The organism is Streptomyces sp. NPDC001532 (assembly GCF_040298625.1).
In the GTDB taxonomy this organism is placed as follows: Bacteria; Actinomycetota; Actinomycetes; order Streptomycetales; family Streptomycetaceae; genus Streptomyces.
The window spans coordinates 1-41,675 of record NZ_JBEPAL010000062.1 but is presented as its reverse complement, the minus strand read 5'-3'; the positions used below and the strand labels follow the sequence as shown (position 1 = coordinate 41,675).

Below are 41,675 nucleotides of genomic sequence, written 5' to 3'. Positions count from 1 at the left end.
TCGCGGGGGGGGGCGGCCCCGCCCGGGCCCCGCCCTCCCGCGTCATGTCACTTCTTCTTCGCGCCGCGCTTCTCGCGCACCCGCACCGAGATGTGGATCGGCGTGCCCTCGAAGCTGAACTCCTCACGCAGCCGGCGCTCGATGAAGCGGCGGTAGCCCGCCTCGATGAAGCCGGAGGCGAACAGCACGAACCGCGGCGGCTTGGTGCCGGCCTGGGTGCCGAACAGGATGCGCGGCTGCTTGCCGCCCCGGACCGGGTGCGGATGGGCGGAGACCAGCTCGCCGAGGAAGGCGTTGAGCCGGCCCGTCGGAACCCGGGTCTCCCAGCCCGCGAGGGCCGTCTCGATCGCCGGGACCAGCTTCTCCATGTGGCGGCCGGTGCGCGCCGAGACGTTCACCCGGGGCGCCCAGGAGATCTGGCCGAGCTCGGTCTCGATCTCCCGCTCCAGGTAGTAGCGGCGCTCCTCGTCGAGGGTGTCCCACTTGTTGAAGGCCACGACCACCGCGCGCCCGGCCTCGACGGCCATCGTCACGATCCGCTGGTCCTGCACCGAGATGTTCTCGGAGGCGTCGATCAGGATGACCGCCACCTCGGCCTTCTCGACGGCGGCCGCGGTGCGCAGCGAGGCGTAGTAGTCGGCGCCCTGCTGGAGGTGGACACGCTTGCGGATGCCGGCGGTGTCGACGAACTTCCAGGTGACGCCGCCGAGTTCGATCAGCTCGTCGACCGGGTCGCGGGTGGTGCCCGCCAGCTCGTTGACGACGACGCGCTCCTCGCCGGCCACCTTGTTCAGCAGCGAGGACTTGCCGACGTTCGGGCGGCCGATCAGGGCGATGCGGCGCGGGCCGCCGACGGCGGTGCCGAAGGTCTGCTCGGGGGCGTCCGGCAGCACCTCCAGGACGGCGTCCAGCATGTCGCCGGTGCCGCGGCCGTGCAGCGCGGAGACGGGGTGCGGCTCGCCGAGGCCCAGGGACCACAGGTAGGACGCGTCGGCCTCGCCGCTCGGGCCGTCGACCTTGTTGGCGCACAGCACGACGGGCTTGCCCGCCTTGCGCAGCAGTCGTACGACCGCCTCGTCGGTGTCGGTGGCGCCGACCTTGGCGTCGACGACGAACACGACGGCGTCGGCCGCCTCGATCGCGTACTCGGCCTGCGCGGCGACGGAGGCGTCGATGCCGAAGACGTCCTGCTCCCAGCCGCCGGTGTCGACGACCTTGAAGCGGCGGCCCGCCCACTCGGCCTCGTAGGTGACGCGGTCGCGGGTGACGCCGGGCTTGTCCTCGACGACCGCCTCACGGCGGCCGATGATGCGGTTCACCAGGGTCGACTTGCCGACATTGGGACGGCCGACGACGGCGAGCACGGGCAGCGGGCCGTGCCCGGCCGCCTCGATGGCACCCTCGACCTCTTCCGGGTCGAAGCCCTCTTCCGCGGCGAGCTCCATGAACTCCGCGTACTCGGCGTCGCCGAGCGCCCCGTGGTCGTGCTCGAAGCCGTCCGAGCCGCCGGGCTGGATCTGGTCGTTCATGAAGTCCGTACCTCGTCGTTCATCGTGGTGATCGGTGGAGTGTCCCGATTCGGGGTGATCCACTACTCAGTGTCGCTCAGCGCCCGGTCAGGCGCCTGGCGTTTTCCAGGTGCAGGGTGAGCTGCTTCTGGATGCGCAGCGTCGCCTCGTCCAGCGCCTTGCGCGTGCGCCGCCCCGAGCCGTCGCCCGCCTCGAACGGGTCACCGAAGACCACGTCGATGCGGCTGCGCAGCGGGGGCAGCCCCTTCAACAACCGTCCGCGGCGCTCGGAACTTCCCAGTACGGCGACCGGGACGACCGGGGCGCCGCTGCGCACGGCGAAGTAGGCGAGCCCGGCGCGCAGCGCGGCGAAGTCGCCCTCGCCGCGGGTGCCTTCCGGGAATATGCCCAGCACACCGCCGTCGTCCAGGACGCCCAGCGCCCGGGTGATCGCGGTGCGGTCGGTGGTGTCGCGGTCCACCTTCAGCTGACCGATGCCGGTCAGGAAGGGGTCGAGCGGGCCGACGAACGCCTCCTTCTTGATCAGGAAGTGCGTCGGCCGGGGCGCCACGCCCATGACCATGGGGCCGTCGAGGTTGTGGGAGTGGTTGATGGCGAGGATCGCCGGACCGGTGGCGGGAACCCTCCAGGCGCCGAGCACCCGGGGCCGCCACAGCCCGTACATCAGGCCGACGCCGATGCGCCGCCCGACCTCGGCGCCCCGCGCCGACGGAGCCTCGCTCACTTGCCCGCCCGCTTCTCCTCGACGAGGGTGACGACGCACTCGATGACCTGCGGCAGGGTGAGCGCGGTGGTGTCCACCTCGACGGCGTCGCCGGCCTTGGCCAGCGGCGAGGTCTTACGGCTGGAGTCGGCCGCGTCCCGCTTCAGCAGGGCCTCGCGGGTGGCGTTGACGTCGGCACCCTTCAGCTCGCCGCTGCGGCGGGCGGCACGGGCCTCCGGGGAGGCGGTCAGGAAGATCTTGAGGTCGGCGTCCGGCAGCACCGTCGTACCGATGTCCCGGCCCTCGACGACGATGCCGTTCTCGGCGGAGCGCGCGATGGAGCGCTGGAGCTCGGTGATCCGGCTGCGCACCTCGGGGACCGCGCTGACCGCGCTGACCTTGGAGGTGACCTCCTGGGTGCGGATCGGACCGGCGACGTCCACGCCGTCGACCGTGATGGTCGGGCCCGTCGGGTCGGTGCCGGAGATGATGTCCGGCTTGCCGGCGACGGCGGCGATCGCCGTGGGGTCGTCGATGTCGATGCCGTTGCTGACCATCCACCAGGTGATCGCCCGGTACTGGGCGCCGGTGTCCAGGTAGCTGAGGCCGAGCTTCGCGGCCACGGCCTTCGACGTGCTCGACTTGCCCGTCCCGGAGGGTCCGTCGATGGCGACGATCACTGCGGGGACGGTCCGGGCGGCGCCGTTTTCCACGGGGGGACACCTTCCTGGTGCGGGGTGGCGGAGGTCGGGGCGGGTTGGCGCCCACGACAAGGTTACTGGGTGCCCGTCCCCCATCCGGACGAGCGCCCGCTCCTCGACCTCCCGCGGGCGGTCTCGGCCGCCCTACTGCCGGATCGCCCAGCCCCGCTCGCGCAGCGCGGCGACCAGCACGGTGGCCGCCTTCGGCTCGACCGACAGCTGCACCAGACCGGCCTGCTGCCCGGTGGCGTGCTCGATCCGTACGTCCTCGATGTTGACCCCGGCCTGTCCCGCGTCCGCGAAGATGCGGGCCAGCTGGCCCGGCTGGTCGTCGATGAGGACGACGACGGTCTCGTAGACCCGCGGCGCGGACCCGTGCTTGCCGGGGACCCGGATCTGGCCCGCGTTGCCGCGCCGCAGCACGTCCTCGATGCCGCCGGCGCCCTCGCGGCGCTTGTCGTCGTCGGAGGACTGCAGGGCGCGCAGCGCGCGGACCGTCTCGTCGAGGTCGGCGGAGACGTCCGCGAGGAGGTCGGCGACCGGCCCGGGGTTCGCGGAGAGGATGTCGATCCACATCCGGGGGTCGGAGGCGGCGATCCGGGTCACGTCCCGGATGCCCTGCCCGCACAGCCGTACGGCGGCCTCCTCGGCGTGCTCCAGGCGCGCGGCGACCAGGCTGGAGACCAGGTGGGGCATGTGGGAGACGAGGGCCACGGCACGGTCGTGGGCGTCGGCGTCCATGACCACGGGCACGGCACGGCAGTGCGAGACGAGTTCGAGCGCGAGGTTGAGCACCTCGGTGTCGGTGTCCCGGGTCGGGGTCAGCACCCAGGGGCGGCCCTCGAAGAGGTCGCCGGTGGCGGCCAGCGGTCCGGACTTCTCCCGGCCGGACATGGGGTGGGTGCCGAGGTAGGACGTCAGGTCGAGGCCCAGTGCCTCCAGCTCGCGCCGGGGGCCGCCCTTGACGCTGGCCACGTCGAGGTAGCCGCGGGCGACCCCGCGCCGCATGGCGTCGGCGAGCACCGCGGCCACATGGGCGGGCGGGGCGGCGACGACGGCGAGGTCGACGGGGCCGGCGGGCGGCTCGTCGGTGCCGGCGCCGAGCGCGGCGGCGGTGCGGGCCTGCTCGGGGTCGTGGTCGTCGAGGTGGACGGTGACGCCGCGCTGGGCCAGGGCCAGGGCGGCGGAGGTGCCGATGAGGCCGGTGCCGATGACGAGTGCGGTCCTCACTGGGCGATGTCCTTGCGCAGGGCGGCGGCGGCGCCGAGGTAGACGTGGTTGATGCCGGCGCGGGGCCGGTCGGACTCGATGTGGGCGAGGAGGCGCACCACGCGCGGCATGGCGCCCTCGATGTCGAGTTCCTGGGCGCAGATCAGCGGGACGTCGACGATGCCGAGCTTGCGGGCGGCGGCCGCCGGGAAGTCGCTGTGCAGGTCGGGGGTGGCCGTGAACCAGATGCTGATCAGGTCGTCGGCGGTGAGCCCGTTGCGCTCCATGACGGCCGTGAGCAGGGCTCCGACCTGCGCGTCCATGTGCTCGGCGTCGTCCCGCTCCAGCTGGACGGCCCCCCGGACCGCTCGTACCGCCACGGCGCTGCTCCTCGCTGATGTGCATGCTGATGTGCGTGCTGATGTACGCCCTGATCGTGCGTCCGTCCAGCGTAGTCAGCCCGGGCCCGCCGGGCGCGCGCCGCCCGCCCCATGAGACGGGTGGGACGCCCGGGCGGGTGACCGGCCGCTCAGGCGTCCCAGAGCGCGCCCAGGGCCGTCAGCTCGTCGTGGTACTCGATGCGGTCCGCCCAGTCGGCCGGCCAGGCGTCGGCGCCGAGGTGGGCGCCGGCGAAGGCGCCGGCCAGGCAGGCGATGGAGTCGGAGTCGCCGGAGGTGCAGGCGGCGCGGCGGAGCGCGGTGAGCGGTTCGTCGACGAAGAGGAGGAAGCAGAGCAGGCCGGTGGCGAGGGCTTCCTCGGCGATCCAGCCGGCCCCGGTGGCCAGGCAGGGGTCGGTCTCCGGGGAGACGGTGCGCACGGCGTCCTGGAGGCGGCCGAGGATGTCCAGGCACTCGTCCCAGCCGCGGGCGATGAAGTCCTCGGGGCCGGCGTCGTGGCCGCGGGTCCACAGGTCGCCGAGCCACTGGTGGTGGTAGCGGGTGCGGTTCTCGTAGGCGTAGGACCGCAGCAGGCCGACGAGTCCGGTCGGCTCGGCTCCCTGGGCGAGCAGGTGCACGGCGTGCGCGGTGAGGTCGGAGGCGGCGAGGGCGGTGGGGTGCCCGTGGGTGAGGGCGGACTGGAGCTGGGCGGCGCCGGCCCGCTGGTCGGCGTCGAGTCCGGGGGCGAGGCCGAGGGGCGCCACGCGCATGTTGGCGCCGCAGCCCTTGGAGCCGAGCTGGCTGGCGTCCTGCCAGGCGCGGCCCTCCTCCTTGAGCAGGGCGCAGGCGACCAGGCAGGTGCGGCCGGGCGCGCGGTTGTTGTCCGGGGACTGGTACCAGTCGACGAACTCCTCGCGCACCGGCCGCGCCAGCCGCTTCGGCGCGAGCGTGCCGCGGTCCATGGCGGTGCGCAGTCCGCGGCCGAGCGCCAGGGTCATCTGGGTGTCGTCGGTGACGATCGCGGGCGTGGGCAGTTCCATCCGCCGCCAGGGACCGAACTTGGCGAGGATCGACGGTACGTCGTTGAACTCGGTCGGAAAGCCGAGCGCGTCCCCGAGGGCGAGGCCCAGGAGCGCTCCGGTTGCGGCACGTTTCGGCACGCGGATCACCATCCCCTTTATCGTCACTGTGACAATAAAGGGGATGGCGGGGCCCTCACAAGCCGTTTGCGAGGTCGACTCGCAGAGGGCCCACGGGTCGACCTACAGGTCGACCTCCTTCATCAGCATCCCGACCTCGGTGTTCGACAGCCGCCGCAGCCAGCCCGACTTCTGGTCGCCCAGCGTGATCGGCCCGAAGGAGACGCGCACCAGCTTCTCGACCGGGAAGCCGGCCTCCGCGAGCATGCGGCGCACGATGTGCTTGCGGCCCTCGTGCAGGGTCACCTCGACCAGGTAGTTCTTGCCGGTCTGCTCGACGACCCGGAAGTGGTCCGCGCGCGCGTAGCCGTCCTCCAGCTGGATGCCGTCCTTCAGCCGCTTGCCCAGGTCGCGCGGGATCGGCCCGATGATCGCGGCGAGGTAGGTCTTCTTCACGCCGTACTTGGGGTGCGTCAGCCGGTGCGCCAGCTCACCGTGGTTGGTGAGCAGGATGACGCCCTCGGTCTCGGTGTCGAGCCGCCCCACGTGGAAGAGGCGCGTCTCCCGGTTGGTGACGTAGTCCCCGAGGCACTGCCGGCCCTCCGGGTCCTCCATGGTGGAGACGACACCGGCGGGCTTGTTCAGCGAGAAGAACTGGTACGACTGGGTCGCCACGGTCAGGCCGTCGACCTTGACCTCGTCCTTCTCCGGGTCGACGCGCTTGCCCTGCTCCAGCACGATCTCGCCGTTGACCTCGACCCGCGCCTGCTCGATCAGCTCCTCGCAGGCCCGCCGCGAGCCGTAGCCGGCGCGTGCGAGCACCTTCTGGAGCCGCTCGCCCTCCTGCTCGGCGCCCGGGAAGGTCTTGGGCAGCTTGACGTCCTTCTTGCCGGCGTAGCGCTCACGGTTGCGCTCCTCGGCCCGCGCGTCGTACTCACGGGAGCTCGCCGGAGCCGTACGGCCGCGGCCCGTGCCCTGGCCCTGCCGGGGCCCGCCCTTCGCGCCGCCGCGCGCGGAGGCGCCGCGACCGGACTTCGGGCCGTCCTTGGTGGCGCCGGGGCCCACGTCGTAGCGCCGCTCCTCCGGGCGCGGCTTCTTGGGCCGGCCGCCCTGACTGTCGTCGCGGTTGTTACCGGCACCACGGTAGTTACCGCGGCCACCGCTGCTCCCGCCGCGGCCGCCGCTGTTGCCACCACGGCTCCCGCCGTTGTTTCCGCTGCTGTTCCTGCCGCTGCTGCTTCGCATCAAAATTCCGTCTGGTCGTCTGCGTCCTCGGAACCCGGCGCATCGGGTGCGTCCGGATCGAACGACGGAACCCCTTCCAGCGTCTCGGCCTCGATCGCCTCCGCCTCCGGGAGGAAGGGCGCGAGCTCCGGGAGCTCGTCCAGACCGCGCAGGCCCATCCGCTCCAGAAAGTAGTTCGTCGTCACGTACAGGATCGCACCTGTTTCGGGTTCCGTGCCCGCCTCCTCGACCAGACCCCGCTGGAGGAGGGTGCGCATCACACCGTCGCAGTTGACCCCGCGCACCGCCGAGACCCGGCTGCGGCTGACCGGCTGCCGGTACGCCACCACCGCCAGGGTCTCCAGGGCGGCCTGGGTCAGCCGGGCCTGCTGCCCGTCGAGGACGAACCGCTCGACGGCGGGCGCGTACTCGCCCCGGGTGTAGAACCGCCAGCCGCCCGCGACGAACCGCAGCTCGAAGCCGCGCCGCTGCGCGGTGTACTCGTCGGCCAGCTCCCGCAGGGCGTCCGCGACCTGCCGCCGGGGCCGTTCCAGGATCTTCGCCAGCTGCTCCTCGGTCGCGGGCTCGTCCACGACCATCAGGACGGCCTCCAGGGCGGGCCTGAGCTCCAGGTCGGCCACGGTCCGCGAACCGGCCGGCACCCCGGTGCTCCCCTCGGCGGTCTGCTCGCTCATGCCTTCCGCTCCTCCTTCGGCCGCTCGGCCGGCCGGTCGAACTCGTCGGTCACCAGGGGCCGGCCGTCCCCGTCCCCGCCGGTCCACCGCACCATCAGCTCCCCGAGCGCCGTCTCCTGCTCCAGCTCGACGGCCTTCTCCCGGTACAGCTCCAGCAGCGCGAGGAAGCGGGCGACGATGGTGAGGGTGTCGTCGGTGTCCTCGATCAGCGAGCGGAAGCCCGCCTCGCCCAGCTCCTTCAGCCGGGCCACCACGATCGCGGCCTGCTCCCGCACGCTGACCAGCGGGGCGTGGATGTGGTCGACGTACACCTGCGGTTTCGGCTTGGGCTGCATCGCCTTGACGGCGAGCCTCGCGAACCCTTCGGCGCCGATGCTGATGACCACCTCGGGCAGCAGCTCCGCGTGCTGGGGCTCCAGGCCGACGGTGCGGGGGTAGCGCCGGGCCTCGGTGTCGAGCCGGCCGCTGAAGATGTCGGCGACCTGCTTGTACGCGCGGTACTGGAGCAGTCGCGCGAAGAGCAGGTCCCGGGCCTCCAGCAGGGCGAGGTCGGCCTCGTCCTCGACCTCGGCGGCGGGCAGCAGCCGGGCGGCCTTGAGGTCCAGCAGGGTCGCGGCGACGACCAGGAACTCGGTCGTCTGGTCCAGGTCCCAGTCCGGGCCCATCGCCCGGATGTGCGCCATGAACTCGTCGGTCACCTTGGACAGGGCGACCTCGGTGACGTCCAGCTTGTGCCGGGAGATCAGCTGGAGCAGCAGGTCGAAGGGGCCCTCGAAGTTGGCGAGCCGGACCGTGAAGACACCGTCGGGGGACTCGTCCTCCACGACGGGCGCGTCCACGGCGGCGGGCCGCGCGGGCGCGGGCTCCACCGCCAAGGGCTCAGGCGCGGGCTCAGGCTCCGGCGCGGCGGGCTCGGGCGCCGGGGCGACCGCTTCCGGTGCCTCTTCGGGAACCGCTTCCGGTGCCTCTTCGGGAGCCGTTTCCGGCTCCACCCGCGGCGCACCCGGCCCTCTCCCGAGCGCACGCCGGCGACCGGCACCGCCGGAGGAGGGGACGGAAGCGTCGTACGAGGTCATGGCCCCCGCAGGCTACCGCTACCGCCCCCGCAACCGCCGTACGAGGATGCTGGCGTCCCCGCGGGACTCCAGATCGGCGAGCACGACGGCCACCGCCTCGCGCACGATCCGTCCCCGGTCGACGGCGAGCCCGTGCTCGCCGCGGAGCACGAGACGCGCGTGCTCCAGGTCCATCAGCTCCTCGGCGGAGACATACACGGTGATCTTCTCGTCGTGCCGCTCGCGCCCGCTCGGCCGCCGTGTGGAGGACCGGCCCCGCTTGCGGGACGCCGCCGACGCGGAAGGGGACGCGGGAGAACCTTCCTGCGCCCCCTGGCGCCGCTGGGAGCGCTCCGCCGAGGCCGTCCGGCTGCGGGACTCGCCCGCCTCGGCCGGCTCGGGCTCCGCGGCCACGTGCTCGGCACCGTCGCCGTCACCGCCCTGCGCGGGCACGGACTGCGGGGCGTCGTCGGCGACCGCCGCCGGATCGCTCTCCCCGGCCGGAGCCGGAACCCGGGCCTCGCCGCCGGCGGGGCGCCGTGGAGTGGACGGCTGGAGTGCCATTCCCCCTGTCGTACGGAACAGTTCGTCGGCCCCCGGCAGACTCACTCGGCGTGACACCGGGCGAGCACCTCCCTGGCGAGCTGGCGGTAGGCGGCGGCACCGACGGAGTTGGAGGCGTAGGTGGTGATGGGCTCACCGGCGACCGTGGTCTCCGGGAAGCGGACCGTGCGTCCGATGACCGTGTGGTAGACGTGGTCGTCGAACGCCTCCACGACGCGCGCCAGCACCTCACGGCTGTGCACGGTGCGCGAGTCGTACATCGTGGCGAGGATGCCGTCGAGCTCCAGCTCCGGGTTGAGCCGCTCCTGGACCTTCTCGATGGTCTCGGTCAGCAGCGCCACACCACGCAGGGCGAAGAACTCGCACTCCAGCGGCACGATCACCTTGTGCGCGGCGGTCAGCGCGTTCACCGTGAGCAGGCCGAGCGAGGGCTGACAGTCGATCACGATGTAGTCGTAGTCGGGCAGTAGCGGCTTCAGCGCGCGCTGGAGCGTCGACTCACGGGCCACCTCGGAGACCAGCTGCACCTCGGCCGCCGACAGGTCGATGTTGCTGGGCAGCAGGTCCATGTTGGGGACCGCCGTCTTCAGCAGCACCTCGTCGGCCGCCATCCCCCGCTCCATGAGCAGGTTGTAGACGGTGAGGTCGAGTTCCATCGGGTTGACCCCGAGGCCGACCGACAGCGCGCCCTGCGGGTCGAAGTCCACGAGCAGCACCCGGCGGCCGTACTCCGCGAGCGCGGCACCCAGGTTGATGGTCGACGTGGTCTTGCCGACGCCGCCCTTCTGATTGCACATCGCGATGATCTTCGCGGGGCCGTGGTCGGTGAGCGGGCCCGGGATCGGGAAGTACGGCAGCGGGCGCCCGGTCGGGCCGATGCGCTCGCGGCGCTGGCGGGCCGCGTCGGGCGCGAGCGTGGCCGCGTACTCGGGGTCCGGTTCGTACTCGGCGTCGGGGTCGTAGAAGTGCCCTTCGGGCAGTTCCTCGTAGTCGGCGAAGTGGTTGTGGGGCGCGCCACTTCCGTCGCCGGCCATGGCGTTCACGTGATGGCCATCCATGCTCTGGGGTGCTGTCTGAGCCATGTGGGGGCTGGCTTGGCTCTGGTGGGCTGCGAAGGTGCGGACAGCGACGGAGCCGACAGCCTCTAGCCCCGCGGAGCCCTGGGCCCGCGTAGGCATTCCTGGTTGACCACCCCCGGGAGAAAATGTCGACTCATTCACAAGTCGTCTTACCTCCTTGGTGACCAGGAAACTTCTAGACAAGGTCAGCGTGGCACCATGCCGACGTTCGGCGACTCTATGGCGTGTCGGGCGTCCGCAGCAACACAATCCGCCGGACCCGGCCCGATGTGTCGGCAATGAAACATCCCTCTGTCAAGGGCGTACGGCCGTCGCACAGCAGGTTTCACGGGTGTGCGAATCGGTTAAAGCGATACGTTCGAGGCGAGTTGACCGAGCGTCGCAAAGTGACCATACACACATCCGGCCGGACCTTGTCGGGCAAGGTCCGGCCGGATGCTGGCGGTTGACGAGCCGAGTTGACGTATCGCCTTTTGCCTGGGGATGACTTGAACCCGACGGGTCAGCCGAGGAGCGCCTCGAGCTCCACGTGCTCCAGGCCGTGCGCCTCCGCGACCTCGCGGTAAACGACCTTGCCGTCATGGGTGTTGAGGCCCTTGGCGAGCGCCGGGTCGCGGCGCAGCGCCTCGACCCAGCCGTTGTTGGCCAGCGACACGATGTACGGCAGCGTGGCGTTGGTGAGGGCGTTGGTCGAGGTGTTCGGGACGGCGCCGGGCATGTTGGCGACGCAGTAGAAGACCGAGTTGTGGACCTGGAAGGTCGGCTCGGCGTGCGTGGTCGGGTGCGAGTCCTCGAAGCAGCCGCCCTGGTCGATCGCGATGTCGACAAGGACACTTCCCGGCTTCATCCGGGAGACCAGCTCGTTGGTGACGAGCTTCGGGGCCTTGGCGCCCGGGATCAGCACCGCGCCGATCACGAGGTCGGCGTCGAGGACGGCCTTCTCCAGCTCGAAGGCGTTGGACATGACGGCCTTGACCTTCGTACCGAAGATCTTGTCGGCCTCGCGCAGCTTGTTGATGTCGCGGTCCAGCAGGGTCACGTCGAAGCCCATGCCGACGGCGATCTGCGTGGCGTTCCAGCCGGACACGCCACCGCCGATGACGACGGCCTTGGCCGGGGTGACGCCCGGGACGCCGCCCGGCAACACACCGCGGCCGCCGGCCGCGCGCATCAGGTGGTAGGCGCCGACCTGCGGGGCCAGACGGCCCGCGACCTCGGACATCGGGGCGAGCAGCGGCAGCGCGCGGTTCGGCAGCTCCACCGTCTCGTAGGCGATCGCGGTGGTGCCGGACTCGATCAGCGCGTCCGTGCACTCCTTGGAGGCGGCCAGGTGCAGGTAGGTGAAGAGCGTCTGGTCCTTGCGGAGGCGGTGGTACTCCTCCGCGATCGGCTCCTTGACCTTGAGCAGCAGGTCGGCGGCGGCCCAGACCTCGTCGGCGGTGCCGAGGATCTCGGCACCGGCGGCGACGTACTCCTCGTCCGTGATCGAGGAGCCGAGACCGGCGTTGCGCTCGATGACGACCTGGTGGCCGTTGCGCACCAGCTCGTGCACGCCGGCGGGGGTGATGGCCACCCGGAACTCGTTGTTCTTGACCTCGCGGGGGATGCCGACCTTCACGTCGATCACGGTCCTTGGCTCAGAGGGGGTGTAGTACGCGACATACCCGGATGTTCAGGGCACACCGGGAGACACCGCAGGAGAACGTGCGGCAGAGCCAGTCTAATGAAGGTGTTCCCGCTGTCTAGCCTTTCATTGCATCAATCTTCAGTGGATGCACTACGGATTTCGCAGGTGTTAGCGCCCTGTTCCGGCTGTGAATCCTCCGGATCGCCCTCCTGCTCGGGCTCCTGGACCTCCTCCCCCAGCATGCGCTCGGCCGCGCTGCGGTGCAGTCCGGCCGTCGTGGGGTCGCCGAGGTGGTCCAGGGTGTCGGCCAGCCGCAGGTGCAGCGCCGCCTGGAGCCGTACGTCCTCCGCGCGGCGCGCCCACTCGATCGCCTCCTGGCAGGTGCGCAGCGACTCCTCGGGCCGGCCCGCGTACTCCTGCACCCGGGCCAGCTCGCTCAACGCCCGCGCGTGCCCGCCGAGATCGCCGAGCTTGCGGTAGCCGGCGACGGCCGCCCGCCAGCCCCGCACCGCCTCGCCGTAGCGGCCCGCGTAGGTGTGCACGGCGGCGATCCGGCCGTACAGCCGGGCGGCGTCCGCGCGCTCGTCGCGGGCCAGCCGCTGGGCGAGGGCCCGGCCGTACCAGTCGGCGGCCCGGTCGTAGTCCCCCAGCTCCTCGTGGGCACCGCCTACGGATTCCATCGCGCGGCCGGTCGCATACGGATCGTTCGCCTCCCGTCCGGCGTCCAGCGCCGCCCGGTAGCGGACCAGCGCATCGGCCGTACGTCCGGTCTGGGCGTCGAGGTCGGCCAGGTTCAGCAGGGCCGCCGACCGCTCCCGGGCCAGACCGCGGCGCTCGGCCACGTCCAGGACCAGCCGGTGGACGTCGTACAGGTCCGGTGCCGCGGCCTGGGTGCCGAAATGCGCCACCATGGCCCGCACCAGCTGGGACATCAGCCGCCGGGCCAGGGTGTCCAGCTCACCGTCGGCCACCGCCAGCCGGGCCGCGGCGAGCAGCGCGGGCCGGCGGATGCACAGCCACTCCTCCGCCGCCCGGGGGCTGGGGAACCGCAGCGAGCGCGGCATGCCGAGCAGCTTCTCGCGGGCCTGCGGGCTGTCCGTCTCGGTGATCGCCCGGCACGACTGGAGCAGCCGGACCGTCCGCTCCAGCATCCGGGCGCGGGCCAGCTGGAGTTCGGCCGGCCGGTCCTGGGTCTCGGCGAGGCCGCGCAGCAGGGGGTGCAGGGCGCCCGGCACCTCGTACTGCGGCAGCGGCGAGTCCACCGCGCGGAGCAGACCGAGGGCCACGAAGTCGTCCAGGGTGGTGCGGGCGCCGCTGACCGAGCAGCCGGCCAGCGCGGAGGCGGTGTGCGGGTCGACGTACCCGGCGGGCGCGACCGCGAGGAGGCGCAGTATCCGGGCGGCGGGGGCCGGCAGGGCGGAGTAGGCGAGCCGGAAGACGCGGCTGAGCGGGGTGCCGGTGCTGTCCTCGTCGTCCTCGACGTGCAGATGCTTGGCGAGATCGGCCACGGCCGCCTTGGGCCGGGCGGCGAGCCAGCCGCCCGCCAGCACCAGCGCGGCGGGCTGGGCCTGGCACAGCTCGACCAGGCCCTCGGCGGCCCGCGGGTCGACGGTGATGCGGACCGAGCCGGTGCGCCGCGACAGCAGCTCCACCGCCGACTTGGTGTCCAGGCCGCCCAGGGTGCACGGGCGGACGTCGGAGATCCCGGTGAGCGGGCCCTGGGAGACGGCCACGACGAGGCAGTCCGGGGTCTGTGGGAGCAGCACGTCGACCTGCTCGGCGTCGGCCGCGTCGTCCAGCAGCAGCACGAAGCGGCGGTCGGCCAGGGCCGCGCGCAGGGCGGCGGTGAGATCGTCCTCGGCGGCTCCCGCCGGGGCCGGCAGCTCCAGCCCGGCGAGCAGTTCGCGGGCGACCCGGCCGGCGGAGAGGGGCGTGCCGTCGGGCTCGCTGAGCCGGGCCCGCAGCACGCCGTCCGGGTAACGGTCGGCGACCTGCCGGACCAGTTCCTCGGCGAGCGCGGTCCGGCCGGAACCGGGCCGGCCCGCGATCAGCAGCACCCGGGCGCGCGGCGGTTTGCGGCCCGCCAGGGTGTCCAGGCCGGCGCGCTCGATGTCGGCGCGCAGTTCCTTCAACTCCCGTGTGCGGCCCAGGAACTCGTGCTCCTGTGAGGTGTGTCCCGACAGCTCCGAGCCGCCTGTGTCCACCGCCTGATCCGTCACGGGCCACACTCCCGTCCCACCGCACGCGCACCGCCCGCCGGGTCTCCGGTCCGGGCACTCGCCACCGGGCCGCCACCACGTGCGACGCCCCTTCGGCTCACTCGCGAAGAGCCTAGTTCACGCTCTGCGACGATCCGTGAGGAGCACGACGAGGACGTCCCCCGATCGGATCAAGCGATGGTCACACCGGCGCCGCTCACCGGCACCGGATCAGGACTCGAAGGGACGCGCCGGCCACGGGGCCTCGGCCGGGCGCAGGGCGTCCAGGCCGTCTCCCGCGCGCGAGGCGACCAGGGAGAGAACACCCACGACGAGGCAGTTGTTGTGCAGCTCACCGGCGAGCACTCCGCGCACCAGCTCCTCGACCGGGACCCGGTCCAGCTCCATGTCGGCCTCTTCGTGCTCGACCTCGAAGCGCTCGCCCTCGGCGGCTGACAGGCCACGGGCGAGGAAGATCCGTACGGCCTCGTCGCAGCCGCCGGGGGTGGTGTAGACGTCGGTCAGCACCCGCCAGTCCTCGGCCTTGACGTGCGCCTCCTCGTACAGCTCGCGCTGGGCGGCGTGCAGCGGGTTCTCGCCCGGCACGTCGAGCAGTCCGGCCGGGATCTCCCACAGCTTCTGGCGCACCGGGTGCCGGTACTGGCGCAGCACCAGTACGCGGTCGGCGTCGTCGAGGGCGAGCACGGCCACCGAGCCCGGGTGGACCTGGTAGTCGCGGCGGACCACCGTTCCGTCGGGCATGACCACGTCGTCGGTGCGGACGGAGGTCTTGTTGCCCGTGAAGGGGGTGTCCGTGGCCCGGATCCCCCACTCCTCGGCGGTGTCCTTGATCGTCATGCCCTGTTCCTCCAGACGTACCGAAAAAGCCGGGGCGCGTGCCCTTCACGGACACGCACCCCGGCCACCGTACAACTGTTGCGTTACTGCGCGGTCTTCCGCTCGACGGCGGCCTTGACCAGGCCCGCGAACAGCGGGTGCGGGCGGGTCGGGCGGGAGCGCAGCTCCGGGTGGGCCTGCGTGGCGACGAGGTACGGGTGGACCTCACGGGGGTACTCGACGTACTCGACCAGCTTGCCGTCCGGGGAGGTGCCGGAGAACTGGATACCAGCCTTGCTCTCCAGCTCCGCGCGGTAGGCGTTGTTCACCTCGTAGCGGTGACGGTGCCGCTCCTCGACGTACTCCTTGCCGTCGTAGACCTCGCGCACGATGGAGCCCTCGGCCAGCTTGGCCGGGTACATGCCCAGGCGCATCGTTCCGCCCATGTCGCCCTCGCCGGCCACGATGTCCAGCTGCTCGGCCATGGTGGAGATCACCGGGTGCGCGGTGGCGGCGTCGAACTCGGTGGAGTTGGCGTCGGGGATGCCGGCCAGGTTGCGCGCGGCCTCGATCACGATGCACTGCAGGCCCAGGCAGAGGCCGAGCAGCGGGATCTTGTGCTCACGGGCGTACTGGATGGCGCCGACCTTGCCGGAGACACCGCGGTCGCCGAAGCCGCCGGGGATGCAGATCGCGTCCACGTCGCCGAGCTGCTCGGCGGCGCCGGCCGGGGTGCGGCAGTCGTCGGAGGCGACCCACTTGATCTTGACGCGGGTCCTGTTGGCGAAACCGCCGGCGCGCAGCGCCTCGGTCACCGACAGATAGGCGTCGGGCAGGTCGATGTACTTGCCGACCAGCGCCATGGTGATCTCGTGCGCGGGACGGTGGACGCGGTCGAGCAGGTCGTCCCAGGTCGTCCAGTCCACGTCACGGAACGGCAGGTCCAGCTTGCGCACCGCGTAGGCGTCCAGGCCCTCGGAGTGCACGGTCTTCGGGATGTCGTAGATCGACGGGGCGTCGGGGCAGGCCACGACGGCGTCCTCGTCGACGTCGCACATCAGCGAGATCTTGCGCTTGATGGCGGTGGGCACCTCGCGGTCGCAGCGCAGCACGATGGCGTCCGGCTGGATGCCGATGTTGCGCAGGGCGGCGACCGAGTGCTGGGTCGGCTTGGTCTTCAGCTCGCCGGAGGGGCCGATGTAGGGCAGCAGCGAGATGTGCACGACGAAGACGTTGTCCCGGCCGACCTCGTGGCGGACCTGGCGGACGGTCTCCAGGAACGGCAGCGACTCGATGTCACCGACGGTGCCGCCGACCTCGGTGATGACGACGTCCACGTCGTCCGCGGCCATCCGGCGGATGCGGTGCTTGATCTCGTTGGTGATGTGCGGGATGACCTGGACCGTGTCGCCCAGGTACTCGCCGCGCCGCTCCTTGGCGATCACCGTCGAGTAGACCTGGCCGGTGGTGACATTGGCGGAGCCGTCCAAGTCACGGTCAAGGAAACGCTCGTAGTGTCCGATGTCGAGGTCGGTCTCGGCACCGTCGTTGGTGACGAACACCTCACCGTGCTGGAAGGGGTTCATCGTGCCCGGGTCGACGTTGATGTACGGGTCGAGCTTCTGCATGACGACACGCAGCCCGCGCGCCTTCAGCAGCATCCCGAGGCTGGAGGCGGTCAGGCCCTTGCCGAGCGAGGAGGCGACACCCCCGGTGACGAAGATGTGCTTGGTCGTCGTGGATTTGGGCGGCATGGCCAAGAGGGGGCTCCCGTGGTCTCGGTCTGGGGGTGCGGTGCGGCTGTCCGGCCCGGTGGCACCGGGTTTTTCTGGAGGAGCCGTCGCTGCGGTTCGGGGGTTCTACGCCCACCGGTCCACGGGCTACCAGGGTATCAGCGCCTCGGCCGGATGGCTTCCGGCGACGCTCTGCGCACGGCCCGCCACGCACGTGAACCGCTCACCGCTCCCTCACCCACTGCTCACCCGTTCGGCGCAAGCACGTTGTCCGGAGCGGCACGCAGATCATCTACGTGCGTCGTATCCTGCTCGGACACTCGCTGCCGAGCCCGCCGGCCGAACGGCACCACCCCCGCCCATCGGCACCGGAACAACGAGAGCTCGTCAGATCGTTGAGTGACGACTGCCGTCCGGTCGTTTCGGCTCGGCGAACAGAATTGCCTCACATCTCAACGACGCACTACAACGACCCCTTGACCGCATTAGCGAAAGCCCCCTTCATGGGGCTACGTGGCCGTTCGACTGGAGTTAGCACGTGGCCGGGCGCATCGAAGACTACGCACTCATCGGAGACATGCAGACCGCTGCCCTGGTCTGCCGGGACGGCACAGTCGACTGGCTGTGCCTGCCCCGCTTCGACTCGCATGCCATCTTCGCCGGCCTGCTGGGCACCGAGGAACACGGCTTCTGGCGGATCGGCCCGGCGCACGCGGCCGACACCGAGCCGCCCGCCGCGGCCCGGCGCAGCTACCGCGGCGACTCGCTGATCCTCGAGTCCGAGTGGGACACCCTGCGGGGCACGGTCCGCGTGATCGACTTCATGCCGCCCCGTGACGGCGCCCCGCAGCTGATCCGCATCGTGGAGGGCGTCTCCGGACGGGTCCCGATGCGCTCGGCGCTGCGGATGCGTTTCTCGTACGGCCGGATCGTGCCGTGGGTGCACAAGCACGACGGCCGTACGGTGGCCGTCGCCGGCCCGGACTCCGTGTGGTTCGACACACACGTCGAGACCGAGGGCAAGGAGCTCACCACCTACTCGGACTTCACGGTCTCCCCCGGCGAGCGGATCGCGTTCACGATCTCGTGGCAGCCCTCGCACAAGGAGCCGCCGCCCCTGCCGGAGCCGGAGCAGTCGCTGGAGGCGACGGAGGAGTTCTGGCGGGAGTGGGTCGAGCACTGTACGTACCACGGCCCCTACCGTGAGCCGGTGATCCGCTCGCTGATCACGCTGAAGGCGCTGACGTACGCGCCGACCGGCGGCATCGTCGCCGCCCCGACCACCTCCCTGCCGGAGGAGATCGGCGGCGTCCGCAACTGGGACTACCGCTACACCTGGCTGCGGGACGCGGCGATCACCCTGTCCTCGCTGCTGCGCACCGGCTACCGCGAGGAGGCCCGCGCCTGGCGCGAGTGGCTGCTGCGGGCCGTCGCCGGCGACCCCGAGAACCTCCAGATCATGTACGGCATCGCGGGCGAGCGGGAACTCGGCGAGGCCGAGCTGGACTGGCTGCCCGGCTACGAGAACTCCGCCCCGGTCCGGGTCGGCAACGGCGCCGCGCACCAGCTCCAGCTGGACGTGTACGGCGAGGTCACCGAGGCACTGCACCTCGGCCACATGACCGGCCTCGCGCGCAGCGACTACGCCTCCCTGCTCCAGCTGAAGCTGATCCGCTACCTGGAGGACCACTGGCAGGAGCCGGACGAGGGCATCTGGGAGGTGCGCGGCCCGCGCCGCCACTTCGTGCACTCCAAGGTGATGGCCTGGGTCGCGGTCGACCGCACCATCAAGCTGATCGAGTCCGGCGACGCGGACGGCCCGCTGGAGCGCTGGAAGGAACTGCGCGAGGACATCCACCGGGACGTCTGCGAGAAGGGTTACGACAAGGAGCGCAACACCTTCACGCAGTCGTACGGCTCCAGGGAACTGGACGCCTCCCTGCTGCTCATCCCGCAGGTTGGCTTCCTGCCGCCGGACGACAAGCGCGTGATCGGCACCGTCGAGGCGATCCAGCGGGAGCTGTCCACGCCGGACGGCTTCATCCTGCGCTACCCGACGCAGGGCGAGGACGAGGGCGTCGACGGCCTCCCCGGCGACGAGGGCGCCTTCCTGGCCTGCTCGTTCTGGATGGCCGACGACCTCGCGATGATCGGCCGGGTGGACGAGGCCCGCAAGCTCTTCGAGAAGCTGCTCTCGCTGCGCAACGACCTCGGGCTGCTGGCGGAGGAGTGGGACCCGCGCCTCCAGCGCCAGGTCGGCAACTTCCCGCAGGCCTTCAGCCACGTCCCCCTGATCGACACCGCCCTGCGCCTGACAGCGTCGGGAGCCTACGGCGGCTGACCACTTGGCGCTCGTCCCACCTGCCGGCCCGGCGTCTCACAGAAGGCGCCGGGCCGAGGTGTTGCCCGGAGCGGCCGGGCCTCCCGCGAAAGCCCCGCCGGGCCGGCATGCGTCCCCGCCGTCCAGCGCACCCCCGCTGCCCGCCGCCGCGCAGCGCGCACCCCGCGCGCCTACGCTGGAAGCGGACCATTGCCCCTGTGCGGAAGGGGGCGGCCATGGCTTCCCTCTCGAAGGCGGGTACGGCGCTCGCCGCGTTGCGTGAGGAGCTGGCGGGCGAGGTGTTCGCGCCGGGGGATCCGGATTACGACATGGCCCGGACCGTCTTCAACGCGATGATCGACCGCCGCCCGGCGGTGATCGCGCAGTGCGCGGACGAGGCCGACGTGGTGCGGGCCGTGCGGTTCGGCCGGGACCTCGATCTCAACATCGCGGTGCGCGGCGGCGGCCACAGCGTGGCGGGCATGGCGCTGAACGACGCCGGGCTCGTCGTGGACCTGCGCCGGATGCACCGCGTCACCGTCCACCCGGGCGCCGAGGCGGTACGGGTGGAGGGCGGCGCCACGATGAGCCACCTGGACCGCGCGACCCAGCCGTACGGCCTGGCCACCACCGGCGGGCGGGTCTCCTCGACCGGGGTCGGCGGGTTCGTGCTGGGCGGCGGCAGCGGCTGGCTGGACCGCTGGTGCGGGCTGGCCGTCGACAATCTGCTCGGCGTGGAGCTGGTCACCGCGGACGGCGAGCGCACCCACGCGAACGCGGACGAGAACCCGGACCTGTTCTGGGCGCTGCACGGCGGCGGCGGCAACTTCGGCATCGCCACCGCGCTCATCCTGAAGCTGCACGAGCTGCCGGAGTTCGCGGTGGCCCTGCTGCTGTACCGCCCGGAGTCCGGCCGCGAGGCGGTGCGCACGTTCCGGGACATCATGGAGTCGGGTCCGCCGGAGGCAGGCGGCGGGGTGCTGTACATCACCGGCCCGCCGGAGGAGTTCGTCCCGCCGGAGCTGGTCGGCTCGCTGACGTGCGCGGTGCTGCTGACGTACGCGGGCTCCGAGGAGGACATGCGCAAGGTCGCCCAGCCGCTGCTGGCACTGCCGCACGAGGGGGAGGTCGTCGGGGCGATGCCGTACGCGGAGGTGCAGTGCATGCTCGACGATCCGCCGGGGATGCGGAACTACTGGTCGGCGGAGTATCTGACGGGCGCTCCGGACGAGTTCGTGGACGTGTTCTGCGCGCTCGCGCTGCCGATGCCGGTGCCGACCAACACCCAGCACGTCCTGTTCCCGCTCGGCGGCGCCATCGCCGACGGCCCCGCCGAGTACCCCGTCCCCTACCGGGACTCCCCTTGGGTGGTGCATCCCTTCGGCGTCTGGGAGGACCCGGCGGACGACGAGCGCTGCATCGGCTGGGTGCGCGACGTGCGCGGTCGTGTCCGCCCGTGGAGCAGCGGCGCGGTCTACCTCAACTTCATCGGGGACGAGGGCGCGGACCGCGTCAGCGCGGGCCTGGGTGCCGGGAACACCGCTCGCCTGGCCGAGCTGAAACGCCGCTACGACCCGGACAACGTGTTCCGCTTCAACCACAACATCAGGCCCGCCTGAGGGACGGCCGCGCCCCGCGGCCGACGCGTCACAGCACCGCGTCGATCACCTCCCGCGCCGCCCGCTCCCCTTCGGTGGCGCCGCCTTCCATGAACCCCTGGAAGTCGTAGCTGCAGTGTTCGCCGCCGATGTGGACGTTGCCCTGCGCGGTCCCCTCGTAGCCCGCGTACCGGTGCAGATAGCCCACCGGCCAGTAGGAGTAGGCGCCCTGGGCGTAGGGGTCGAGGTGCCAGGCCGAGAGCTGTGCGCGGCCGGTCCAGGCCGCCGAGGTGCCGGGGAAGAAGGCGTCGACGGCGCGGGTGCGGTCCGCCGCGAGCCGTGCCACGTACGGGTCGCTCTCGTACGAGAACGGCCCGGCCGGCGTCAGTGACCTGGCGAGGCTGCCGCCGTGGTACTGGATGAGGATGCCGCCCGTGCCCGGCTGGACCTTGGTGGTGTCCCAGGTCTGCTGCACCCGGCTGTCGGTGAAGCAGTCGCCCGCCGACACCCCGGGCCAGGCTCCGGTGCCGCGCCAGGGGCGGCTGGTGAACTGCATGTTGAGTTTGGTGCAGTACCCCATCCGGGCGTCTCTCAGGAGGTTCGTCATCCGGCTGTCGAACCCGGCGCGGCTCAGGTCGAGCTGTTTCAGCACCGGCAGCGGTACGCACAGGACCGTGTGGTCGGCGGTGACCGTGCGGGTGGCGCCGGCCTCGGTGAAGGTGAGTGTCTGGGTGCCGTCGGGGTTGGCCCGTAGGGCTTGCAGCGACCAGCCGTGCCGGATCGTGCCGTCGGGCAGGGAGCCGGCGATGGCGTGCGGCAGCAGGTCGTTGCCGCCGACGATGTGGTAGCGCTCGTTGGACAGGCCCCAGATGTTGAAGTTGCCGGGATTGGTCTGGTAGCCCATCAGCAGCACCAGCGCGAGCGAGGACTGCTCGGTGGTGTCGGCGCCGTACTCGACGTTGTAGGCAACGTCGAAGAACCTGCCGAGCGGGGAGTCGTGGCCGCCGGGCACGCGGGACTCGATCCAGTCGTGGATCGACATCTCGTCCAGGGCGGTGCCGGCCGCCGTCGTCCGGTTCCAGCTCACCTCCCCCGCTTCCAGCAGATCGCGGTGCAGCGCCTGGTAGACGGCCTTGAAGTCCTCGTCGGCCTGTTCGCGCGGGTAGTACTCGCCGCCGAACCACAGGACCTCCTCGGCCCCGTTGGGCCCGCCGCCGAGGAAGTCCTCGACGGGCAGTGAGAAGCGGCGGCACAGTTCCAGCATCTTCTTGTGGCTGGTGTCGATCAGCTCCCCGCCGATCTCCGAGGTCTGGCCGTACGCCCAGTGGTCGCGCTGGGTGTACATCCGGCCGCCGACGCGGTCCGGGTTCGCCTCGTAGACGGTGCAGGCGAGTCCGGCGTCGCGCAGGGTGAGCGCCGCGGTGAGGCCGGCGATCCCGGCGCCGACGACGGCGATCCGGGGCGCCGCCGCGGCGGCCGGCGTGGCGGTGGCGACGGCGGTCATGGCGGCCGCCGCGGCGGTGGTGGCGAGCGCGGCGGCGCCCTTCAGGACGGCGCGGCGCCGCGGCCGCGCCTCGGCGACGGGCAGCCCGAGCGCGCGGGCGGCGGTGTGGTCGGCGGTGAGGGAACGGAGGACGTGCAGGGCATGCGTACGGGACACAGTGCTGCTCCTCAGACCGTGGCGGATGCTTCCGTGACGTCGTCGTCGTGGTCGTCGTGGTCGTGGTCGGTGCGTTCGGCGGAGTCCTCCAGGACGATCCGGCCGATGATCTCGTAGCGTTCCGGGCGGCGGGTCTTGAGGTACCAGCCGAGTCCGAGGCCGCCGCAGAAGACCAGCCCGACGATCCACGGGATGGCCTCGAAGAAGAGCGAGCCGGCCGCCGTACCGGCCGCGGTGTCGAGGTTGACCACCAGCAGCCCGACGACCGCGATCATGCCGAGGCCGCCGAGCAGCGGGGCGGTGAAGGTGCGGAACCAGTGCCGGTCCTCGGGGTGGTTGCGGCGGAAGTAGCCGATGACGGCGAAGGAGCACAGCGTCTGCACGATGAGGATGGCCATCGTGCCGAGGATCGCCAGCAGCGTGTAGAGGTGGATGTACGGGTCCTGCCCGGTCAGCCAGAACGCGCCGACGAGCGCGACCGCGATGACCGACTGGACGAAGGAGGCGATGTACGGCGAGCCGTGGTCCTTGTGGGTGCGGCCGAGGGCGGGGTGCAGGAAGCCCTCGCGGCCGACGGCGTACAGATAGCGGGCCGCGCACTGGTGGAAGGCCATGCCACAGGCGAAGGACCCGGTGATCAGCAGCCACTGGAAGGTGTCGACGGCCCAGGCGCCGATGTAGCTGTGCGCCGGGTCGAAGAACAGGTCGAGCGGGCTGGTCCCCGAGGAGACCTCGACCGACCCCTTCAGTCCGTTGCCGGCGATGGTCATCCAGGAGACGTAGATGTAGAAGAGTCCGACGCCGACGACCGAGATCAGTGTGGCGCGCGGGATGACCCGCTTGGGGTCGCGGGACTCCTCGCCGTACATCGCGGTCGACTCGAAGCCGACCCACGACCAGAACGCGAAGAACAGGCCGAGTCCGGCGGAGGCGCCGGTGAAGGCGTTGGCCGGGTTGATCGGTTCGACGGGGATGCCGTCGGGGCCGCCGCCGTGCAGCAGGACGGCGGTGGCGACCGCGAAGAGCACCGCGATCTCGGCGATCAGCATCACGCCGAGCGCCTTCGCCGTCAGGTTGATGTCGAAGTACGCCAGTACGGCGGTGACCAGCAGCATCGCCGCGGCGTAGAGGATCCAGGGCAGGTCGACGCCGAGCTGGTCCTCGACGGTGGTCTGGGCGAAGTAGGAGAAGACGCCGACGATGGACGCCTCGAAGACGATGTACGCCAGCACGGCGAGCATCCCGGAGGCCATGCCGGCGATCCGGCCGAGGCCGTGCGAGATGTAGCCGTAGAAGGCGCCGGCCGCGGTGATCCGGCGGGCCATGGCGACGTAGCCGACGGAGAACACCGTCAGGACCAGCGTCGCGAAGAGGTAGCCGGCCGGGGCGCCGGTGCCGTTGCCGAAGCCGACCGCGATGGGCAGGTTGCCGGTCATCGCGGTGATCGGCGCGGCGGTCGCCACCGCCATGAACACCACGCCCACCAGGCCGACCGAGTTCGCCTTGAGGCGATGAACCTCTCGCGTGGGTGTCTCTGCCATTCCCGCCCCTCTCGAAGGACCGTGACAACGAAATCCGAAGATCGCTCGGCTGATGTCCTGCGGATGCGACAGTGTTGCGGGGGAGTGACGCACGCCACAACAGACACGCGGTCATGCAATCGGGCCCGGGAGGCGACGCATTGTCGGGGCCGGAGCGCCGGTGATCGTCGCCGTAACGGCGCGGAGATGTCGCCGGAACCTGCGCGCCGGTAGCGTCCGCTGCATGGACAGCCGTACGGACCACCGATTCGACAGCCAGGCCGCGGGCATCACCGTCCAGCGGGCCCTGGAGCTGCCGGGCCTGCGCAGCGGCCTGCCCGAGGTGCTGGCGGGGGCGGACCGGTTGCAGCGCACCGTGCGCTGGGTGCACGCGGGCGAGGTACCCAACATCGCCTCCCTGCTCAAGGGCGGCGAACTGCTGCTGACCACGGGATACGGCCTCGGCACCCGCCCGGCCGAGCAGCGCGCCTTCGTCCGCACCCTCGCCGAGCGCGGGATCGCCGCGCTGGTCGTCGAACTGGGCCCGCGCTTCGCCCGGCTGCCCGCCACCCTCGTCGAGACGGCCCGCGCGGCCGGGCTGCCGCTCGTCCAGCTGCACCGCGAGGTGCCGTTCGTGACGGTCACCGAGGAGATCCACACCGAGATCGTCAACGGCCACTACGCCCTCCTCCAGCGCGCCGAGGAGGTGCACCGCCGCTGCACCGAGGCCCTGCTCGGCGGCGGCGGGATCCCGCAGGTCCTCGGCATCCTCGCCGACTTCAGCGCCAACCCGGTCTTCCTGGAGACCTCCGACGGCCAGCTGCTGTACGCGGCCGGTGCCGGTCCCGAGGGCGCCGACCCGCTCCAGGTGTGGGAGGGCCTGCGCGGCCCGCACAAGGACGCCCCGCCGCCCGCCGGTTCGGTCCTGGTGGACGTGCCGGGCGGAGGTCCTGGCACCGGTTCGGTCCGCGCCCGCCTGGCCCTGCTGCCGGTTCGCGCCCCGCTGGCGCCGGTGCACCGGATCGCCGCCGAGCGGGCCGCCGGCATCCTGGCGGTGGTGCTGATGCAGGCCCGCCAGGAGGAGGAACTGGCCGCGCGCGGACGCGGCGACTTCCTCACCGACCTCGCCGAGGGCCGGATCGCCGCCGAGGACGCGCCCGCCCAGGCGCGCGTCCTCGGTTTCAAGCCGGGCGACAGTCCCCTGCTGCCGGTGGTGATGCGGCTCGGCGACACGCTCTCGCCGGGCGGCGGATGGGCGGTGCTGGCGCGCGCGGTCGCCGAGGAGCTGGCGTCGGTGGGCGTGCCGGTGCTGCTGGGGGTGCGGCCGGTGGAGGGCCGGGTGCCGCTGCTGCTGGGCCTCAGGTCGGAGTCGGAGCGCTCGGCGGTCGCCGACCGGGTCGCGGCGGCGCTGCGGGCCGGGGTGGAGCGGGCCGGGATCCAGCGGCCGGGCGCCCAGCCGCCGGTGGTGGTGGTCGGTGTGGCGGGCGGCTGGGCGGCCGCGTCGGCGGGACTGCGGCACGCGGCGGAGACGGCGACCGCGGCGCAGGGTCTGACCGACCGGCCCTGGTACGACGCCCGCCGCCTCGACATCGACCTGCTGCTGTGGCGGCTGCGCGACCATCCGGACCTCGCGGCGTTCGTGGACCGGGCGATCGGCCCGGTCCGCGACCACGACCGCCGCTCCCGGCCCCCGCTGCTGCCCACCCTGGAGACCTACCTGGCCCACGCCGGCCGCAAGGCGGAGACGGCCCGTGAACTGCACCTGAACCGCCAGACCCTCTACAACCGGCTCGCCCGCATCGGCGAACTGCTGGGCACCGACCTGGACGACCCACAAACGGTCCTGGCCCTGAGCCTGGCCCTGAGAGCCCGGCGCCACGCGGGCTGATGGGCGGTGGTTGGCGGTGGTGGCGGTGACCGGCGCGACCGGCGGCGGATGGCGGTGAGCGGCGGCGAACGGCGTTGGTCGGCGGTGACCAGCGGCGACCGACGTGACTGGCGGCGGATGGCGGTGAGCGGCGGCGACCGCGGCACGTGGCGGTGACCGGCGCCACCTGCGGCCGAGCGGTGATCGGCGGTGAGCGGCGGCGAACGGCGTTGGTCGGCGGTGACCAGCGGCGACCGGCTACGCACAGCGGCGACCAGCAGCAATCAGCAGCGGCCGGACGGGCGCACCCCCGGCGACAGCGGCGCATGACGGAGACCGGCGCTACCGGCGGCACACGACGGTGACCGGCGGCGACAGCGGCCCATGACGGAGACCGGCGGCTACAGCGACACGCGGCCGCGACCAGCGGCGATCGGCGGGCGGCGATCAGCGGCACACGGCGGTGACCGCCAGGCCGGGCAGACGCCAGGCCGGGCAGACGCCAGGCCGAACCGGCCACAGCGCCTTGCCGCGCCCGGCGAACCCGGCAGACCACCGACCACCGGCCATCGCCCTTCGGCCCTCGGCCAGATCAGCGGCCGAGGCTGAGCCAAGCGGCGACCAGCAGCACACTGCGGTGACCAGCGGCGACCGCGGCACACGACAGACCGACGCCCCCGGCGGCACACGACGGTGACCGGCGGCGGCCAGCGGGCCGGGCGAACGCCGGCCCGCCTCGCCCGGCGAACCCGCCAGACCCTCGGCCACCAGCCATCGCCCTTCGGCCCTCGGCTATTGCGGCGGCTGAGGCCAAGTCAAGGAGCGACCACCGGCACACGGCGGTGACCAGCGGCGACCGGCAGCGACCAGCGGCAGGCCGGGCGGACGCCAACCCGCATCGCCCGCACCGCCTCACCGCGCCCGGCGAACCCGGCAGACCGTCGTCCACCGGCCACCGGCCCTCCGCCCTCCCCTAGATCAACGGCCGAGGCTGAGTCAACTCGTCGTACACGCTCAGCACTTGGGCGACCGTCTCGTCCTCCGTCGGCCAGGTGGCCGCCTGTCGCACGCCGCGTTCGCGCAGCAGTTGCCGTCGCTCGGGATCGCCGAGCAGCCGGACGACGGCGGCCGCGAAGGCCACCGCGTCGCCGCTCGGGACGAGTTCGGCCGCGTCGCCGACCAGCTCGGGGATGCCGCCGACGGCCGTGGCGACCAGCGGCACGCGTGCGTGCAGGGCCTCCTGGGCGAGCACCGACCGCGATTCCCGGCCGCCCGGCAGCAGCGCCAGATCGGCCGCGGCAAGCAGCGCCCCCACGTCGTCCCGCCGTCCGGCGAGCCGTACCGGCAACGCCTCGTGCTCGATCCGGCCCTGCAACTCCGCCCGCAGCGGCCCCTCGCCCGCGACGACGACCAGCGGCGCGGGGTCCAGCTCCCGCCAGGCGCGGGCGGCGTCCAGCAGCAGGTCGTACCCGCGCTGCCGGTCCAGCGAGCCGACAGCGAGCAGCAACGGCCGTCCGATCGCCCCGAGTTCGGCCCGGACCTTGGAGTGCTGCCGGTCGGGGTCACCCCGCTCCACCGCCGTACGCGGCCCGGGCAGGGAGACGGCGGCGAGCCGCGCGTCCCGCGCGCCGGTGCGGCGGGCCCGGTCCACCAGGTCCGAGCTGGTGCCGAGCACGACGGCGGCGGCCTTCACCACCCGCCGCTCCAGCACCCGCAGCAGATGCCCGCGCGCGCCTTCCGCATGCGCCCGGTTGTGCCAGGTGACGACGAGCGGGATGTGTTTGCCGCTGAGCGCCAGCGCGGCCCGGAAGGAGGCGTGCAGGCCGTGCGCGTGCACCAGGTCGGCGTCGGCGCAGGCGGCCCGCAGCGCGGCCACGGAGACCGGGTCGCTGCTGCGCGGCACATGCACATGAGCCGCGCCGGCCCCGGTGAAGTCGTAGGTGTGATCGGCCTCGCCGGGGGCGCACACGGTGACCCGCACGCCCCGCGCGACGAGCCCCGCGGCCAGCGAACGCACATGCGCGCTGCTGCCGGCGTTGCCGCCGCCCAGCACCTGCACGGTGCGCAGCGGCGGCCGGCCGGGCGGCGAGTGGCTGCTCACGGGGGTCACGTGGCCGGGCTCCTGGTTCGGCGTCGATCGGTCACGACGGTCACGGAGAAACGTACAGAAGGATCGGGGCGGAGGGGTGTACCGCACGGCGTCCTCCACGTACTCCGCCAAGGATGCCAGGCCCCGACCCCGTTCCGGGACCGTCGAACCCCGGGTCTCCGCCCCACCCGGGGGCAATGCGCCGCCGAACCTCCCCCACAGGGGTGAACCAGGAGCGCACGGAGGTGGCAAGCGCCCCCCTCCCGTGACCGAGCGCCCTCACTCCATGCCTTTGGCGATCGCGGTGACCCGGTCCCCGTACACCGCCGCGGCCACCACCGCCGCCGCGTGCGCCACGAGCACCGCCCGCCCTGCCCCGCCCTCGGCGCCACCGCCCGCGACCACCGCGGCCCCGAGCGCCGCGCCCAGCGCGTGCGCTCCCGCGTCGCCGATCATCGCCCGCTCGCCCACGTCGTCAGGCAGCACGGCCGCCGCGGCACCCATCGCCGCGGCGGCGACCTCCGCACCGGGCCCCTTGCGCAGGAGCCCCGGCACACCGAGGGCGAGGACGGTGCCGACGGCCCGTCCCGGTCGTACGTCCACCAGGTTCACCAGATGCGCGGCCCCGGCGATCACCACCCCGGCCAGCACCGTGTCCACCGCCCGCTCCTTCAGCAGCGCACCGGCGACCAGCCCCGCGGCGGAGATCCCGAGCAACTTGACGGCACCGCTGGTGACTTCACCGTCCCGAAGAGCGGACAGATGTGCACGAAAGCCGCGCCGGGCGTCCTCGGCCCCCGCGAAGTCGTCATACGCCCCACACACCCCCGCGACCGCCACCGCAAGTCCCGCGGCGGGCCGCACCCGCCCGGCCCCGACCGCCACCGCGAGCGCGGCCGCTGGGCCGGCGTACAGCTGCACGCTCCGCCCGGCGTAGTTGGTCCGCTCCCAACGGGCGGCCCCGCCGGGGGCGGCGGAGCGCAGCACGGCGGCGGTGGCGCGGGTGAGACCGGCGGCGAGACCGAGGGAGAGGATCATCCAGGCAGCCTAGGCGTAAGGCGGCGGACCGGTCTTGGTCACCGGGCTCGCCGGCCCCGGCCCAGCCCCGACCGCCGCCCTCGACCAGGCCGCCCAGCCCCGGCCACCGCCCTCGAGCCAAACCGCCGAGCCCCGGCCGCCGCCACCCCCAAGCCGAACCACCCCGCGCTACTCGCGGTCCCCCCGCGCCGTCGCCAGCAGTTCCTCCGCGTGGGCCCGCGCCGTTTCCGAGTCCTCCTGGCCGGCCAGCATCCGGGACAGCTCCCGGATCCGCTCCTCGCCCTCCAGCACCTTGACCCCGGAGCGCGTGACCGACCCGTCGTTGGTCTTCTCGACCAGCAGCTGACGGTCCGCGAACGCCGCCACCTGCGGCAGATGGGTCACCACGACGACCTGCGCGGACTTCGCCAGCTTCGCCAGCCGCCGCCCGATCTCCACCGCCGCCTTGCCACCGACACCGGCGTCGACCTCGTCGAAGAGATACGTCGGCACCGGATCCGTCCCGGCGAAGACGACCTCGACGGCCAGCATCACCCGGGACAGCTCACCACCGGACGCCCCCTTGGCGATGGGCCGCGGCGGCGCTCCCGGATGCGGCGCGAGCAGCAGCTCGACCTCGTCGACACCGGACGGCCCGTACGCGACCGTCCGTCCGCCGACCTCGACGCCCTCCGGGTCCTCGGTCTGCCGGAGCGCGAAGGACACGCGCGCGTGCGGCATGGCCAGGGAGGCCAGCTCGGCGGTCACGGCGGCGGCGAACCGCTCGGCGGCCTCCGTCCGCGCGTCCGTCAACGCCTGTGCCAGGCCGCCGAGTTCGGCGCGCAGGGCGTCCCGTTCGGCGGTCAGCTCCTCGATCCGCGAGTCGTCGCCCTCCAGCTCGGTCAGCCGTGCGGCGCTCCGCTCGGCCCACGTCAGCACGGCCGTGACGTCCTCGCCGTACTTCCGCGTCAGCGCGTTCAGCGCGGCCCGCCGCTCCTCGACCGCCGCCAGCCGCAGCGGATCGGCGTCGAGGTCGTCGGCGTACCCGGCCAGCTCCCCGGCCACGTCGCCCAGCAGGATCCCGATCTCACCGATCCGCTCGGCGAGCGCGGCCAGCGCCGGATCGTGCGACCGTACGGCCTCCAGGGCCCGGTGGGCGCCCGCGACGAGCGTCGAGGCGTCGACGCCCTCGGGGTCCTCCGGATTGCCCGCCAGCGCCGCGTGCGCGACCGCGGCGGCGGACGCCAGCGCCTCGGCGTGGCCCAGCCGCTCCGCCTCCTCGGCCAGCTCGACGTCCTCTCCGGCGCGCGGCTCGACGGCGGCGATCTCGTCGAGGCCGTAGCGCAGCATGTCGGCCTCCTGGGCCCGCTCACGCGCACGTGTGGTGATCTCGTCGAGCTCCACGGCCACGGCCCGCAGCCGCCGGTAGGCCTCGCGGTACTTGTCGAGCGGCACGGCCACGGCGTCCCCGGCGTACCGGTCGAGCGCCTGCCGCTGCCGGGACAGCTTGAGCAGCCCCTGCTGGTCGGTCTGCCCGTGCACGGCCACCAGCTCGTCGGCCAGCTCGGCCAGCAGCCCCACCGGCACGGACCGCCCGCCCAGATGCGCCCGCGAGCGACCCTCGGCGGAGACGGTACGGCTGATCAGCAGCGCCCCGTCGTCCAGCTCGGCCCCGGCCTCCTCGGCCCGGACGGCCACGGAGGCGTTCGCGGGCAGCGCGATCCGCCCCTCGACGACCGCCTTCTCGGCGCCGATCCGCACCAGCGCCGGGTCCGCCCGCCCGCCGAGCAGCAGGCCCAGGCTGGTGACGACCATGGTCTTGCCCGCGCCCGTCTCACCGGTGACAGCGGTGAACCCGGGCGACAGCTCGACCACGGCATCGTCGATGACTCCGAGCGACCGTATCCGCATCTCCTCCAACACGGAGAAGACCTTACGAGGTCGCGGTCGAGGAGTGCGACCGCCCCACCCGTGTCACCCACGTGAGTGGACCCACTCCAGGGGCGCGGGGAACTGCGCGATCCGCCATCAGGCCCCGCACCCGCCCACGACGACGAACCACCCCACCGAGTGGCTAGTGCGGCGCCCCACGCCACCCGGACACCGGCAGCGCGAACTTCGCCACCAGCCGGTCCGTGAACGACGCGTGGTGCAGCCGGGCCAGCCGCACCGGCACGGCCCCCCGCCGCACCTCCACCCGCGCTCCGGCGGGCAGCTCCACGGTCCGCCGCCCGTCGCACCACAGCACGCCCGGCGGGATGTGCGGCAGCACCTCCACCGCCAGCACCGAGTCCGGCGAGGTCACCAGCGGCTTGGCGAACAGCGCGTGCGCGGAGATCGGCACCATCAGCAGCGCCTCGACCTCCGGCCACACCACCGGACCGCCCGCGGAGAACGCGTACGCCGTCGACCCGGTCGGCGTGGACAGCACGATGCCGTCGCACCCGAACCCGGTGACCGGCCGCCCGTCGATCTCCAGCACGACCTCCAGCAGCTTCTCCGCGCCGGCCTTCTGCACGGCCGCCTCGTTCAGCGCCCAGTCGGTGTGCACGATGTCGCCGTTGCTGTGCACGACGACGTCGACGGTCATCCGCTCCTCGACCTCGTACGCCTTCGTCACCACCCGGTCGACGACCTTGTCGAGGTCGTCCCGCTCGGCCTCCGCGAGGAACCCGACCCGTCCGAGGTTGACGCCGAGCATCGGCACGCCGGACGCCCGCGCGAACTCCGCTCCGCGCAGCAGCGTCCCGTCACCGCCCAGCACGATCAGCAGCTCGCACCCGTCGAGGCACTGCGGGGTGGCCTCGCCGACCAGCTCCACCTCGTCGGGCAGCGGCAGGTCCCGCGCCTCCTCCTCCAGGACCCGCACCCCGATCCCGGAGCGCAGCAGCCCCTTCACCACGAGCTCGGCGCTGCGAATGGCCGCCGGACGCCCGGTGTGGGCGAGCAGGAAAACAGTACGAGCTCGGTTCGATGTCAACGCGGCCCCTCCGCCACTGCACGGTCAACGTCGGCCGGGTCCAGCTCCGGAGCACCGGCCCGCAGCCACAGAAAGTACTCGACATTGCCGGACGGGCCCGGCAGCGGACTGGCGGTGACACCCTGCACCCCGAGCCCCAGCTCCCACGCCTTCCCGGCCACTCCCCGCACGGCCTCCGCCCGCAGCTGCGGACTCCGTACGACTCCCCCGCTGCCCAGCCGCTCCTTCCCGACCTCGAACTGCGGCTTGACCATCATCACCAGATCGGCGTCCGGCCGCACCACCCGCGCCAGGGCGGGCAGCACCAGTCCGAGCGGGATGAAGGACAGATCCCCGACGACCAGGTCCACAGGCTCACCGTCGATCGCCTCCAGCGTCAACTCCCGTACGTTGGTACGGTCCTTGACGGTGACGCGTTCATCGCTCTGGAGAGTCCAGGCCAGCTGGCCGTAGCCGACGTCGACGGCGACGACGTGCGCGGCGCCCGCCCGCAGCAGCACATCCGTGAAGCCGCCGGTGGACGCGCCGGCGTCCAGCGCCCGCCGCCCCTCGACGACCAGCCCCCGCGGCACGAACGCGGCCAGCGCCCCGGCGAGCTTGTGCCCGCCCCGGGAGACGTACTCGGGGTCGTTGTCGTCACTGGAGACGACGATGGCGGCCGCGGTCTCCACCTGGGTGGCGGGCTTGGTCGCGACGGTCTTGCCGACGGTGACCCGCCCGGCGGCGATCAGCTGGCTGGCGTGCTCGCGCGAGCGCGCGAGCTTCCGCCGGACCAGCTCCGCGTCGAGACGGCGGCGTGCGACTCCTGCCACGTTCGGTTCAGCTCCTACTGCTGTACGGCAAATCAAAAAAGTGTGACCCGAAGGGTCTCATTGAGGGGCGGCGGTCGGGTGACGGGTGGGAGCCGGAGGTCCCGGACGGGCGTCGAGCGCGGTGAGCGCGTCGCGCAGCCCCCGGTGTACATCCTCGTACACCTCGACGTGTCCGTCCGTGGCGAGGTGGTCCGCGTCGGCCAGCCGGTCCAGCGCGGCGTCGACGTCGGCGTTGCCGGTGGGCGTCCGCGGGACCCCGAGCGGCGCCGGCCCGGCCGGGTCGGGCACCGGCTCACCGCCCACCGACCGCTCCGGCCCGTCCACAGCTTGATCCGGCCCACCCGCCGGCTGCTCCGATCCGCCCGCCGACTGACCCGGTCGGCCGGCCTGCTGATCCCGGCGGCCCACCGGCCGCCGCGGCTCGTGCACCGGCTGACCGGGTGCGCCCACCGGCCGCTGCGGCTCGCCTGCCGGCCAATGCGACTCGTCCACCGGCCCCTGCCGCTCGTCCACCGGCCCCTGCGGCGGCTCCGCCTCGGGCACTGCGTCGTTCATGCCCCGACGCTACCTCGTGGCCCTGGGGTACCGTCGATCCCGATGGCCACGATCGAGGAGTGCCGCAGCGCACTCGACAAGCTCTCGGACAGCATGCAGCGCACCGAGGGGGGCGTCCGCGAGGCGGCGGCCCTGGACCGCTCGGTGAGCTGCCACATCAAGGACCTGGACGTCACCTTCGCCGGCCGGATGACCGGCGGCCGCATCGAGGTGCGCGAGACCCTTCAGGGCCCGCCCCGCGAGAAGGCCCAGATCAGGCTCGCGATGACCGGGGACGACCTGGTCGCGCTGGTCGCCGGCGAGCTGCACTTCGCCAAGGCCTGGGGCTCGGGCCGGGTGCGGCTGGAGGCGAGTCTCCCCGACCTCTTCCGCCTCAGGAAGCTTCTGTAGCCACCACCCGCGCGCGAGCCTTGCGCGCGGCCGGCACCACCAGCGGCGTACCCGTCTCCGGGTCGTCGATGACCTGGCAGCGCAGCCCGAAGACCTGCTCGACCAGCTCGGCGGTGACGATGTCGTTCGGCGCGCCCTGGGCGATCACCTCGCCGCCGCGCAGCGCGATCAGATGGGTGGCGTAGCGGGCCGCGTGGTTGAGGTCGTGCAGGACGGCGACGAGCGTGCGGCCCTGCTCCTCGTGCAGCTCGGCGCAGAGGTCGAGGACGTCTATCTGGTGCTGGATGTCCAGGTAGGTCGTCGGCTCGTCGAGCAGCAGCAGCGGGGTCTGCTGGGCGAGCGCCATGGCGATCCACACCCGCTGGCGCTGACCGCCGGACAGCTCGTCGACGTACCGGTCGGCCAGTTCGGCGACCCCGGTCTGGGCCATGGACTCCTGGACGACCCGCTCGTCCTCGGTGGACCACTGGCGCAGCAGGCCCTGGTGCGGGTAGCGGCCGCGGCCGACCAGGTCGGCGACCGTGATGCCGTCCGGCGCGATCGACGACTGCGGCAGCAGGCCGAGGGTGCGCGCCACCTTCTTGGCGGGCATCGACTGGATGACCTGCCCGTCGAGGAGCACCCGGCCCTGACTCGGCTTCAGCATCCGCGACAGCGCCCGCAGCAGGGTGGACTTGCCGCAGGCGTTCGGGCCGACGATCACGGTGAAGGAGTTGTCGGGGATCTCCACCGAGAGCTGTTCGGCGATGACGCGCTGGTCGTAGGCGAGGGTGACGTTCTCGGCGGACAGCCGGTTCATGGTGCTCCTTCGGTCGTTCAGCCCGGTGACGGGGTCGGTCGGCGCGGGGCTGACCCGGGGGTCGGTGCCGGTGGCGGCGCGGGGACCGGCGCTCATATCCGGCCCGCCCGGCGCTCGCTGACCAGCAGCCACAGCAGGTAGACGCCGCCGACGACACCGGTGACCACACCGACGGGCAGCTGGTCGGCGCCGAAGAGCCGCTGCGAGGCCAAGTCGGCGATGACCAGCAGGGCGGCGCCCATGCACAGGGACGGCAGCAGGTTCGGGCCGGGCGAGCGGGTCAGGCGCCGGGCGAGCTGCGGCGCGGTCAGCGCCACGAAGCTGACCGGGCCGGCGGCGGCGGTGGCGGCCGCGGTGAGCAGCACGGCGGCCACCATCAGCAGCAGCCGTACGCGCTCCACGCGCACCCCGAGGGCGTGGGAGACGTCGTCGCCCATCTCCATCATCCGCAGCCCGCGCGCGTTGCCGAGGGCGAGCGGTACGAGGACGGCGCACAGCGCGAGCAGCGGCCAGACCTGCGCCCAGTCACGGCCGCTGAGGGAGCCAGTCATCCAGACGATGGCGCGGGAGGCGTCGACCAGGTCGGCCTTGGTGATCAGATAGCCGTTGACGGCCGTGACGATCGCCGAGACGCCGATACCGACCAGGACCAGCCGATAGCCGTGCACCCCCTGCTTCCAGGCGAGCAGATAGATGGAGAGCCCGGTCACCAGGCCACCCACCAGGGCACCCATGGTGACCTGGGCGGCGGTCCCGGAGAACAGCACGATCACCACCAGCGCCCCGGCCGTCGCGCCCTGCCCGAGGCCGAGGATGTCGGGACTGCCCAGCGGGTTGCGGGAGATGGCCTGGAACAGCGCTCCGCCGAGGCCCAGCGAGGCGCCCACCAGGAGGGCGACGAGCACCCGCGGCAGCCGCAGCTCGTTGACGATGAACTCCTGCCCGGCGTCGCCGTTGCCCATCAGCGTCCTCAGCACGTCGGAGGCCGCGATCGGGAAGTCGCCGGTGCCGATCAGCAGGACGCTCGCGGTGAGCGCGGCGAGCAGCAGCAGGACGACGACGGTGGCGGCGCGGACGTCCAGCCGCAGGGACAGCCCGCCGGCGGTGCGCAGGGCGCGGGTGGCGCGCACGGGCTCGGCGCCGGTGTCCGCCGCGGTGGTCCCGGCCGCTGTCCTGGCCGCTGTCTTGGCTGCGGTTTTCACTGCGGTCCTCACAGTTGGGCCGTCCTCCGCCGTCGTACGAGAAAGATGAAGACCGGACCGCCGAGGATCGCGGTGATGATGCCGACCTGCAGCTCCGAGGGCCGGGCCACGACCCGGCCGATGACATCGGCGCCGAGCAGCATGACCGGCGACAGGACCATGGCGTACGGCAGGATCCAGCGCAGGTCCGGGCCGGTGAAGGAGCGGACCACGTGCGGCACCATGAGCCCGACGAACACGATCGGCCCGCAGGCGGCGGTGGCGGCCCCGCACAGCACGGTGGCGGCGAGCATCGCCAGCGCACGGGTGCGGTTGAGGTGGGCGCCGAGCGCCTTGGCGGTGTCGTCGCCCATGGACATGGCGTTGAGCGGCCGGGCCAGACCGAGCGCGAGCAGCATGCCGACCACGAGGAACGGCAGCACCTGCACGATGGTGTCGTCGGTCGCCGAGCTGAGCGAACCCACCGTCCAGAAGCGCATCTTGCCCAGCGCCGCCTCGTCGACGATCATCACGGCCTGGAGATAGCCGTAGAGCGCGGCGCTGATGGCGGTGCCGGCGAGCGCGAGCCGCACCGGCGTCGCGCCCCGGCTGCCGCCGAGGAACCAGACCAGCGCGCCGACCGCCGCCGCCCCGCAGAAGGCGAACCACACATAGCCGTTCAGGCTGGTGACACCGAGGAAGCTGATGGCGGTGACGACCGCGGCGGACGCGCCCGCGTTCAGTCCGAGCAGGCCGGGATCGGCCAGCGGGTTGCGGGTCAGCGCCTGGAGCACGGCTCCGGACAGACCGAGCGCGGCTCCGGCCAGCAGACCGATCAGGGTCCGGGAGAGCCGGTCTGCGACGACGGTGTCGCCGTACGTCCCCGAATCGTGGAACAGGCCGTGCCAGACCTGCTCCAGCGACAGCCCGCGGGCGCCGATCGCGATGCTCGCCAGCGCGACGATCACCAGGATCACCACGGAGACGATCAGCCCGGCGGCCCGTATCGCCCGGCGGTTCGGGAGCGCGGGAGCGGTCTCCGCGCGCTGTTCGGGAAGACTTTCGACCAACACGCGGTTAGGTTAGCCTACCCTCCCATTTGATCAAGATCCCGAACGCCTTCGGACCCGCACAGAGGGTTCCCACCCCACCCCAGCGACCGGCCGTCAGATCTCCAGCATCCGGCCGTCCAGGCCCAGGCGACCGGCCGTCAGAGCCCCAGCGGCCAGCCTTCCAGGCATAGGCGACCAGCCATCCGGGCTCAAGCGACCAGCCGCCACAGCCCCAGCGACGGGCCATGCAGCCCCAGGCCACCAGCCGCCACAGCCTCAGCCACCAGCCATCCAGGCCAGGCCGCCAACCTTCCAGGCCTAGGCGACCAGCCATCCCGGCCCCCGCCACCAGCCATCCAGGCCCAGGCCCAGCCGCCCCAGCCCCAGCCCCAGCAACCAGCCCTCAGAGCCCCAGCCGAGCCAGCGCCTTCCCGCCGTCCAGCTCGCACACACCGTCCCCGGCCGCCGTCCACGCCGCCGCGCACAGAGCGCGCAACCCGTCCAGGGCCGCACCCTCACCCGTCAGCTCCAGCCGCTCCGCGCCCGCCGACGCCGTCCAGCCACCGCACCGGAACCCGGCACCGGCCTCGACGACCTCCGGCTGCCCGGTCAGCATCCCGCGCAGGTCCTGGTCGACGTACGTCGGCCGGTGCCGCGGCGCCGCCGCCAGCAGCTGCGGCCCGTCGGTCACCCCGGTCAGCACCAGCAGCGAGTCGACCTCGCCGTTGAACGCCCCCTCGATGTCCGTGTCCAGCCGGTCCCCGACCACCAGCGGCCGCTCGGCGCCGGTCCGCAGGATCGTCTCCCGGTGCATCGGCGGCAGCGGCTTGCCCGCCACCCGCGGCTCGGCCCCGGTCGCGATCCGCACGACCTCCACCGCGGCCCCGTTGCCCGGCGCGATCCCCCGCGCACTCGGGATCGTCAGATCGGTGTTGGACGCGAACCACGGCACCCCGCGCGCGATCGCGTAACAGGCCTCCGCGAACCGGCCCCAGGGCAGCTCCGGCCCGCCGTACCCCTGCACCACGGCCACCGGATCGTCCTCCGCCGACTCGACGGGAACCAGCCCCCGCTCCCGCAGCGCCACCCGCAGCCCTTCACCACCGACCACCAGCACCCGCGCCCCCGCCGGCACCTGCTCGGCGATCAGCCGCGCCACGGCCTGCGCGGAGGTGATGACGTCCGACGCCTCCGCCAGTATCCCCAGCTCGGTGAGATGCGCGGCCACGGCGTCCGGGGTGCGCAGCGCGTTGTTGGTGACGTACGCCAGATGCATCCCGCCCGCCCGGGCGGTCTCCAGCGACTCGACCGCGTGAGCGATCGCCTCACCGCCCGCGTACACCACCCCGTCCAGGTCGAGCAGCGCCGTGTCGTACGCCTCGCTCAGCACCCGTTCACTGCCCGCGGGCCGCGTCCTGACGCCCTGGCTCATTCCGCATCGCTCCTCGTCCGCTCCGCTTTCCCCCGATCATCCCCCATGCCACCGACACACGTACGATGCCGGGATGAACACAGCAGGTCACTCGGAAGCAAAGGCGCGCCGAGGCCTGGAACTCACCCCGTTCCGAGGCCTGCGCTACGACCCCGACCGGGTCGGCAGCCTGGCGGCCGTGACATCCCCGCCGTACGACGTCGTGGTACGCCCCGACGGCCTGCACCACCTCCAGGCCGCGGACCCCCACAACATCGTCCGCCTCATCCTTCCGCAGGCCGCCACCCCCTCCGAGCGCAACGAACAGGCGGCCACCACCCTGCGCCGCTGGCTCGCCGAGGGCGTCCTCACCACCGACCCCGAGCCCGGCCTCTACGTCTACGAACAGCGCGACGGCTCCGGTCTCCTGCAACGCGGCATCATCGGCGCCCTGCGGGTCTCCGATCCCTCCGAGTGCGTGGTCCTGCCGCACGAGGACGTCATGCCGCACGTCGTCGCCGACCGCGCGGACCTGATGCGCGCCACCTCGGCGAACTTCGAGCCCTTGCTGCTCACCTACCGCGGCGACGGCTCCGCCGCCGACACCACCGCGGTCATCGAACGCACGGCCGAGCGCCCGTCGCTGCTGTCGACCACCACCGAGGACGGCTTCCACCACCGCCTGTGGTCCCTCACCGACCCGGCCGACGTGTCCCTCGTCCAGTCCGACCTGGCCCGCCACCAGGCCCTCATCGCCGACGGCCACCACCGCTGGGCGACCTACCGCCGGCTCCGCGCGGAACACCCTTCCCCGAGTCCCTGGGACTACGGCCTCGTCCTCCTGGTCGACACCGCCCGTTATCCCCTGCGCGTCCGGGCCATCCACCGCCTGCTGCACGGCCTGCCCGTCGCCGACGCCCTGGCCGCCCTGGACGGCCGGTTCCGCGTCCGCCGCCTGACCGGCCCGCTCGCGAACGCCCTGACGGTCCTCGCCGACGCGGCCCGCGAAGGCAACGCCTTCCTCCTCGCCGGCGACGGCGCCTTCCACCTCGTCGACCGCCCGGACCCCGACCTGCTGGCCCGCACGGTCCCCGCCGACCGCCCCGCCGCCTGGCGCACCCTGGACGCCACCGTCCTGCACTCCACGCTCCTCGACCACGTGTGGCGCGTCCCCGAGGACTCCCCGGCCCACATCGCCTACATCCACGACGCGGCCGCCACCGTCAGCAAGGCCGAACGCGACGGCGGCACCGCCGTCCTGATGCACCCGGTCCGCGAGGAGGCCGTCCGCGACCTCGCCCGCCAGGGCGTCACGATGCCCCGCAAGTCCACGTCCTTCGGCCCCAAACCCGCCTCGGGCCTGGTCCTGCGCGCCCTGGACCGCTGACCCCGCACACACGAAAAAAGGGGCGGGACCGTAGTCCCGCCCCTTCATTCACCCGCGTCAGTCCTGATCGCGGTCCTTGTCCTCACCCGGCTCCGCCTCGGCGTCGGCGTCGGCGTCGGCGTGGACCTCGATCTCGACCTCGTCCGGGGCCGCGTCCGTGACCTCGTCCGTGTCCGTGACCGCGACCGTGTCCTCGCCCGCGTCCGCGACCTCCTCCGCCTCGGCGTCGGCGTCCAGCGCGTCCACGAACTCGACACCGTCGAGCTCCGCGAGCCGGTCCGAGGCGTCCGTGCTGCCGTCCCGGTCGGCCTCGACGGCCTTCGCGAACCACTCCCGCGCCTCACGGTCCCGACCGGCCGCCAGCAGCGCGTCCGCGTACGCGTACCGCAGCCGGGCGGTCCACGGGTGGACGGCACTGGAGGCCAGCTCGGGGCTCTGCAGCGTCACGATGGCCGCGTCCAGCTGCCCCATGTCACGCCGGGCGCCCGCCGCGACGAGCCGCATCTCCACCTGACCGGCCTTGTCCAGCTTGTGCACCTCCGGCGCACCCGCCATGTCCAGCGCCTTCTCCGGCCGTCCGAGCCCACGCTCGCAGTCGGCCATCACCGGCCACAGCTCCACGGTCCCGGTCATCCGCCGCGCCGCCCGGAACTCGGCCAGCGCCTCGCTGTACTTCTGGTTGGCGTACGCCGCGAATCCGGCCGCCTCCCGCACCGCCGCGACCCGCGACGCCAGCCGCAGAGCCACCTTGGAGTAGCCGTACGCGCCCTCGGGGTCCTCGTCGATGAGCCGGGCGACCATCACCAGGTTCCTGGCGACGTCCTCCGCGAGCGTCTTCGGCAGGCTCTGGAGTTCCTGCCGTACGTCCTTGTCGATCTCGTCGCCCGTGACGTCCTCGGGGATCGGCAGCCGCTTGATCGGCTCCCGGTCACGGTCCCGCTCGTCACGGAACCGGCCACCGCCGGCACCCGCACCGGCGCCACGGCGGTCGTCGCCCCGGCCACGGAACCCACCAGGCCGCCCGCCGCGGTCGTCACGCCGAGGCCCACGGCTCCCACGGTCGTCCCGTCCCCGGAACCCACCGCGCTCCCCACGGCTGTCGTCCCGACGGAAACCACCACGGTCACCGTCACGCCGCTCATCCCGACGGTCGTCACGACGGTCGTCCCGACGGAAGCCACCGCGGTCACCGTCACGCCGGTCGTCACGACGATCGTCACGGCGGTCATCGCGGCGGAAGCCACCGCGGTCACCGTCACGCCGGTCATCACGCCGGTCGTCACGCTGACCGTAGCCGCCGCCACCCCGGTTGTCGTCGCGACGGAATCCACCGCGGTCACCGCCGTCCCGACGGCCGTACCCGCCCCGGTCCCGGTCGCCACCGCGGAAACCGCGATCGCGGTCGTCACCACGGAAACCACGATCGTCACGGCGGTCATCACGACGGTCGTCCCGGCGGTCGTCCCGGCGGAAGCCACCGCGGTCACCGTCACGCCGGTCATCACGCCGGTCGTCACGCTGACCGTAGCCGCCGCCACCCCGGTTGTCGTCGCGACGGAACCCGCCACGGTCACCGCGGTCGTCACCCCGACGGCCAAAACCGCCGCGGTTGTCGTCCCGCCGGAAGCCCGGCCGGTCACCGCGGTCGTCCCGCCGGAACGCCGGCCGGTCCCCACGGTCGTCCCGACGCGGTCCACGGTCTCGATCGCGGTCGTCACGCTGGTACGAGGACGGCCGGTAGCCACCTCGGTCCCCGTCACGACGGTCGTCCCGCCGGTCGTCCCGCCGGTCGTCACGGCGGTCGTCGCGCCGCCCGTAACCGCCACCGCGGTTGTCGTCACGACGGTTGTCGTCCCGCCGGTCATCGCGACGGAAACCCCCGCGATCGCCACGGTCGTCACGGCGGTCGTCGCGGCGGTCGTCGCGGCGGAAGCCACCACGGTCACCACTGTCCCGCCGGTCGTCTCGGCGGTCGTCACGCCTGTCATCGCGGCGGAAACCGCCACGGTCCCCACCGTCCCGCCGGCCGAAGCCGCCACGGTCACGGTCGTTACGCTCGCCCCCGCGACGGAAGCCGCCGCGGTCGCCGCGATCCCCACCATCCCGGCGCCGCTGGTCGCGCTCCGGACGGTCGTCGGGAGAGTTGGTGGACATCGGTGACTCCTGTCTTCGGTACCGCAAGTCATTCTCGCGCAGCCGAGTACCCGGCGCGCTTCGGAAAAACAAAAGGACCCCTGGTCCCAGCTGAACGCTGGTGACCAGGGGTCCTTCCAAAGATTGTTCGGCGGCGTCCTACTCTCCCACAGGGTCCCCCCTGCAGTACCATCGGCGCTGTGAGGCTTAGCTTCCGGGTTCGGAATGTAACCG

The 41,675-nt window shown here is 72.7% G+C and carries 34 protein-coding genes and 1 rRNA gene; 5 read left to right on the top strand and 30 right to left on the bottom strand.

Features of this window, described 5'->3' with window-relative positions; translation table 11 throughout:
* Positions 1 to 47: 47 nt before the first annotated feature.
* From der to pyrG, 15 genes are all read right to left on the bottom strand, one after another.
* A complete protein-coding gene (gene der, locus ABT232_RS35630) occupies positions 48 to 1,529 on the bottom strand; it encodes a ribosome biogenesis GTPase Der (protein WP_351848183.1) in 1,482 nt (493 codons plus the stop codon).
* 76 nt (positions 1,530 to 1,605) lie between these two features.
* Positions 1,606 to 2,193 (bottom strand): lysophospholipid acyltransferase family protein, encoded by a 588-nt coding sequence (locus ABT232_RS35625; RefSeq protein ID WP_450872011.1) that lies wholly within the window; start codon positions 2,191 to 2,193, stop codon positions 1,606 to 1,608.
* Positions 2,194 to 2,249: 56 nt separating this feature from the next.
* Entirely contained in the window at positions 2,250 to 2,945 is a 696-nt protein-coding gene (gene cmk / locus ABT232_RS35620) for a (d)CMP kinase (protein ID WP_351848177.1), read from the bottom strand.
* Between the two features lie 132 nt (positions 2,946 to 3,077).
* Complete coding sequence (locus ABT232_RS35615; protein WP_351848174.1) at positions 3,078 to 4,163, bottom strand: prephenate dehydrogenase; 1,086 nt, start codon at positions 4,161 to 4,163, stop codon at positions 3,078 to 3,080.
* On the bottom strand, positions 4,160 to 4,522 hold the full coding sequence (aroH, locus tag ABT232_RS35610) for a chorismate mutase (RefSeq protein ID WP_351848171.1): 363 nt from the start codon (positions 4,520 to 4,522) through the stop codon (positions 4,160 to 4,162). The genes ABT232_RS35615 and aroH overlap by 4 nt, the downstream gene beginning before the upstream one ends.
* Before the next feature lie 149 nt (positions 4,523 to 4,671).
* Positions 4,672 to 5,691: an ADP-ribosylglycohydrolase family protein gene (locus ABT232_RS35605; RefSeq protein ID WP_351848169.1), complete on the bottom strand. Its 1,020-nt coding sequence runs from the start codon at positions 5,689 to 5,691 to the stop codon at positions 4,672 to 4,674.
* 90 nt (positions 5,692 to 5,781) lie between these two features.
* Positions 5,782 to 6,903 (bottom strand): pseudouridine synthase, encoded by a 1,122-nt coding sequence (locus tag ABT232_RS35600; protein WP_351848166.1) that lies wholly within the window; start codon positions 6,901 to 6,903, stop codon positions 5,782 to 5,784.
* Positions 6,903 to 7,577 carry an SMC-Scp complex subunit ScpB gene (scpB, locus tag ABT232_RS35595; protein ID WP_351848163.1) on the bottom strand — a complete coding sequence of 225 codons (675 nt, stop codon included), beginning with the start codon at positions 7,575 to 7,577 and terminating at the stop codon, positions 6,903 to 6,905. The genes ABT232_RS35600 and scpB overlap by 1 nt, the downstream gene beginning before the upstream one ends.
* Entirely contained in the window at positions 7,574 to 8,653 is a 1,080-nt protein-coding gene (locus tag ABT232_RS35590; RefSeq protein ID WP_351848160.1) for a segregation and condensation protein A, read from the bottom strand. Before ABT232_RS35590 ends, scpB begins: the two co-directional genes overlap by 4 nt.
* A gap of 18 nt (positions 8,654 to 8,671) precedes the next feature.
* Entirely contained in the window at positions 8,672 to 9,253 is a 582-nt protein-coding gene (locus ABT232_RS35585) for a hypothetical protein (protein ID WP_351848158.1), read from the bottom strand.
* A complete protein-coding gene (locus tag ABT232_RS35580) occupies positions 9,238 to 10,374 on the bottom strand; it encodes a ParA family protein (protein ID WP_351848156.1) in 1,137 nt (378 codons plus the stop codon). Before ABT232_RS35580 ends, ABT232_RS35585 begins: the two co-directional genes overlap by 16 nt.
* A gap of 403 nt (positions 10,375 to 10,777) precedes the next feature.
* Entirely contained in the window at positions 10,778 to 11,893 is a 1,116-nt protein-coding gene (ald, locus tag ABT232_RS35575) for an alanine dehydrogenase (RefSeq protein WP_351848199.1), read from the bottom strand.
* A 140-nt stretch (positions 11,894 to 12,033) separates the two neighbouring features.
* Positions 12,034 to 14,121 (bottom strand): tetratricopeptide repeat protein, encoded by a 2,088-nt coding sequence (locus ABT232_RS35570; RefSeq protein ID WP_351848153.1) that lies wholly within the window; start codon positions 14,119 to 14,121, stop codon positions 12,034 to 12,036.
* A 210-nt stretch (positions 14,122 to 14,331) separates the two neighbouring features.
* Positions 14,332 to 14,958, bottom strand: a complete 627-nt coding sequence (locus tag ABT232_RS35565; protein ID WP_351848150.1) for an NUDIX domain-containing protein — start codon at positions 14,956 to 14,958, stop codon at positions 14,332 to 14,334.
* Positions 14,959 to 15,041: 83 nt separating this feature from the next.
* Positions 15,042 to 16,691, bottom strand: coding sequence for a CTP synthase (gene pyrG, locus ABT232_RS35560; protein WP_351848148.1), 1,650 nt, complete (start codon positions 16,689 to 16,691; stop codon positions 15,042 to 15,044).
* Between the two features lie 517 nt (positions 16,692 to 17,208).
* On the opposite strand from pyrG, the gene ABT232_RS35555 reads away from it, so the two are divergent.
* Positions 17,209 to 19,011 (top strand): glycoside hydrolase family 15 protein, encoded by a 1,803-nt coding sequence (locus ABT232_RS35555; RefSeq protein WP_351848145.1) that lies wholly within the window; start codon positions 17,209 to 17,211, stop codon positions 19,009 to 19,011.
* A 215-nt stretch (positions 19,012 to 19,226) separates the two neighbouring features.
* Positions 19,227 to 20,609, top strand: a complete 1,383-nt coding sequence (locus ABT232_RS35550) for an FAD-binding oxidoreductase (RefSeq protein ID WP_351848142.1) — start codon at positions 19,227 to 19,229, stop codon at positions 20,607 to 20,609.
* A 28-nt stretch (positions 20,610 to 20,637) separates the two neighbouring features.
* On the opposite strand, the gene ABT232_RS35545 is transcribed toward ABT232_RS35550, so the two are convergent.
* The gene (locus ABT232_RS35545; protein WP_351848140.1) at positions 20,638 to 22,248 is read right to left on the bottom strand and encodes a flavin monoamine oxidase family protein; all 1,611 of its coding nucleotides are present in this window, start codon (positions 22,246 to 22,248) and stop codon (positions 20,638 to 20,640) included.
* Between the two features lie 11 nt (positions 22,249 to 22,259).
* Positions 22,260 to 23,789 (bottom strand): APC family permease, encoded by a 1,530-nt coding sequence (locus ABT232_RS35540; protein ID WP_351848137.1) that lies wholly within the window; start codon positions 23,787 to 23,789, stop codon positions 22,260 to 22,262.
* Between the two features lie 223 nt (positions 23,790 to 24,012).
* Between ABT232_RS35540 and ABT232_RS35535 the strand changes: the two genes are divergently transcribed.
* Positions 24,013 to 25,656, top strand: coding sequence for a PucR family transcriptional regulator (locus tag ABT232_RS35535; protein WP_351848135.1), 1,644 nt, complete (start codon positions 24,013 to 24,015; stop codon positions 25,654 to 25,656).
* Positions 25,657 to 26,608: 952 nt separating this feature from the next.
* On the opposite strand, the gene ABT232_RS35530 is transcribed toward ABT232_RS35535, so the two are convergent.
* From ABT232_RS35530 to ABT232_RS35505, 6 genes are all read right to left on the bottom strand, one after another.
* Positions 26,609 to 27,745 (bottom strand): glycosyltransferase family 4 protein, encoded by a 1,137-nt coding sequence (locus ABT232_RS35530; RefSeq protein WP_351848133.1) that lies wholly within the window; start codon positions 27,743 to 27,745, stop codon positions 26,609 to 26,611.
* 258 nt (positions 27,746 to 28,003) lie between these two features.
* A complete protein-coding gene (locus ABT232_RS35525) occupies positions 28,004 to 28,762 on the bottom strand; it encodes a hypothetical protein (RefSeq protein ID WP_351848130.1) in 759 nt (252 codons plus the stop codon).
* A gap of 168 nt (positions 28,763 to 28,930) precedes the next feature.
* Positions 28,931 to 30,652 carry a DNA repair protein RecN gene (gene recN, locus ABT232_RS35520; protein WP_351848197.1) on the bottom strand — a complete coding sequence of 574 codons (1,722 nt, stop codon included), beginning with the start codon at positions 30,650 to 30,652 and terminating at the stop codon, positions 28,931 to 28,933.
* Between the two features lie 163 nt (positions 30,653 to 30,815).
* Complete coding sequence (locus ABT232_RS35515) at positions 30,816 to 31,721, bottom strand: NAD kinase (RefSeq protein ID WP_351848128.1); 906 nt, start codon at positions 31,719 to 31,721, stop codon at positions 30,816 to 30,818.
* Entirely contained in the window at positions 31,718 to 32,533 is an 816-nt protein-coding gene (locus ABT232_RS35510; RefSeq protein WP_351848126.1) for a TlyA family RNA methyltransferase, read from the bottom strand. Before ABT232_RS35510 ends, ABT232_RS35515 begins: the two co-directional genes overlap by 4 nt.
* A gap of 57 nt (positions 32,534 to 32,590) precedes the next feature.
* Positions 32,591 to 32,857 (bottom strand): hypothetical protein, encoded by a 267-nt coding sequence (locus ABT232_RS35505; protein ID WP_351848195.1) that lies wholly within the window; start codon positions 32,855 to 32,857, stop codon positions 32,591 to 32,593.
* Between the two features lie 273 nt (positions 32,858 to 33,130).
* On the opposite strand from ABT232_RS35505, the gene ABT232_RS35500 reads away from it, so the two are divergent.
* Positions 33,131 to 33,478 (top strand): sterol-binding protein, encoded by a 348-nt coding sequence (locus ABT232_RS35500; RefSeq protein ID WP_351848124.1) that lies wholly within the window; start codon positions 33,131 to 33,133, stop codon positions 33,476 to 33,478.
* Here ABT232_RS35500 and ABT232_RS35495 read toward each other — a convergent pair.
* From ABT232_RS35495 to ABT232_RS35480, 4 genes are all read right to left on the bottom strand, one after another.
* A complete protein-coding gene (locus ABT232_RS35495; RefSeq protein WP_351848193.1) occupies positions 33,462 to 34,277 on the bottom strand; it encodes an ABC transporter ATP-binding protein in 816 nt (271 codons plus the stop codon). The genes ABT232_RS35500 and ABT232_RS35495 overlap by 17 nt on opposite strands.
* A 92-nt stretch (positions 34,278 to 34,369) precedes the next feature.
* Positions 34,370 to 35,407 (bottom strand): FecCD family ABC transporter permease, encoded by a 1,038-nt coding sequence (locus ABT232_RS35490; RefSeq protein ID WP_351848191.1) that lies wholly within the window; start codon positions 35,405 to 35,407, stop codon positions 34,370 to 34,372.
* A gap of 80 nt (positions 35,408 to 35,487) precedes the next feature.
* Positions 35,488 to 36,531 carry a FecCD family ABC transporter permease gene (locus tag ABT232_RS35485; protein ID WP_351848121.1) on the bottom strand — a complete coding sequence of 348 codons (1,044 nt, stop codon included), beginning with the start codon at positions 36,529 to 36,531 and terminating at the stop codon, positions 35,488 to 35,490.
* A 382-nt stretch (positions 36,532 to 36,913) separates the two neighbouring features.
* Positions 36,914 to 37,942: an HAD hydrolase-like protein gene (locus ABT232_RS35480; protein ID WP_351848118.1), complete on the bottom strand. Its 1,029-nt coding sequence runs from the start codon at positions 37,940 to 37,942 to the stop codon at positions 36,914 to 36,916.
* Between the two features lie 73 nt (positions 37,943 to 38,015).
* On the opposite strand from ABT232_RS35480, the gene ABT232_RS35475 reads away from it, so the two are divergent.
* Positions 38,016 to 39,308 carry a DUF1015 domain-containing protein gene (locus ABT232_RS35475; RefSeq protein WP_351848116.1) on the top strand — a complete coding sequence of 431 codons (1,293 nt, stop codon included), beginning with the start codon at positions 38,016 to 38,018 and terminating at the stop codon, positions 39,306 to 39,308.
* A gap of 57 nt (positions 39,309 to 39,365) precedes the next feature.
* Here ABT232_RS35475 and ABT232_RS35470 read toward each other — a convergent pair whose 3' ends face one another.
* From ABT232_RS35470 to rrf, 3 genes are all read right to left on the bottom strand, one after another.
* Positions 39,366 to 40,217, bottom strand: a complete 852-nt coding sequence (locus ABT232_RS35470; RefSeq protein ID WP_351848188.1) for a tetratricopeptide repeat protein — start codon at positions 40,215 to 40,217, stop codon at positions 39,366 to 39,368.
* Positions 40,109 to 41,353, bottom strand: coding sequence for a hypothetical protein (locus ABT232_RS35465; protein WP_351848186.1), 1,245 nt, complete (start codon positions 41,351 to 41,353; stop codon positions 40,109 to 40,111). Before ABT232_RS35465 ends, ABT232_RS35470 begins: the two co-directional genes overlap by 109 nt.
* 234 nt (positions 41,354 to 41,587) lie before the next feature.
* Positions 41,588 to 41,675: ribosomal RNA gene (gene rrf / locus ABT232_RS35460) — 5S ribosomal RNA — on the bottom strand; the annotation flags it as partial.

Bases quoted from the DNA above. Each gene is read 5' to 3' on its own strand.
- ABT232_RS35535 (WP_351848135.1), top strand. From the start codon at position 24,013: ATGGACAGCCGTACGGACCACCGATTCGACAGCCAGGCCGCGGGCATC.
- ABT232_RS35525 (WP_351848130.1), bottom strand. From the start codon at position 28,762: ATGATCCTCTCCCTCGGTCTCGCCGCCGGTCTCACCCGCGCCACCGCC.
- ABT232_RS35625 (WP_450872011.1), bottom strand. From the start codon at position 2,193: ATGTACGGGCTGTGGCGGCCCCGGGTGCTCGGCGCCTGGAGGGTTCCC.
- ABT232_RS35605 (WP_351848169.1), bottom strand. From the start codon at position 5,691: ATGGTGATCCGCGTGCCGAAACGTGCCGCAACCGGAGCGCTCCTGGGC.
- ABT232_RS35500 (WP_351848124.1), top strand. From the start codon at position 33,131: ATGGCCACGATCGAGGAGTGCCGCAGCGCACTCGACAAGCTCTCGGAC.
- ABT232_RS35540 (WP_351848137.1), bottom strand. From the start codon at position 23,789: ATGGCAGAGACACCCACGCGAGAGGTTCATCGCCTCAAGGCGAACTCG.
- ABT232_RS35590 (WP_351848160.1), bottom strand. From the start codon at position 8,653: ATGACCTCGTACGACGCTTCCGTCCCCTCCTCCGGCGGTGCCGGTCGC.
- ABT232_RS35565 (WP_351848150.1), bottom strand. From the start codon at position 14,958: ATGACGATCAAGGACACCGCCGAGGAGTGGGGGATCCGGGCCACGGAC.
- ABT232_RS35600 (WP_351848166.1), bottom strand. From the start codon at position 6,903: ATGCGAAGCAGCAGCGGCAGGAACAGCAGCGGAAACAACGGCGGGAGC.
- ABT232_RS35580 (WP_351848156.1), bottom strand. From the start codon at position 10,374: ATGCCTACGCGGGCCCAGGGCTCCGCGGGGCTAGAGGCTGTCGGCTCC.
- ABT232_RS35475 (WP_351848116.1), top strand. From the start codon at position 38,016: ATGAACACAGCAGGTCACTCGGAAGCAAAGGCGCGCCGAGGCCTGGAA.
- ABT232_RS35480 (WP_351848118.1), bottom strand. From the start codon at position 37,942: ATGAGCCAGGGCGTCAGGACGCGGCCCGCGGGCAGTGAACGGGTGCTG.
- der (WP_351848183.1), bottom strand. From the start codon at position 1,529: ATGAACGACCAGATCCAGCCCGGCGGCTCGGACGGCTTCGAGCACGAC.
- recN (WP_351848197.1), bottom strand. From the start codon at position 30,652: ATGCGGATACGGTCGCTCGGAGTCATCGACGATGCCGTGGTCGAGCTG.
- pyrG (WP_351848148.1), bottom strand. From the start codon at position 16,691: ATGCCGCCCAAATCCACGACGACCAAGCACATCTTCGTCACCGGGGGT.
- ABT232_RS35495 (WP_351848193.1), bottom strand. From the start codon at position 34,277: ATGAACCGGCTGTCCGCCGAGAACGTCACCCTCGCCTACGACCAGCGC.
- ABT232_RS35550 (WP_351848142.1), top strand. From the start codon at position 19,227: ATGGCTTCCCTCTCGAAGGCGGGTACGGCGCTCGCCGCGTTGCGTGAG.
- scpB (WP_351848163.1), bottom strand. From the start codon at position 7,577: ATGAGCGAGCAGACCGCCGAGGGGAGCACCGGGGTGCCGGCCGGTTCG.